We start from the raw sequence: 41,805 nt of genomic DNA on the forward strand, positions 1-41,805 counted from the left end.
TCATGTCCGCACTGATGATCGCTGAAGTTCACGCCGAGTCCTTCACCATCTCCGATATTCGCGTCAACGGCCTGCAGCGGGTATCCGCCGGCAGCGTGTTCGGTGCCTTGCCGCTGAACGTCGGTGACCAGGCTGATGACCGCCGCCTGGTGGACTCGACCCGTTCCCTGTTCAAGACCGGGTTCTTCCAGGACATCCAGTTGAACCGCGATGGCAATGTGCTGATCATCAACGTGGTCGAGCGCCCGTCGGTGTCGAGCATCGAGATCGAAGGCAACAAGGCGATCAGCACCGATGACCTGATGAAAGGCCTGAAGCAATCCGGCCTGGCCGAAGGCGAGATCTTCCAGCGTGCCACCCTTGAAGGCGTGCGTAACGAACTGCAGCGCCAGTACGTGGCCCAGGGCCGCTACTCGGCCGAGGTCGACGCCGAGGTGGTGCCGCAGCCGCGCAACCGCGTGGCACTGAAGATCAAGATCAACGAAGGCACGGTCGCGGCCATCCAGCACATCAACATCGTCGGCAACAACGTGTTCGACGACGATACCCTGGGCCAGTTGTTCGAGCTGAAAACCACCAACTGGCTGTCGTTCTTCAAGAACGACGACAAGTACGCCCGCGAAAAGCTGTCCGGTGACCTTGAGCGCCTGCGTTCCTACTACCTGGACCGCGGCTACATCAACATGGACATCGCCTCGACCCAGGTGTCGATCACGCCAGACAAGAAGCACGTCTACATCACCGTCAACATCAACGAAGGCGAGAAGTACACCGTTCGCGACGTGAAGCTGTCCGGTGACCTCAAGGTGCCGGAAGACCAGGTCAAGTCGCTGCTGCTGGTGCAGCCTGGCCAGGTATTCTCGCGCAAGGTGATGACCACCACGTCCGAGCTGATCACCCGCCGCCTGGGCAACGAGGGCTACACTTTCGCCAACGTCAACGGCGTGCCACAGCCGAACGAACAGGACCACACGGTAGACATCATGTTCGTGGTCGACCCGGGCAAGCGTGCCTACGTCAACCGCATCAACTACCGCGGTAACACCAAGACCGAAGACGAAGTGCTGCGTCGCGAAATGCGCCAGATGGAAGGCGGGTGGGCGTCGACCTACCTGATCGACCAGTCCAAGACCCGCCTCGAGCGCCTGGGCTTCTTCAAGGAAGTGAACGTCGAAACCCCACCGGTGCCGGGCACCGATGACCAGGTCGATGTCAACTACAGCGTAGAGGAGCAAGCCTCCGGTTCGATCACCGCCAGCGTCGGTTTCGCCCAGAGCGCGGGCCTGATCCTGGGTGGTTCGATCAGCCAGAGCAACTTCCTCGGCACCGGTAACAAGGTGTCCATCGGCTTGACCCGTTCGGAATACCAGACCCGCTACAACTTTGGCTTCGTGGATCCCTACTTCACTGCCGACGGCGTGAGCCTGGGCTACAACGCCTTCTACCGCAGCACCAACTACGATGACCTCGATGTCGACGTGGCCAGCTATGCGGTGGACAGCCTCGGTGCAGGTGTGAGCCTGGGCTACCCGATCAGCGAAACTTCGCGCCTGACCTACGGCCTGAGCGTGCAGCAGGACAAGATCAAGACCGGCAAGTACACCGTTGACGAGATCTTCGACTTCCTCGACCAGGAAGGCGACAACTTCCTCAACTTCAAGGCGTCGATCGGCTGGTCCGAGTCGACCTTGAACAAAGGTGTGCTGGCGACCCGCGGTCACTCGCAAAGCCTGACCCTGGAATCGACCATTCCAGGCAGCGACCTGTCGTTCTTCAAGCTCGACTACCGTGGCCAGTTGTTCCAGCCGATCAACAATGACTACACCCTGCGCCTGCACACCGAGCTGGGCTATGGTGATGGTTATGGCAGCACCTCCGGCCTGCCGTTCTACGAGAACTACTTCGCGGGTGGCTTCAACTCCGTCCGCGGCTTCAAAGACAGCAGCCTGGGGCCACGCAGCACGCCTAGCCGCGATCCGGATAAGGGCGGGCGGCCTGGCACCATTGCTGACCCGGACCAAGATCCGTTGCCATTTGGTGGCAACGTGCTGGTACAAGGTGGCGTCGAGCTCCTGTTCCCGCTGCCGTTCGTCAAGGACCAGCGTTCGCTGCGCACCTCCGTGTTCTGGGATGTGGGTAACGTGTTCGACACCAATTGCGGCAACAAGCCTGATTGCGAGAAGGTCGGTTTCTCGGGCATGGCCAGTTCGGTCGGCCTGGGCGTGACCTGGATTACTGCACTGGGCCCGCTGAGCTTCAGCCTGGCAATGCCGGTCAAGAAGCCGGACGATGCCGATACCCAGGTGTTCCAATTCTCTCTGGGCCAGACCTTCTAAGGTCGGCCCTTGCTTAACGACAACGGTTTATCCAGGAGTGCATCGTGCGTAAATTGGCTCAACTGGCCGTAGTGGCCGCGGCGCTGGTCGCCACCCCGGCTTTCGCCGAAATGAAGGTTGCCGTGCTGAACTATCAGATGGCCCTGCTGGAATCGGACGCCGCCAAGAAGTACGCGGTGGATGCCGAGAAGAAATTCGGCCCGCAACTGACCAAGCTGAAAAGCCTGGAAAGCAGCGCCAAGGGTATCCAGGACCGCCTGATCAAGGGCGGCGACAAGATGCAGCAGCAGGAGCGTGAGCGCCTGGAGCTCGAGTTCAAGCAAAAAGCCCGCGACTTCCAGTTCCAGTCCAAGGAGCTGAACGAAGCCAAGGCCGTTGCCGACCGTGACATGCTCAAGCAGCTGAAGCCGAAGCTGGATGGCGCTGTCGAGGAAGTGATCAAGAAAGGCGGTTACGACCTGGTTCTCGAGCGTGGCGCGGTTATCGATGTCAAACCTCAGTACGACATCACCCGCCAGGTCATCGAGCGCATGAACCAAGCCCGTTGATATGAGTGTGACCATGACGCTAGGCCAACTGGCCGAGGCCCTCGGTGCCACCCTGAAGGGGCCCGAGGCGCTGCAGATTACCGGGCTGGCCACCTTGCAAGAGGCTGGCCCCGGGCAGTTGACCTTCCTGGCCAACCCGCAGTACCGCAAGTACCTGGATAACTGCCAGGCCGGCGCGGTGCTGCTCAAGGCCGCGGACGCCGAAAGCTTTGCCGGCAATGCCCTGGTCGTGGCCGACCCGTACCTGGCTTATGCGCGCATTTCCCACCTGTTCGATCCGAAACCCAAGGCTGTGGCGGGAATCCATCCCAGCGCCGTGGTGGCCAAGGATGCCCAGGTAGATGCCAGCGCCAGCATCGGGCCGTTCGCGGTCATCGAAAGTGGCGCCCGTATCGGCGCCAACGTGAGCATTGGTGCACATTGCTTCATTGGTGCCCGTTGCGTGGTGGGTGAAGGCGGCTGGCTGGCACCGAGGGTCACGTTGTATCACGACGTCACCATCGGCAAGCGCGTGGTCATTCAGTCGGGTGCGGTGATCGGCGGCGAGGGCTTTGGCTTCGCCAACGAGAAGGGCATCTGGCGCAAGATCGCCCAGATTGGCGGCGTTACCATCGGCGATGATGTGGAAATCGGCGTCAACACGGCGGTCGACCGTGGCGCGCTGTCGGACACGCGCATCGGCGATGGGGTCAAGCTGGATAACCAGATCCAGATCGCCCACAACGTGCAGATCGGCGACCACACCGCCATGGCTGCGTGTGTCGGTATTTCCGGCAGCACGCGCATTGGCAAGCACTGCATGCTGGCGGGTGGCGTGGGGCTGGTGGGGCACATTGATATTTGCGATAACGTATTCATTTCCGGAATGACCATGGTTACCCGCTCGATTACCGAGCCGGGCTCCTATTCTTCCGGTACGGCCATGCAGCCATTGGCTGACTGGCGCAAGAGCGCCGCGCGTATCCGCCACCTGGACGATATGGCCAAGCGCCTCCAGCAGCTGGAAAAACGCGTCGATACCGTGACCTCAGGTGGCCAGCCGGCATCAGAAGGCTGATACCATTCCCTGAGCAAGAGTGAACAGTCGCTAGCTGGCTCCTCTTTGGATTGTAAAAGGAGCGTGCGGTCAGCACCTGCGCTCCCTATTCTTATTACAGGCTTCCCCCCCGAAATGATGGACATCAACGAGATTCGCGAATACCTGCCTCACCGTTACCCGTTCCTGCTGGTGGACCGCGTGACGGAGCTGGACTACGAGGCCCAGAGCATTCGTGCCTACAAGAATGTCAGCATCAACGAGCCGTTCTTCAATGGCCACTTCCCGGCGCACCCGATCATGCCGGGCGTCCTGATCATCGAAGCCATGGCCCAGGCGGCCGGTATCCTGGGTTTCAAGATGCTCGATGCCAAGCCTGCCGATGGCACCCTGTATTACTTCGTCGGCTCCGACAAGCTGCGTTTCCGCCAGCCGGTGCTGCCGGGTGACCAGTTGGTGCTGGAAGCCAAGTTCCTAAGCCGCAAGAGCATGATCTGGAAGTTCGAATGCCGCGCCCTGGTCGACGGCAAGCCGGTGTGCTCGGCAGAAATCACCTGCGCGGAACGCTCCCTATGAATTCGATTGATCCTCGGGCCATCATCGATCCCTCGGCCAAGCTCGCCGACGGTGTCGAGGTGGGCCCTTGGTCGATCGTGGGCCCCGATGTCGAGGTCGGGGAGGGCACCGTTATCGGCCCGCATGTTGTGTTGAAGGGGCCGACCCGCATCGGCAAGCACAACCGTATCTTTCAGTTTTCGTCGATTGGCGAAGACACCCCGGACCTCAAGTACAAGGGTGAGCCGACGCGCCTGGTGATTGGCGACCACAACGTGATCCGCGAAGGGGTGACCATTCACCGTGGGACCATTCAGGACCGTGCCGAAACCACCCTGGGTGACCACAACCTGATCATGGCCTATGCCCACATCGGCCACGACAGCGTCATCGGTAACCACTGCATTCTGGTCAACAACACGGCCCTTGCCGGGCATGTGCATGTGGGCGACTGGGCGATCCTGTCCGGCTACACCCTGGTGCACCAGTACTGCCATATCGGTGCCCACGCGTTTTCCGGCATGGGTACGGCAATCGGCAAGGACGTGCCGGCCTTCGTGACCGTGTTCGGTAGCCCGGCCGAAGCCCGCAGCATGAACTTCGAGGGCATGCGCCGGCGCGGTTTCAGCGCCGAAGTGATCCACGTGCTGCGCCGCTGCTACAAGATTGTCTATCGTCAGGGCCTTACCGTCGAAGACGCACTCAAGGAGCTGGCCGAGCCTGCTGCGCTGCACCCTGAGGTCGAGCTGTTCCGCCAGTCGATCGTGAACTCCGCTCGCGGCATCACTCGCTGACATGGCCCGGCTTTGCGTAGCGCTGGTGGCCGGTGAGGCCAGCGGCGATATTCTGGGTTCAGGCCTGATGCGTGCCCTCAGGGAGCGCCACCCCGACATACGCTTTATCGGGGTGGGCGGCCCCTTGATGGAAGCCGAAGGCCTGCAATCCTATTTCCCGATGGAACGCCTGGCGGTCATGGGCCTGGTGGAGGTGCTGGGGCGCCTGCGCGAGCTGCTCAAGCGGCGCAAACTGCTGATCCAGACACTGATCGATGAAAAGCCGGATGTGTTCATCGGTATCGATGCGCCTGACTTTACCCTCAACATCGAGCTGAAACTGCGGCAGGCCGGGATCAAGACCGTGCACTACGTCAGCCCGTCGGTCTGGGCCTGGCGGCAGAAGCGGGTGCTGAAGATCCGCGAAGGCTGCGACCTGATGCTGACCCTGCTGCCGTTCGAGGCGCGGTTCTATGAAGAGCAGGGCGTGCCGGTGCGCTTTGTCGGCCACCCGCTGGCCGACACCATCCCGCTGCAAGCCGACCGCACAGCTGCGCGTGCCGCCCTGAGCCTGGGCGAGGGCCCGGTGGTGGCCCTGATGCCGGGCAGCCGTGGCGGCGAGGTTGGCCGCCTGGGGGCGTTGTTCCTCGATGCTGCCGAGCGCCTGTGCCACCACGTACCGGGCGTGCGCTTCGTACTGCCGTGTGCCAACGCGGCGCGGCGCGCGCAGGTCGAGCAGATGCTCGAAGGGCGGCAGTTGCCGCTGATGCTGCTCGATGGCCAGTCGCACCAGGCCCTGGCCGCCTGCGATGCGGTGTTGATCGCTTCGGGTACCGCCACCCTCGAAGCCTTGCTGTACAAGCGGCCGATGGTGGTGGCTTACCGCCTGGCGCCGCTGACCTACTGGATTCTCAAGCGGCTGGTGAAAAGCCCCTACGTGTCGTTGCCCAACCTGTTGGCGCAGCGTGAGCTGGTGCCTGAACTGCTGCAGGACGCTGCCACCAGCGAGGCGTTGGCCAATACCCTGGTACCGTTGTTGCGCGATGGGAGCCGGCAGACCGAACGTTTCGACGAAATTCACCGCACCCTGCGCCGCGACGCCTCCAATCAGGCGGCCGAGGCGGTGCTGGCCCTGCTCAAGGACCGCTGACATGCAATTTGGACTGGACTTCAACCTGGTCGAAGACCTGGTCGCCGGCGTTGACGAAGTGGGCCGTGGCCCGCTGTGTGGCGCGGTGGTAACGGCAGCGGTGATCCTCGACCCAACCCGGCCGATCCTCGGCCTGAACGATTCGAAAAAACTCACGCAAGCCAAGCGCGAGGCCCTTTTCGACGAGATTTGCGAAAAGGCCCTGAGCTTTTGTATCGCCCGTGCCGAGGTCGAGGAAATCGACCGGCTCAATATCCTGCAGGCCACCATGCTGGCCATGCAGCGCGCGGTCGAAGGCCTGCACGTTACACCGAAGCTTGCGCTGATCGACGGCAACCGCTGCCCGAAACTGGCCGTGCCGGCAGCGCCGGTGGTCAAGGGCGATAGCCAGGTCCCGGCGATTGCGGCAGCCTCGATTCTGGCCAAGGTCAGCCGTGACCGTGAAATGAGCGCGTTCGAGCTGATCTACCCGGGTTACGGTATCGGCGGGCACAAGGGCTACCCCACGCCGGTACATCTGGAGGCTTTGGCCCGGCTTGGGCCTACGCCCATTCATCGGCGTTCGTTCGCACCGGTGCGGGCCGCCTGGGACGCGCGTGAGGGCGTCATCGGTTCGCTGGTCTGACCAATGGGGCGTTATCGGGGCCCTTGCAGGCGCTTTAGCCGCGAACACCGGCACAGCCGGTGCCGTGCACCGCGTCGCCTGCTTCGCGGGCAAGCCCGCTCCCACAAGGAATCGCGCAGGCTTTTCAAATTTTGAGAAAGGCAGTTGCTCCTACACGCAGCCCCAAAACCCCCGCGCAATTAAGCTACAATCCCGCCCTTGTCGTTCAGCACTGCTACAGGATCTCCCATGTCGGTTCCCTTCGTTCACCTGCGCGTCCACTCTGAATTCTCGCTGGTTGACGGCCTGGTGCGGATCAAGCCGCTGGCCAAGGCGCTGGCCGGGATGAACATGCCGGCAGTGGCCATTACCGACCAGAGCAACATGTGCTCGCTGGTGAAGTTCTACAAGACGGCCATGGGCGCCGGCATCAAACCGATCTGTGGTGCAGACCTGTGGCTGGCCGGCGCCGACCCGGAAGCGCCGCTGTCGCGCATCTGCCTGCTGGCCATGAACCCCAAGGGCTATCGCAACCTCACCGAGCTGATCTCGCGCGGCTGGACCGACGGCCAGCGCAACGGCCTGGTGATCCTGCAGCGTGAATGGATCGCGCCGGCCAGCGAAGGCCTGATCGCCTTGTCGGCAGGCAAGGAAGGTGACATCGGCATGGCCCTGCTGGCCGGCCGTGACGACGAAGCCCAGGCCCTGCTGCAAGACTGGATGGGCATGTTTCCCGAGCGCTTCTACGTAGAAGTGCAGCGCACCAACCGCGCCCGCGACGAGGAATATGTGCATGCTGCCGTGGCCCTGGCCGACAGGCTCGGCGCGCCGCTGGTGGCCACCAACGACGTGCGTTTCATCAAGCAGTCCGATTTCGACGCCCATGAAACCCGGGTTTGCATCGGTGAAGGCTGGACCCTAGACGACCCTCGCCGGCCGCGTTGCTACAGCGACCAGCAGTACCTCAAGTCGTCCGAGGAAATGGCCGAGCTGTTCAGCGACCTGCCCGATGCCATCGCCAACACCGTCGAAATCGCCAAGCGTTGCAACATCCAGGTGCAGCTGGGCAAGTACTTCCTGCCCGACTTCCCCACGCCCAACGGCATGGGCATCGACGACTACCTGCGGCACGTGTCCCACGAGGGCCTGGAAGAGCGCCTGGCGGTCCTGTGGCCGAAGGAGACCACGCCCAATTACGAAGAGAAGCGCCAGGTTTACCTTGACCGGCTGAAGTTCGAACTGGACATCATCATCCAGATGGGCTTCCCCGGTTACTTCCTGATCGTGATGGACTTCATCAAGTGGGCCAAGAACAACGACGTGCCGGTAGGCCCTGGCCGTGGTTCGGGCGCAGGTTCGCTGGTGGCCTATGTGCTGAAGATCACCGACCTCGACCCGCTGGCCTATGACCTGCTGTTCGAGCGCTTCCTCAACCCTGAACGTATTTCCATGCCCGACTTCGACGTCGACTTCTGCATGGATGGCCGTGACCGGGTGATCGACTATGTGGCCGAGGCTTATGGCCGCAACGCGGTCAGCCAGATCATCACCTTCGGCACCATGGCCGCCAAGGCGGTGGTGCGTGACGTGGCACGGGTTCAGGGCAAGTCCTACGGCCTGGCCGACCGCCTGTCGAAGATGATTCCGTTCGAAGTGGGCATGACCCTGGAGAAGGCCTACGAGCAGGAAGAGATCCTGCGTGACTTCCTCAAGGGTGACGAGGACGCCCGCGAAATCTGGGACATGGCGCTGAAGCTCGAAGGTGTGACCCGGGGTACCGGCAAGCACGCCGGTGGCGTGGTGATCGCCCCGACCAAGCTCACCGACTTCTCACCGATCGCCTGTGACGAAGAAGGCGGCGGCCTGGTAACCCAGTTCGACAAGGATGACGTCGAGGCGGCGGGGCTGGTGAAGTTCGACTTCCTCGGCCTGCGTACCCTGACCATCATCAAGTGGGCCATGGAGATCATCAACCGCGAGCAGGCCAAGAAAAACCTGCCCGACGTGAATATCGACTTCATCCCGCTGGACGACCGCAAAACCTACGAGCTGTTGCAGAAGGCCGAAACCACGGCGGTATTCCAGCTTGAATCGCGTGGCATGAAAGAGCTGATCAAGAAGCTCAAGCCCGACTGCCTGGAAGACCTCATCGCACTGGTGGCACTGTTCCGCCCCGGCCCGCTGCAATCGGGCATGGTGGACGACTTCATCAACCGCAAGCACGGCCGTGCCGAGCTGGCCTACCCGCACTCCGACTACCAGTACGAAGGCCTCAAGCCAGTGCTGGCCCCCACCTACGGCATCATCCTGTACCAGGAGCAGGTGATGCAGATTGCCCAGGTGATGGCCGGCTACACCCTCGGTGGCGCCGACATGCTGCGCCGGGCCATGGGCAAGAAAAAGCCCGAGGAAATGGCCAAGCAGCGCGGTGGTTTCATCGAAGGCTGCGTGGCCAACAATATCGATGCGGACCTGGCAGGCAACATCTTCGACCTGGTAGAGAAGTTCGCCGGTTACGGCTTCAACAAATCCCACTCCGCGGCCTACGGCCTGGTGTCGTACCAGACTGCCTGGCTGAAAACCCACTACCCGGCACCGTTCATGGCGGCGGTGCTGTCGGCGGACATGCACAACACCGACAAGGTCGTGGTGCTGGTGGAGGAGGTGCGCAGCATGAAGCTGCGCCTGGATGCGCCGGACGTGAACTTCTCCGATTTCAAGTTCACCGTGAACGACGACGGCCGTATCGTCTACGGCCTGGGCGCCATCAAGGGCGTCGGCGAAGGCCCGGTAGAGGCCATCGTCGAAGCCCGTGCCCAGGGCGGGCCGTTCAAGGACCTGTTCGACTTCTGTGAGCGCATCGACCTCAAACGGGTCAACAAGCGCACCCTCGATGCGCTGGTGCGCAGTGGCGCGCTGGACCGGTTGGGCCCGCATTTCCATGACGAAATCAAGGCCTACCATGCCCATATCGACATCAACCGGGCGACCTTGCTTTCGGCACTGGGTGAGGCCATCAAGGCCGCCGAGCAGGCCGCGCATACCGCGGACAGTGGCCATGTCGACTTGTTCGGGGGCATGTTCGACGCGGCGGATGTCGATGTTTACGCCAACCACCGCAAGGTGCGCGAGCTGACCCTGAAGGAACGCCTGAAAGGCGAAAAGGACACCTTGGGGCTGTACCTGACCGGCCACCCGATCGACGAGTACGAAACCGAGATTCGCCGCTTCGCCCGCCAGCGCATCATCGACCTCAAACCGTCGCGTGAAACCCAGACCATCGCCGGCATGATCATTGCGCTGCGGGTGATGAAGAACAAGAAGGGTGACAAGATGGGCTTCGTCACCCTGGATGACCGCTCCGGGCGGATCGAGGCCTCGCTGTTCGCCGACGCCTATATCGCGGCGCAGTCGTTGCTGCAGGCCGACGCCATGGTGGTGGTCGAAGGGGAGGTCAGCAATGACGACTTCTCCGGTGGCTTGCGCCTGCGGGTCAAGCAGGTCATGACCATGGAAGACGCGCGCACCAAGCTGGCCGAAAGCCTGCGCCTGAAGGTGGCACACGAAGCCTTGAAGGGCGACCGGCTGAAATGGCTGGGCGAACTGATCACCCGCCACCGCGGTGCCTGCCCGATCACGCTGGAGTACACCGGCAGTGACGCCAAGGCCATGTTGCAGTTTGGCGAGCAGTGGGCGATCGACCCTGCCGATGGGCTGATTCAGGCACTGCGTGACCAGTTCGGACGTGAGAACGTCTTCCTGCAATATCGTTGAACCGACAAAAATTTAATCTCGACCTGAATGCGCCTGATCCCTTAAGGTATGGCGCCAAACGGATCAACCGGCCGGCCGCCTGGCCGTAGACCCAAGACGGATGACTATGAACCCGAATTTTCTCGATTTCGAACAGCCGATTGCCGACCTGCAAGCCAAGATCGAAGGCCTGCGCCTGGTGGGTAACGACAATTCGCTGAACATCAGCGATGAAATTGCCCGTCTGCAAGACAAGAGCAACACCCTGACCGAAAGCATCTTCGGCAACCTGACCAGCTGGCAGATTGCACGCCTGGCGCGTCACCCACGTCGTCCCTACACCCTGGACTACCTGGAACACATCTTCACCGAGTTCGAAGAGCTGCACGGCGATCGCCACTTCTCCGATGATGCTGCCATCGTCGGCGGCACTGCGCGCCTGGATGGCAAGCCGGTCATGGTTATCGGCCACCAGAAAGGCCGCGAAGTACGCGAAAAGGTGCGCCGCAACTTCGGTATGCCGCGCCCTGAAGGTTACCGCAAGGCCTGCCGCCTGATGGAAATGGCCGAGCGCTTCAAGATGCCGATCCTGACCTTCATCGACACCCCGGGTGCCTACCCGGGCATCGACGCCGAAGAGCGCAACCAGAGCGAAGCCATCGCCTGGAACCTGCGGGTGATGGCGCGCCTGAAAACCCCGATCATCGCCACCGTGATCGGTGAAGGTGGGTCGGGCGGTGCACTGGCCATTGGTGTCTGCGACCAGCTGAACATGCTGCAGTACTCCACCTACTCGGTGATCTCGCCAGAAGGTTGCGCTTCGATCCTGTGGAAGACCGCCGACAAGGCTGCCGATGCTGCCGAAGCCATGGGCATTACCGCCGAGCGTCTGAAGAGCCTGAACATCGTCGACAAGGTCATCCAGGAGCCGCTGGGCGGCGCCCATCGTGACCCGGCTGCGATGTCGGAAAGCATCCGCGCTGACCTGGTGCAGCAGCTGGACATGCTCGGCAAGTTCGACAATGACGCGCTGCTGGCCCGTCGTTACGAGCGCCTGATGAGCTACGGTCTCTGATTCCGTGATGTGATCCGGGGGCCGCTTTGCGGCCCATTCGCCGGCAAGTCCGCGCTCTCATGATGTGGGAGCTGGCTTGCCGGCGAATGGGGTGCAAAGCACCCCCCGGCGATCTCAAGCCATGTGAGGCCTTCATGATCAACCTCACCCCCTGGCTCAACGCCCCCACCTGGTACATCGCCTTCTCCGGCGGCCTCGACTCTACCGTCCTCCTGCACCTGCTGGCCGACTACGCCCGCAGCCACGCAGCGCCGCCCTTGCGTGCGGTTCATGTCCACCATGGCCTGCAAGCCGCCGCTGACGCCTGGCCCGCCCATTGCCAGACCGTCTGCGCCAACCTTGGCATCGCACTCGAGGTAATCCACGTTCAGGTCAGCCCCGGCGCCAGCCTGGAACAGGCGGCCCGCGACGCCCGCTATGCGGCTTTCCAGCAAACCCTCGGTCCGGGCGACATTCTGTTCACCGGCCAGCACCGTGACGACCAGGCTGAAACCCTGCTGTTGCGCTTGCTGCGCGGCACCGGCCTGCGTGGCCTGGCGGCCATGCCGGGGCAGCGGCCGCTAGGGCAGGGCAGCCTGGTCAGGCCGTTGCTGGGCTGTGCCCGGCAGCAGTTGCAGGCCTATGCCCAGGCCCGCGGGCTGGCCTGGATCGACGACCCTTCGAACGCTGACACCCGTTTTGCCCGCAACTTTCTGCGCCGGAAGGTGATGCCGCAGTTGCAGCAGCGCTGGCCACAGGTTGGCCAGAATTTCGCCCGTGCCGCCGATCATCTGGGCGAGGCGCTGGGCCTGCTCGACGACCTGGCCCAGGGCGATCTGGTGACCGCGCAGCAGGGGGCGCCTGCCGCCTGGCCGGGGCTGGCCTCCCTCGACCTGGCTAGCCTGGTGGCGCTGTCGCCGGCGCGCCAGCGCAACGCCTTGCAGTACTGGCTGAGCCAACGCACGCGGCTGCCCGATACCCGCCACTGGGCGGGTTGGGCAGACCTGCGCGATGCCGCCGCCGATGCCCAGCCGGTGTGGCGGCTGACCGACGGGCAGTTGCAGCGTAGCCAAGGGCGCATCTGGTGGCTGAGTGGCGACTGGCTGCAGCCAGCCGCCGGTCAGCTGGCCTGGCCGGATCCAGGTGTGCCGTTGCCACTGCCGGGCAACGGTAACGTGCGGCTTGTTGGCGCAGCCGGGGTTGGCGGGCTGCGGGTTGGCTACCGCCAGGGCGGCGAAATACTGGAGGTGCCCGGGCGCGGCCGGCGCGACCTCAAGCGCCTGCTCAACGAGCAGCAGGTGCCGCATTTCCTGCGTGCGCGCCTGCCCTTGCTGTACCAGGGCGAGCGCCTGCTGGCAGTGGCCAATTTGCCCGGGCTGGGGCAGGCGGGTTGGCAGTTGCACTGGCAGTTACCGACGAACGCGCAAGGTTTGAGCTGAAGGGTACATTCGGGTAGACTACCCTCCCTTCTTGATACAGCTTCTGTGGGTTCCGCGAAAACACAGGAGTTGCCGATTACCAAGCAGTTTTTTGCTGGGCTGATTCTGAAATGACGAGCGAGCTCCATGCCGGGGATACCCCTGGTCTGTACAGACGCGGCAGTTGTTCGAGATGCACTGTGATTGACGCAGGTGATCGGGGGCTTCGGCCTTCCTTCGCTTTCTCCGGCGGCGCTGGCCGCCTTAACGCAGACTTCTAGGGTTTTTCATGACGCGCTACATATTCGTCACGGGCGGTGTTGTTTCTTCATTGGGGAAAGGCATTGCCTCGGCTTCCCTGGCGGCCATCCTGGAAGCGCGGGGCCTGAAGGTCACCATGCTCAAGCTGGATCCGTACATCAACGTCGACCCGGGCACGATGAGCCCGTTCCAGCATGGTGAAGTGTTCGTCACCCACGATGGCGCCGAGACCGACCTCGACCTGGGCCACTACGAGCGGTTCATCCGCACCACCATGACCCAGAACAACAACTTCACCACCGGCCGTATCTACGAGCACGTGCTGCGCAAAGAGCGCCGTGGTGATTACCTGGGCGCGACCATCCAGGTCATTCCGCACATCACCGACGAAATCAAGCGCCGCATCATCAAGGGTGCTGGCGACGCCGACGTGGCCCTGGTGGAAATCGGCGGTACCGTGGGCGACATCGAGTCGCAGCCATTCCTCGAGGCCATTCGCCAGTTGCGCGTCGAAGTGGGTTCCAAGCGCGCGATGCTGATGCACCTGACCCTGGTCCCGTACATCGCCACTGCTGGCGAAACCAAGACCAAGCCGACCCAGCACTCGGTCAAGGAACTGCGCTCCATCGGCCTGCAGCCAGACGTGCTGATCTGCCGTTCCGACCACCCGGTCGATGCTTCCTCGCGCCGCAAGATCGCGCTGTTCACCAACGTTGAAGAGCGTGCGGTGATTTCGCTGGAAGACGTCGACACCATCTACAAGATCCCGGGTGTGCTGCACGCACAGGGCCTGGACGACTTCGTCGTCGAGCGCTTCGGCCTGCAATGCAACGGTGCCGACCTGTCCGAGTGGGACAAGGTGGTCGATGCCAAGCTCAACCCTGAGCACGAAGTGACCATCGCCATGGTCGGCAAGTACATGGAACTGCTGGATGCGTACAAGTCGCTGATCGAAGCGATGAGCCACGCCGGTATCACCAACCGTACCAAGGTCAACCTGCGCTACATCGACTCGGAAGACATCGAGAACCAGGGCACCAGCCTGCTCGAGGGTGCCGATGCCATCCTGGTACCCGGCGGTTTCGGCCTGCGCGGCGTGGAAGGCAAGATCACTGCGGTTCAATATGCCCGTGAGAACAAGGTGCCGTACCTGGGCATCTGCCTGGGCATGCAGGTCGCGGTGATCGAATTCGCCCGTAACGTCATGGGCTGGAAAGACGCCAACTCCACCGAGTTCGACCGCAACAGCGGCCACCCGGTCGTCGGCCTGATCACCGAGTGGGCCGACGCCACCGGCGCGGTCGAAACCCGTGACGAGGCCTCCGACCTGGGCGGCACCATGCGTCTGGGTGCACAGGACTGCCAGCTGGCAGCCGGTTCCAAGGTGCACGACTGCTATGGCAAGGACGTGATCACCGAGCGCCACCGCCACCGTTACGAGGTCAACAACAACCTGCTGCCACAGCTGGTTGATGCCGGCCTGGTGGTTTCCGGCCGTTCCGAAGACGGCGCGCTGGTCGAAGTGGTCGAGTCCAAGGACCACCCATGGTTCGTTGCCTGCCAGTTCCACCCGGAGTTCACCTCCACCCCGCGTGACGGTCATCCGCTGTTCAGCGGCTTCGTCAAGGCGGCCCTGGCGCAGAAGAACAAGGCCTGATTTTTTCGGGTCTTTGGTGAGTTTTCCGACGGTTAAGTCCGCGCGAGGCTCATTTCTCGGGTAAAGTACGCCCCGATCTACCCCTGACCACTCGGTCAGGGGTTGCTTTTGCCAGGCCTGCCTGCTGCGTCCCTGCCTGGTGAAAGGCAAGAATTCCCTAAAGCTGCGTTGTTTTCGTCAATTCTGGAGTGCTTACAACAATGGCAAAAATCGTCGACATCAAAGGTCGTGAAGTTCTCGACTCGCGTGGCAACCCCACCGTGGAAGCCGATGTACTGCTCGACAACGGCATCATCGGCAGCGCTTGCGCGCCGTCCGGTGCTTCCACCGGCTCGCGCGAAGCGCTGGAGCTGCGTGATGGCGACAAGAGCCGTTACCTGGGCAAGGGCGTGCTGAAGGCTGTCGCCAACATCAATGGCCCTATCCGCGACCTGCTGCTGGGCAAGGACCCGGCTGACCAGAAGGCCCTGGACCGCGCCATGATCGAGCTGGACGGTACCGAGAACAAGGCCAAGCTGGGCGCCAACGCCATCCTGGCCGTTTCCCTGGCTGCCGCCAAGGCCGCTGCCCAGGACCAGGACCTGCCGCTGTACGCGCACATCGCCAACCTGAACGGCACCCCAGGCCAGTACTCCATGCCGGTTCCGATGATGAACATCATCAACGGCGGCGAGCACGCCGACAACAACGTCGACATCCAGGAGTTCATGGTTCAGCCGGTTGGCGCCAAGACCTTCTCCGACGGCCTGCGCATGGGCACCGAAATCTTCCACCACCTCAAGGCTGTGCTCAAGGCCCGTGGCCTGAATACTGCCGTGGGTGACGAAGGTGGCTTCGCCCCTAACCTGGCCTCCAACGAAGATGCCCTGGGTGCAATCGCCGAAGCCGTCGAAAAAGCCGGCTACAAACTGGGCACCGACGTGACCCTGGCACTGGACTGCGCCGCTTCCGAATTCTACGAAGACGGTAAGTACAACCTGTCCGGCGAAGGCAAGTCGTTCGATGCCGAAGGCTTTGCAGACTACCTCAAAGGCCTGACCGAGCGCTTCCCGATCATCTCCATCGAAGATGGCCTGGACGAGTCGGACTGGGCTGGCTGGAAAATCCTCACTGACAAGATCGGTGAAAAGGTTCAGCTGGTTGGCGACGACCTGTTCGTGACCAACACCAAGATCCTCAAGGAAGGCATCGAGAAGGGCATCGGTAACTCGATCCTGATCAAGTTCAACCAGATCGGCTCGCTGACCGAAACCCTCGAAGCCATCCAGATGGCCAAGGCTGCCGGCTACACCGCGGTGATTTCGCACCGTTCCGGTGAAACCGAAGACTCGACCATTGCCGACCTGGCCGTAGGTACCGCTGCTGGCCAGATCAAGACCGGTTCGCTGTGCCGTTCCGACCGCGTATCCAAGTACAACCAACTGCTGCGTATCGAAGAGCAACTGGGCGCCAAAGCGGTTTACCGTGGTCGTGCCGAGTTTCGCGGCTAAGCAAGAGATGGTAAAAAGGCAGCAGCCGGAGTTGTAGGAACGTTCTTACTGAACTTTCCTTCTTCCCAACGGGTTTCTGTCAACGAAGCCTGGCCTCGGCCAGGCTTCGTGCTATTCGAGCTCCCGTAAAATGCGCGGCAGCCTTTTTGACCTGGATAACGTGATGCGCAGTCCCTATTGGGTGTTCCTTATTCTGCTCCTGCTGTTGGGTGGCCTGCAGTACCGTCTGTGGGTCGGCAATGGCAGCCTGGCGCAAGTGACCGAGCTGAAGCAGCAGATTGCTGAACAGCACGCCGAAAACGAGCGCCTGCTGGAGCGTAATCGCGTGCTCGATGCTGAAGTGCTGGAGCTGAAAAAAGGCATGGAGACCGTTGAAGAGCGGGCTCGCCATGAATTGGGGATGGTCAAGGAGGGTGAAACCCTCTTCCAGTTGCCACAGAAATGATCGATACCTTACCGGCCTTCTGGGCCGTGATTCCAGCGGCGGGCGTAGGCGCCCGCATGGCTGCCGACCGCCCCAAGCAGTATCTGGAGCTGGCAGGGCAGACCCTTCTCGAGCACAGCCTCGACTGTTTTCTTGGCCACCCGACGCTTAACGGCGTGGTGGTCAGCATTGCCGAACACGACCCTTACTGGCCTGCCCTGGGCTGTGCCAGCGACCCGCGTATCCAGCGCGCGGCGGGCGGGCGCGAGCGCGCCGATTCGGTACTCAATGCCTTGCTGCTGCTGCATGCCCAAGGGGCGGCGGACAGCGACTGGGTGCTGGTGCACGATGCTGCGCGGCCCAACCTGGCGCGTAGCGACCTGGACAAGCTGCTGGCGGAGTTGGCGGATGACCCGGTGGGTGGCCTGCTGGGGGTGCCGGCGCGCGACACGCTCAAACGAGCCGATGGCAAAGGCCGGGTCAGCGCCACCGTTGACCGCAGCACCATCTGGCAGGCCTACACGCCGCAGATGTTCCGCCTGGGGGCGTTGCACCGGGCGCTGGCCGAGTGCCTGGTGTCGGATGTCGTCGTGACCGATGAAGCTTCTGCCATCGAGTGGTCCGGGCAGGCGCCGCGGCTGGTCGAAGGGCGCAGCGACAACATCAAGGTGACCCGGCCGGAAGACCTGGAGTGGTTGCGCCAGCGCTGGGCAGGTCGACGCTGAGATCGCCGGGTCCGCTGCGCGGCCCATTCGCAGGCAAGCCAGCTCCCACAGGTACCCCACAGACCTGAGGCATCGCGGCTCCTGTGGGAGATTCTATGGTTCCTGGCAAGGGTAGCCGGAGCATCTTCAGCGCCTGTGAGATCGAGCGCCGCCCGCGCGGCGCAATCGCGAGCTGCGCTCGCTCCTACGTTTGTTTCGGGCCAGTAACGCCTGTGACAGGCGCGCGCGGGCGCCTTGTTTGTACGGCGCGATATTGAGGCATGCACCAAGGCGTTCGCGCGCGAATCCCACAGGAATAATTGGCCCGAAACAAACGTAGGAGCGAGCGCAGCTCGCGATGCGCCGCGCGGGCGGCGCTCGCTCTAACAGGCGCTGCCATACCTTGTGGCAACCACCTGTCAGCCCTGATGCGATCCCTGTGGGAGCTGGCTTGCCGGCGATTGGGCCGCGCAGCGGACCCCTTTGCAATCAGGCCCCGCGATACTCCGGCAACCCCGCCAACCCTTCCTTTAGATAGTCCACCAACCGCCGCACTTTCGGCGACAGGTGCCGCTGTTGCGGGTACAGCGCCCAAACCGCGGTATTGGGCGGTTGATGCCCCTCCAGCAACGACACCAGCGCGCCGCTGTGCAGGTGCTCCAGTACGTAATAGTCCGGCAACTGGCACAGCCCCATGCCTTGCAAGGCTGCATCCAGAACCGCCTGGCCACTGTTGCAACGCCAGTTGCCCTGCACCCGCTGGCTGATCTCGCGGCCGTCCTGTTGCAGTGCCCACGCATCCGAGCTGCCGATCAGGCAATTGTGCCGCGCCAGTTCCGACAGGCTGTGCGGCCGGCCATAGCGCTCCAGATAGGCTGGCGATGCGCACAGGTACATGCGCCGCGGCGCCAGGCGGGTCGCCACCAGTCGCGAATCGGCCAGCCTGCCCAGGCGGATGGCCAGGTCCATGCCTTCATGCAGCAGGTCAAGGGTGTGGTTGTTCAACTCCACATCCACGCGCAACTGGGGGTACAACGCCATGAAGCGTGTGACCAACGGCACGATGAAGCGCTCGCCATAGGCCACCGCGCAGGTCATGCGCAGCAGGCCCTTGGGCTCGCTGGCCAGGTCACCCATGGCGCGCAGGGCTTCTTCACGGCCATCCTGCAGGCGCTGGCAATGCTGCAGAAAGGTCTGCCCGGCTTCACTCAAGGTCACGCGGCGGGTACTGCGGTACAGCAGGCGGGTCTGCAAGCGTTCTTCCAGTCGGGCGATCTGCCGGCTGATGTGTGACGACGAAACCCCCAGGCGCTCGGCGGCGGCCGTGAACTGCCCCGATTCGGCGACAGCCACGAATTCATCGATGCCTTCCCAGCGGTTGCTCATGATTATCCCTGCACAGCAATAATGTTTTGTCTTTGCCTGGATTATTCATCAAAAGTCAGTGAATTACACTGGGCGTCTGAACTGACACCCTGTCTGGAGACACTCGATGATCAAGTCCCGTGCTGCTGTAGCCTTCGAAGCCAAGAAACCCCTGGAAATCGTCGAAGTCGACGTGGCCATGCCCAAGGCCGGTGAAGTGCTGCTGCGCGTGGTCGCCAGCGGTGTCTGCCACACCGACGCCTATACCCTGTCGGGTGCCGACCCGGAGGGCATCTTCCCATCCATTCTTGGCCATGAAGGCGGTGCGATCGTCGAAGCAGTAGGCGAGGGCGTGACCTCGCTGGCCGTGGGCGACCACGTGATCCCGCTGTACACCCCGGAATGCGGCAAGTGCAAGTTCTGCCTGTCGGGCAAGACCAACCTGTGCCAGGCGATCCGTGCTACCCAAGGCAAGGGCCTGATGCCGGACGGCACCACGCGCTTCTCCTACAAAGGCCAGCAACTGTTCCACTACATGGGCACCTCGACCTTCTCCGAGTACACGGTGTTGCCGGAAATCTCGGTGGCCAAGATCCAGAAAGAAGCCCCTCTGGAAAAGGTCTGCCTGCTGGGCTGCGGCGTGACTACCGGTATCGGTGCCGTGCTCAACACCGCCAAGGTCAAGCCGGGTGACACCGTGGCCATCTTCGGCCTCGGCGGCATCGGCCTGTCGGCGGTGATCGGTGCGGTGAAGGCCAAGGCCTCGCGCATCATCGCCATCGACATCAACCCGGCCAAGTTCGAGATCGCCCGTCAACTGGGCGCCACCGACTGCATCAACCCGAAAGACTACGACCGCCCGATCCAGGAAGTGATTGTCGACCTGACCGACGGTGGCGTGGACTTCTCCTTCGAATGTATCGGTAACGTGCAACTGATGCGTGCTGCCCTGGAATGCTGCCACAAAGGGTGGGGCGAGTCGGTCATCATCGGCGTGGCCGGTGCCGGCCAGGAAATCGCCACCCGGCCGTTCCAGCTGGTGACCGGCCGGGTCTGGCGTGGCTCTGCGTTCGGTGGCGTGCGTGGCCGCAGCGAGTTGCCGAGCTACGTGGAAATGTCCGAGAAAGGCGAGATTCCGCTGGATACGTTCATCACCCACACCATGGGCCTGGAAGACATCAACAAGGCCTTCGACCTGATGCATGAAGGCAAGAGCATTCGCAGCGTCATCCACTTCTGAGGTGCGCCATGAGCCTGGATAACATCTCTTGCCAGAAAAGCTTCGGCGGCTGGCACAAGCGCTACCGGCACCATTCCAGCGTGCTGGGTTGCGACATGGTGTTCGCCGTGTACCTGCCGCCACAGGCCGAGCAGGGTGCCAAGCTGCCGGTGCTGTACTGGCTGAGCGGCCTGACCTGTACCGACGAAAACTTCATGCAGAAGGCAGGCGCCCAGCGCCTGGCTGCCGAACTGGGGTTGATCATCGTTGCGCCGGACACCAGCCCGCGTGGCGAGCAGGTGCCTGGCGACCCGGACGGCGCCTGGGACTTTGGCCTGGGGGCCGGCTTCTACCTCAATGCCACCCAGCAGCCTTGGGCCAAGCACTACCGCATGCATGACTATGTGGTAGAGGAGCTGCCGGCGTTGATCGAGGCGCATTTCCCGGCCTCGGCTGAGCGCAGCATCAGCGGCCATTCCATGGGCGGGCACGGTGCGCTGGTGTGCGCTTTGCGCAACCCGGGGCGTTATCGCTCGGTGTCGGCGTTTTCGCCGATCAGCAACCCCATGGATTGCCCGTGGGGCGAGAAAGCCTTCAGCCGCTACCTGGGTGACGACCGCGCGCGCTGGCGTGAGTGGGATGCCAGCGTACTGCTGGCCGAGACGGCCGCTGGCGAGTGCCCACCGTTGCTGGTGGACCAGGGCGACCGTGACGACTTCCTCGAAAAGCAGCTCAAGCCTGAAGCGCTGGAGCAGGCAGCACGCAAGGGTGGCCACGAGCTGACCCTGCGCCTGCAGCCAGGCTATGACCACAGCTACTACTTCATTGCCAGCTTCATCGAAGAACACCTGCGCCACCATGCGGTGGCGTTGGGGCGGGTGTAGGGCTTTGCATTTTCGGTGTCTGTGAGATCGAGCGCCGCCAGCGCGGCGCTCGATCGCATAGGCGCTAAAAATCTTGAGGCGATCACCTCCAGCCCCAATGGCAGCCAAAGCAGGTAGAATCACGCCCTGACTCAATCAGGGCGTTTTCTTATGCGTATTGGCCACGGCTACGATGTGCATCGTTTCTGCGACGGTGATTTCATTACCTTGGGCGGGGTGCGTATCCCGCACACATTCGGCCTGCTGGCCCATTCCGACGGCGACGTGCTGCTGCACGCCCTGAGCGATGCCTTGCTTGGCGCTGCAGCGCTGGGTGACATCGGCAAGCACTTCCCCGACACCGACCCCCAGTTCAAGGGTGCCGACAGCCGCGTGCTGTTGCGGCACGTGGTGGGCATCGTCCACGCCAAGGGCTGGAAGGTCGGCAACGTCGACGCCACCATCGTCGCCCAGGCGCCGAAAATGGCCCCGCACATCGACACCATGCGGCAGTTGATCGCCGAAGATCTGCAAGTCGAACTCGACCAGGTCAACGTTAAGGCCACCACCACCGAAAAACTCGGTTTCTGCGGCCGCGAGGAGGGCATTGCCGTGCATTCGGTTGCCCTGCTGCTGCCAGCATGACGGAACTGCAACTGCTGGGCCCGCGTGCATCGGGCGAGGTATTGGGCACCGCTGTGCTCAAGGCAGTGGCCGAGGATTTCCAGGTCGACGAGGTGTTGGATATCCCGTTGTCCGGCCAGGGCGAGCACCTGTGGTTGTGGGTCGAAAAGCGTGACCTCAATACCGAAGAAGCCGCCCGCCGCCTGGCCCGCGCCGCAGGCGTGCCGGTGCGCAGCATCAGCTATGCCGGGCTGAAAGACCGCCAGGCGCTGACCCGCCAGTGGTTCAGCCTGCACCTGCCAGGCAAGGCCGACCCGGACCTGTCACGCGCCGAAGATGCCACCCTGCGCGTGCTCAAGCAGGTGCGCCACCAGCGCAAGCTGCAGCGTGGTGCGCATTCGGCCAACGGCTTCACCTTGCGCCTGACCGCGCTGAACGCCGATCACCAGGCGCTGGATGCGCGGCTGCAACTGCTCAAGCAACACGGCGTGCCCAACTATTTCGGCAGCCAACGCTTCGGTCATGGCGGTGGCAATGTCCATGACGCCCTGGAGTGGGCGGCGCGCAAGGCCTTGCCCGAGCAACGCAACACGCGCTCACGGCTGCTGTCGGCCGGGCGCAGCTACCTGTTCAACCAGGTGCTGGCGGCGCGTGTCGCCGACGGCACCTGGAACCGGGCCCAGGTCGGCGATCTGCTGGCGTTCACCGACAGCCGCAGCTTTTTCCCTGCAGGTGAAGCGGAATGTACCGACCCGCGCCTGGCCATTCTCGACCTGCACCCGACTGGCCCGATGTGGGGCGCGGGCGGTTCGCCCGCCGCCGCCGCGCCCGCGCAGCTGGAAAATGCCGTAGGCGACCAGCAACCGGCGCTGTGCCAGTGGCTGGCCCTGGCGGGCATGGATCACGAACGGCGTATTCTGCGGCTCCCTATTGGCGGCCTTACGTGGCATTATCCCGAGCCTGATATCCTGCAACTGGAATTCGTCCTGCCGGCCGGATGCTTCGCCACCGTGGTGGTGCGTGAAGTCGTGGATCTGGTGTCGGCAGGGCAGACGGACAGCCCATGCGTATTCTGATTTCGAACGACGACGGTGTTACCGCACCCGGGATCGCCGCGCTGCACGCTGCGCTGGCGGATTACGCCGAGTGCGCGGTAATTGCCCCGGAGCAAGACAAGAGCGGCGCCAGCAGTTCGCTGACGCTGGACCGGCCCCTGCACCCGCAGACCTTGGCCAACGGCTTCATCAGCCTCAACGGTACGCCGACCGACTGCGTGCACCTGGGGCTCAACGGGCTGTTGCCGTACACGCCGGACATGGTCGTGTCGGGGATCAACCTAGGCGCCAACCTGGGGGACGACGTACTGTATTCGGGTACGGTCGCCGCGGCGCTGGAGGGGCGCTTTCTCGGGGGGACGTCGCTGGCGTTCTCGCTGCTCTCGCGCCAGCCCGACAACCTGCCGACCGCGGCGCATATCGCCCGGCGCCTGGTCGAGGCGCAGTCACGCCTGGCACTGCCCCCGCGTACCGTGCTCAACGTCAACATTCCCAACCTGCCGTTGGCGCACATCCGCGGCATCCAGCTGACCCGCCTGGGGCACCGCGCGCGGGCTGCCGCGCCAACGAAGGTGGTCAACCCGCGCGGCAAGGAAGGCTACTGGATCGCCGTTGCCGGCGATGCCGAGGACGGCGGCCCGGGCACCGATTTCCATGCGGTGATGCAGGGTTACGTGTCGATCACCCCGCTGCAACTCGACCGCACCTTCAGTGATGCCTTCGAGCAGCTCGATGGTTGGCTGGAGGGCCTGCTCTGATGCGCGAGGACGATATGCTGCGGCGGGGCATCGGCATGACCTCCCAACGGACCCGGGAACGGCTGATCCAGCGCCTGTGCGAAGAGGGCGTCTCGAACACCCAGGTGCTCGACGTGATCCGCCGCACCCCGCGCCACCTGTTCGTCGACGAAGCGCTGGCGCACCGCGCCTACGAAGACACCGCACTGCCAATCGGCCACAACCAGACCATCTCGCAGCCGTTCATGGTTGCCCACATGAGCGAGTTGCTGCTTGAAGCCGGGCCGCTGGACAAGGTGCTGGAGATCGGCACCGGGTCCGGCTACCAGACGGCGGTGCTGGCGCAGTTGGTCGAGCGGGTATTCTCGGTGGAGCGCATCAAGGTGCTGCAAGACCGTGCCAAGGAACGCCTGCTGGAGCTGAACCTGCGCAACGTGGTGTTCCGCTGGGGCGACGGTTGTGAGGGCTGGCCGGCGCTGGCACCGTACAACGGCATCATCGTCACCGCCGTGGCACCGGAAGTGCCCCAGGCGCTGCTTGACCAACTGGCTCCCGGTGGCCGGCTGGTCATACCGGTAGGGCCTGCGGGCGAAGCGCAGCAATTGATGCTGATCGTCCGCGAAGAGCATGGCTTCTCGCGTCGCGTACTCGGTGCGGTGCGTTTTGTCCCGTTGCTGAACGGGCCGCTGGCCTGAGCAGCACCGGTGCGCGGCCCGGGGTATTTTTGCGTGGGCGGCGAATTCTCGCGGCGCCGCCCTGTCTATCAGGCGGGCGTGGCGTAAACGCATCGCTTGCAGTAACGCTGCGCAACAGCCTGGCGGCGGCCTGCCAATCCCGGCTCGCTTGGTTATAATTGCAACAATATTGCATTTCTTGTCTTCATATCGTTTTTCGGCACCATGAGGGGAGCGCGGGTGGGTCACACAGTCATTCGGCAGCGCAAGGACGGTTCGGGCTTCAAGCTTCTGGTGATTGCATTGGCCATGGGCACGCTACTGGTGGGTTGCTCGAGCACCGGCAGCAACAGCGCGCGCGTGGTCGACCGCAACAGCAGTGCGCCCAAGCGCCCGACGGTGACCTCCGGGCAATACGTCGTCAAGCCTGGCGATACCCTGTTCTCCATCGCCTTCCGTTATGGCTGGGATTACAAGGAGCTGGCCGCCCGTAATGGTATCGCGCCGCCTTACACCATCCGCCCGGGCCAGGCGATTCGTTTCAGCAGCGGCGCCGGCAGCAGCACTACGGTGGTGTCCGGCCCGTCCTCTTCAAGCCGCACCACGGTCACGCGGCGGCCTGTCACAGCGCCCGCCAGTTCCAGCAAACCCGTTACCCCGGCTGGCACCACCAGCGCGCCGGTGGTCGCCACTGTGCCTGCCGCAGAGCGCGCGGTAGGGGGGTGGACCTGGCCCGCCAATGGGGTGCTGATTGGAAAATTTGCTTCAAACGGTAGTTTGAATAAAGGCATTGATATCGCCGGTGATTTGGGACAGCCTGTTTTTGCTGCGTCTGATGGTGCAGTGGTTTACGCCGGGAGTGGATTATGGGGCTACGGCGAGCTGATCATCATCAAGCACAGCGATACCTACGTCAGTGCCTACGGTCACAACCGCAGGCTGTTGGTTCGGGAGGGGCAGCAGGTCAAGGCAGGGCAGTCGATTGCTGAAATGGGGTCCACGGGCACTGATCGGGTGAAGCTGCATTTCGAGATTCGCCGCCAGGGCAAACCCGTCGATCCGCTCCAGTTCCTGCCACGTCGTTGACCGTTGTACCCGGCCTGTTCCTGCGATGTAGAGGGGACAGGCTCAAGCGCTGCCAGGGATAAAGGTGCCGCTCGAGTCTGAGTTCGAACTCAGCAAAGGACTATAACAATGGCTCTCAGTAAAGAAGTGCCGGAGTTTGACATCGACGATGACGTCCTCCTGATGGAGACGGGCATCGTTTTGGAAACGGATGTGGTGTCAGACGAACCTGCTGTATCTTCGGTTCGGACGAGGGCCAAATCGGGCTCTTCGCTCAAGCAACACAAGTATATCGATTACACCCGGGCGCTAGACGCCACCCAGTTGTACCTCAACGAGATCGGTTTCTCGCCACTGCTGTCGCCGGAAGAAGAAGTCCATTTTGCGCGTCTGTCGCAAAAAGGTGATCCTGCCGGCCGCAAGCGCATGATCGAAAGCAACCTTCGCCTGGTTGTGAAAATTGCCCGTCGTTACGTCAACCGTGGCCTGTCGTTGCTCGACCTGATCGAGGAAGGCAACCTGGGCCTGATCCGTGCGGTGGAGAAGTTCGACCCGGAGCGCGGTTTCCGTTTTTCGACCTATGCGACCTGGTGGATTCGCCAGACCATCGAACGGGCGATCATGAACCAGACCCGCACCATCCGCCTGCCGATCCACGTGGTCAAGGAGCTCAACGTCTACCTGCGCGCTGCGCGCGAGTTGACGCAGAAGCTGGACCACGAACCCTCGCCGGAAGAAATCGCCACCTTGCTGGAAAAGCCCGTTGCCGAGGTCAAGCGCATGCTCGGCCTGAACGAGCGGGTGTCGTCGGTAGACGTTTCGCTCGGCCCGGATTCGGACAAGACCCTGCTCGATACCTTGACCGACGACCGTCCCACCGACCCCTGCGAACTGCTGCAGGACGACGACCTGTCGCAGAGTATCGACCAGTGGCTGGGCGAGTTGACCGACAAGCAGCGTGAGGTGGTGGTACGCCGCTTCGGGCTGCGCGGGCACGAAAGCAGCACCCTGGAGGATGTTGGCCTGGAGATTGGCCTGACCCGCGAACGGGTGCGGCAGATTCAGGTAGAAGGCCTGAAGCGCCTGCGCGAGATCCTGGAGAAGAACGGCTTGTCCAGCGAGTCTTTGTTCCAGTAGCCAAACCAGTCGCTCACGAACGCCCCGATAATCTCGGGGCGTTTTTGTTTGTGCGCTGAAGCACAGCGAAAGCTGCCTCAGAACTGCCCGGCAAGAAACCTGTCAAATATGTATTGCGCTACCCCGCTAACACCTGCTGTAAGCCTTTGCTTACTCGTGCTGTAAGCCATTCTAGCGAGCGGCAGTAAATCAATGTCGTTTTCAGATGCTGGTTTTTCATAACCTGTTGAAAAACAAGGTTTATCTTCAGGTGAGTAAATGTTTCCCCAGCAATATCCGGCAAACTCCGGCGCTTGCCCGCGCTGCTGAACCCGCTAGTATTCGAACTGTGCACAGGGACATGCACAGGCTTTCAGGATGAAGGCCAAGGACATCGCAAGACGCGATTTCATCAGGATGATGTTTGGGACAAGCAGGGACTACGGAAAAAAATGTGGGCGGGTCAAACCGCCCCTTTTTTTTGTCCGCAGTTTTTGCCGGCACAAAAAAAGGCCCCGCAGGGCCTTTTGGCATTACAGCGCTATCAGCGCTCCAGGTCGGCAATCTTGCCAGTCTTGCCATCCCACTCTTCGGCGTCTGGCAGGGCATCCTTACGCTCGGTAATGTTCGGCCAGATTTCCGCCAACTCGGCGTTCAGCTCGATGAAGTTCTCCATGCCCGCGGGCACTTCGTCTTCCGAGAAAATCGCTTGCGCTGGGCACTCCGGCTCGCACAGGGCGCAGTCAATGCACTCGTCCGGGTGGATAACCAGGAAGTTCGGGCCTTCGTAGAAGCAGTCCACCGGACAGACTTCCACGCAGTCGGTGTATTTGCATTTGATGCAGTTGTCGGTGACAACGAAGGTCATTTTTAATTCTCTCCTCAGGCGACGGCGGCGGCCCTTCCTCTCGGGGCCGCGCGGTTTACGGGCATGTGGCTGCAGGCCAGGCTAATAACCTGCAGCACCAGCAAACCGCGGCGGATTCTACCAGCTTGTAATGGGCGCCGTTATAACAGGTTCTTTAGTTGATATAGCATTTCGATAGCTTGACGCGGGGTCATGTCGTCCAGCTGCAGTTTGCCCAGCTTTTCGATGGCCGGGTGTGGCAGGCTGGCGAACAGGTCGCTCTGGTGCGGCACCTGCGGCGCGTCCTTGGCCTTTTGGGCCACGGGCTGCTCATGGGGCAGGCTGCTGGTTTCCAGCCGGCCAAGGTGTTCGCGGGCACGTTGGATCACCACGGCCGGCACGCCCGCCAGTTGTGCCACCGCCAGGCCGTAGCTCTGGCTGGCAGGCCCAGGCAGTACGTGGTGCAGGAACACGATGCGTTCGTTGTGCTCGGTGGCGTTCAGGTGCACGTTGGCCACCAGTGGCTCGCTTTCCGGCAGCACGGTGAGTTCGAAATAGTGGGTGGCGAACAGCGTGTAAGCGCGCAGTTCGGCCAGCCGCTCGGCGGCGGCCCAGGCCAGCGAGAGGCCGTCGAAGGTGCTGGTGCCCCGGCCCACTTCGTCCATCAGCACCAGGCTGCGGTCAGTGGCATTGTGCAGGATGTTGGCGGTTTCGCTCATCTCGACCATGAATGTCGAGCGCCCGCCGGCCAGGTCGTCACTGGAGCCGATACGGGTGAAGATGCGGTCGACCAGCGACAGCTCGCAGCTGGCGGCCGGTACGAAACTACCGATGTGGGCCAGCAGCACGATCAGGGCGGTCTGGCGCATGTAGGTGGACTTACCGCCCATGTTCGGGCCGGTGATGATCAGCATGCGCGTGTTGTTGTCCAGGCCCAGGTCGTTGGCCACGAACGGCGTGGTCAGCACCTGCTCGACGACCGGGTGACGGCCTTGCTCGATCCGCAGGCAGGGCTCGTCGACAAAGCGTGGGCAGTTCAGGTCGAGGTTCAGCGCGCGCTCGGCCAGGTTGCTGAGTACGTCCAGTTCGGCCAGGGCGGCAGCGCTGTCCTGCAGCGGCGCCAGGTGGCTGATCAGGGTTTCCAGCAGGGCGTCGTAGAGCATCTTCTCGCGGGCCAGGGCGCGGCTCTTGGCCGACAGTGCCTTGTCCTCGAAGGCCTTCAGCTCCGGCGTGATGAAGCGTTCGGCACCTTTGAGGGTCTGGCGACGAATGTAGTCGCCGGGAGCCTGTTCGGCCTGCTTGGTCGGCAGCTCGATGAAGTAGCCGTGCACCCGGTTGTAGCCGACCTTCAGGTTGGCCAGGCCGGTGCGCGCCTTTTCGCGGGCTTCGAGGTCGATCAGGAACTGCCCGGCGTTTTCGCTGATGGCCAGCAGGTCGTCCAGTTCGTTGTCGTAACCGGCCTTGAGCACGCCGCCATCGCGGATGACCGCCGGCGGGTTGTCGATGATCGCCCGTTCCAGCAGGCTGGCCAGCTCGGGGTAGGTACCGGTGATCGCAGCCAGGCGTGCCAGGTGCGGCGCTTCGAGCTCGGTCATGGCGTTCTGCAGCTCGGGCAGCGCGCCCAGGGCGTCGCGCAGCCGGGCCAGGTCACGCGGGCGGGCGTTACGCAGGCCGATACGCGCCAGGATACGCTCGATGTCGCCAATTTCTTTCAGCTGTGGCTGCAGCTTTTCGAAACGGTAGCCGTCGAGCAGGCAGCGAATCGAGTCCTGGCGTGCCTGGAGCACCTTGAGGTCGCGCAGCGGGCGGTTCAGCCAGCGGCTCAGCAGGCGGCTGGCCATGGCCGTCTGGCAGCGGTCGACCACCGATTGCAGGGTATTGTCGCGCCCGCCGGCCAGGTTGATGTCCAGTTCCAGGTTGCGCCGGCTGGCGCCATCGAGGATGACCGTATCGTCCAGGCGCTCATGGCGCAGGCTGCGCAGATGCGGCAGCGCAGTGCGCTGGGTTTCCTTGGCGTAGGTCAGCAGGCAGCCAGCGGCACCGATGGCCAGGGTCAGCTTGTCGCAGCCGAAGCCTTTCAGGTCCTTGGTTGCGAACTGCTGGCACAAGGCCTTGCGCGCTGAGTCGCGGTCGAAGTCCCACGGTGCACGGCGCCGCGCGCCCGGGCGCTTCTCGGCGGGCAGGTCGCGTGGCCAGTCGTCGGGGATCAGCAGCTCGACCGGGTTCAGGCGCTCGAGTTCGGCCAGCAGGTTTTCCCAGCCCTTGATCTCCTGCACGCTGAAGTTACCGCTGGTGATGTCCAGTACGGCCAGGCCGAACAGGCGCTCGTCACCGAGCAGCGCGGCAATCAGGTTGTCGCGGCGTTCGTCGAGCAGGGCTTCATCGCTGACCGTGCCGGGGGTGATGATGCGCACCACCTGGCGCTCGACCGGGCCCTTGCTGGTCGCTGGGTCGCCGATCTGCTCGCAGATCACCACCGATTCGCCCAGTTTGACCAGCTTGGCCAGGTAACCTTCCAGCGAATGGAACGGAATCCCGCACATGGGGATGGACTGGCCGGCCGACTGGCCGCGCGCGGTCAGCGTGATGTCCAGCAGTTTGGCGGCTTTTTTCGCATCTTCGTAGAAGATCTCGTAGAAGTCGCCCATGCGGTAGAACATCAACTGGTCCGGGTGCTGATTCTTCAGCTTCCAGTACTGTTGCATCATCGGGGTGTGTGCGGAGAGATCAGACATTCAGGGCCTTACAGCGGGTGATCTGGTTGGCGGTAAACCGGCAATGGTACAGGCTTTTTTCGCGAGATGCAGGCACGTACGGAACAGTGGCCGCAGCCGCTGCAGGCCGCTGCGGTGCTGCAGGTTTCCTGAGCCAGGTTGCCGGCAGGGTGGTAGGGTAGAGGGCCGCCCTGGAGGAGCCCGACATGGACCCGATCACCCTGCTTGCCGCCCGTTTGGGTGAACATCTGCGCCGTTTGGATGCCCAAGTGACCACTGCCGAGTCCTGCACGGGCGGCGGCATCGCGCAAGCCATCACACGCATCCCCGGTAGCTCCGCCTGGTTCGAGGCCGGTTACGTGACGTACTCCAATGCCCAGAAAACCCGCCAGCTGGGGGTGCCCGAGGCGCTGTTTGGGCAGGTGGGGGCGGTCAGCCAGGAGGTGGTCGAGGCCATGGTCCGCGGCGCCCAGGCGGCCAGCGGCGCGCGCTTTGCCGTGGCGGTGAGCGGGGTGGCGGGGCCGGATGGCGGCTCGCCGGCCAAACCCGTGGGTACCGTGTGGCTGGCCTGGGGCGACGGCAGTCGGGTGATCAGCCAGCGGCGGCAGTTCGACGGCGACCGTGAGGCGGTGCGCCGACAGACGGTGAGCGCCGCGTTAGACGGCTTGTTACAGCTTGCTGGCGAGGAAATCGAAGACAGGGGTTTGCGCCAGCGCTAGCCTGTGGAATAATACTGGCTACTTATACAGGTATTGCGGCCGTCAGGGCCCGTCGAACACGTGAGGATTTCAATGGACGACAACAAGAAGCGCGCCTTGGCTGCGGCCCTGGGTCAGATCGAACGTCAATTCGGTAAAGGCGCGGTAATGCGCATGGGCGACCACGAGCGCCAGGCTATCCCGGCCATCTCTACCGGCTCTCTGGGCCTGGACATTGCCTTGGGCATTGGTGGTCTGCCAAAGGGCCGTATCGTCGAAATCTACGGTCCGGAGTCGTCGGGTAAGACCACGCTGACCCTGTCGGTCATCGCCGAAGCCCAGAAGAATGGCGCCACCTGCGCCTTCGTCGACGCCGAGCACGCACTCGACCCTGAATATGCCGGCAAGCTGGGCGTCAATGTCGACGACCTGCTGGTCTCGCAGCCGGACACGGGTGAGCAGGCCCTGGAAATCACCGACATGCTGGTGCGTTCCAACGCAGTTGACGTGATCATCGTCGACTCGGTCGCCGCGCTGGTACCCAAGGCCGAGATCGAAGGCGAAATGGGCGACATGCACGTGGGCCTGCAGGCTCGCCTGATGTCCCAGGCGCTGCGCAAGATCACCGGTAACATCAAGAACGCCAACTGCCTGGTCATCTTCATCAACCAGATCCGCATGAAGATCGGCGTCATGTTCGGTAGCCCGGAAACCACCACCGGTGGTAACGCCCTGAAGTTCTACGCCTCTGTGCGTCTGGACATCCGCCGCACCGGCGCTGTCAAGGAAGGCGACGAGGTGGTCGGTAGCGAAACCCGCGTCAAGATCGTCAAGAACAAGGTCTCGCCTCCGTTCCGTCAGGCCGAGTTCCAGATCCTCTACGGCAAGGGTATCTACCGTAACGGTGAGATCATCGACTTGGGCGTTGCCCAAGGCCTGGTCGAGAAGTCCGGTGCCTGGTACGCCTACCAGGGCAACAAGATCGGCCAAGGTAAAGCCAACGCGGCCAAGTACCTGGCGGAAAACCCGGCTATCGGTACCGAGATCGAGAGGCAGATCCGTGAGAAGCTGCTGAACGCTGGCGCTGTAGCCGCAGCCGGTAAAGCTGCCGCTGTCGAAGCGGGTGCCGACGACATGGCCGACGCTGAAGCCGGTTATTGATCGCGTGGTTTATAGCTGAACATGTCCGCCGTACTCGACACCCCCGTCGCCATTCGGCGGACAGCCATGGACCTGCTTGCGCGACGTGAGCATGGTCGCGTCGAGCTGACGCGCAAGTTGCGTCAGCGCGGTGCCTCCGATGAGCTGATCGAGCCAGAGCTCGACCGGCTCACCGAAGAGGGTCTGCTGAGTGAAGCCCGTTACCTCGAGAGCTTCATTCGTTACCGTTCCGGTTCTGGCTATGGCCCAGCACGTATTCGTGAAGAGCTGGGGCAGCGTGGTTTGCTGCGCGCCGACATTGAGCAGGCGCTGCGTGAAAGCGGCGTGGATTGGGCCGAACGTATGCGGGATGTATGGCAGCGCAAGTTCGCCGGGCAACGCCCGCAGGACCCGCGCAGCCGCGCCCAGCAAACCCGTTTTCTCGCCTATCGGGGCTTCACCATGGACATGATCGGCCGCTTGCTCAGCGGGCGAGACCTCGACGATTACTAGCCGCCGCAGACCTCGCAACAATCCCCGTAGCAGCGGCCTCAGCCGCGAACATCGGCAACGCCGGTACTCTCCAGCGCGCTGCCCCAAGTGCCTGATCAGCTGACCTTCAACGCCTCCCTGGCCCGCTGCGTGGTATGCATGGGCTGTGGCTTGGCCCAGTTCTCCGGCAGGTTGATAAAGTCCACCAGTTCGCGCAGGCGCCCTTGGTTTCGGCCATTGAAGGCGAACGACAAACGGGTCAGGTGGCTGTAGTCCCCCAACTCATGTTCGGCGCTGCTGTCTGCTTGCTGGTGATACTTGCCGCTCAGGCGCAGGTCAGCAAAGCCTTCCTCGATGTCAGACAGCGCCGCCTCGCTCAGGGCGTGATGCATGCGGATCACGAACTGGCTGTTCAACCAGCGGCTGGAGTGATAGTTGCGGTAGAACTGGTTGATTTCCTCCACCGCCTCCTCGGCACTGTGCACCAGGCGCACCAGCTTCAGGTCACTCGGCAGAATGTAATGGTTGTCCTCCAGTTGGCGGCTGATGAAGCCCAGGCAATCACGCCAGAAGCTGCCGCCCGGTGAGTCCAGCAATACCACGGGGACCAGCGGGCTTTTGCCGGTCTGGATCAGGGTCAGCACTTCCAGCGCCTCATCGAGGGTACCGAAGCCGCCCGGGCACAGCACCAGGGCATCGGCCTCCTTGACGAAGAACAGTTTGCGGATGAAGAAGAAGTGGAAAGGCAGCAGCTTGTCGGTGCCGTCCACCGTAGGGTTGGCATGCTGTTCGAAAGGCAGGGTGATGTTGAAGCCCAGGCTGTGGGCGCTGCCGGCGCCTTCGTGGGCTGCTGCCATGATGCCGCCGCCTGCGCCGGTGATGACCATCAGGTCCGAGCGCGCCAGGGTTGCGCCCAGTTCACGGGCCAGTGCATACATCGGGTGTTCCAGCGGCGTACGCGCCGAGCCGAACACGGTCACCTTGCGGCGGCCCTTGTAGCGCTGCAGGGTGCGGAACGACTGGTCCAGTTCGCGCAAGGCCTGCAGGGTGATCTTGGCGCTCCAGCGATCACTGTCATCGTGGGCCATGCGCAGGATGGTCAGCATCATGTCACGGTACAGCGGCAGGTTCGGGCTGTCGGGTGCAACCAGTTGCAATTGGGCGTCGATGTGGCTCAGGTCGATATGGTTGTCCTGGAAGTGGCTGAACAGCGATTCGTTCGATTGGTAAGGCATGCAACGTCTCCTTCTGCACCAATACCTCTAAACCTCAATCTAGACCGTGGCGGCCGATCGTGCCGGGGGGATTGCCAGCGCCACCCGTCGGCACGTGGCCAATGGCGGCAGGGGTTTGGTTAACTGGTAAAGCGAAACGTATCGATGCGGGAGGTGGCGGTATGCATCGCTTGGTCATCGAAGTGGACCTGCAGCTCTACCAGCAATTGGAACGTGCCGCTCAGGTACATCACCTGAGCCTGGAGGCCGAGTGCCAGCGCCGGCTCGCAGGCCTGGAATGCCAGTCGCGTTACGTGCAGGCGCTATTGGCCGAGATGCGCGCCGAAGCTGCCGAGGGGCACTGGCGCGCACGGGAGGAAAACCAGGTGTAGCCTGGGCGCGGCGTTTACTTCTTCTTGTTGCCGGCTACGCAGCTGGCATTGTCGAAGGCCTGGTCCATGATCGGCTGGTTGGTTTTGTAGACGGTGAACCGGTAAACCATCACCGCGCCCTTGGACATCAGGTTGCGGAAGCCGTTGTTGCGGCACACGCTGTCGCCCAATTGGCTGCGCACCTGTGCAGGGTTGGCCTGCATGCGCTCGGCGTGGCTCTGGCGCACGCTGAGGTGGTTGACCAGCGCCTTGCCTTCCACGGTGTAACCCTGATCGAGGATGTCTTCATTGATGGCACGTGGGGTGCCGACGCTGCTCTCTTTGGCGACCTTTTCCAGCATCTTGTTCAGGTCGTAGTCCTGTTTGGAAGCCGCCTGGGCTGCCAGGGGCAGGGCGAGCATCAGGCTCAGGGCGGGGGCGATAAGACGCAGCATGGGTATCTCCTGGTTCGATGACTGGCGCTTTGACATGCGCGGGTCGACGGCGTTCCGTCAACCCTGGGCTGGCGGTAGCCCAAGGGTACGGGAAAGCCCGATTATAAGGATTCTGGTAAACTGGCGCCCTTGTTTTCCCAGAGCCATCCTTGTGTCCATTTCCCATCTTTCCACAGGCCTGCCGGCATGAGCCATGCGGTAGCGCGCCTGCGTGCCGAGCGCCTGGCCCGCAGCAACAAGCCTTTCATTGCCCGAGGGTCGCGGGCCGAGCGTTGCCCAGATTGCCGGGTCATTGCCAGCCATTGCCTGTGCGCCTGGAAGCCCCGCGTGCAGGCCGACGCCGGCATGTGCCTGCTGATGCACGACACCGAGCCACTGAAACCCACCAATACCGGCTGGCTGATTGCCGACCTGATCGAAGATACCTCGGCGTTCGGCTGGCTGCGCACCTCGGTTGACGAGCGCCTGCTGGCCCTGCTCGACGACCCGCACTGGCAGCCCTACATCGTTTTCCCAGGTGAGTTCGTCGCCCCGCAGCGGGTGGTCAGCGAGGTGGTGCGTGAGCCGGGCAAGCGCCCGCTGTTCATCCTGCTGGATGCCACCTGGACCGAGGCGCGCAAGATGTTCCGCAAAAGCCCATACCTGGACCGGTTCCCGGTATTGAGCCTGCAGGCCGAACAGATGTCACGCTACCGCCTGCGCCGCTCCAAGCGCGATGATCACTTCTGCACCGCAGAAGTTGCAGCCATGTGCCTGGAGCTGGCTGGCGATAGCCTGGCCTCGCAGGCGCTGGATGCCTACCTGGATGTATTCAGCCTGCATTACCTCAGTGGCAAGCGGCGCCTGCCGCTGGACGAGCAGGACGAGACCCATCAGCGTTTGCATACCTTCCTATAGTCCAAGGGGCACCCACCCGGCTTTGGTTCATAATGACGGGGCTGGCAGCCAGGGTGGGCGAGGCGGCAAGGCGGTTGGCTTGACCACCCTTGACCGTGCTCGGCATGCTTGGCGCCGATTCCCCGTCGGGCACTTGGCAACCCCCAGTGCCCGGGACAGAACAGGATCCTTAGATCGATGGCCACTTACGAAATCCTGATTGCCGATGACCACCCGCTGTTTCGCGGCGCCCTGCGCCAGGCCGTTACCCTCGGCCTTGGCCCGGACGTTCGCCTGGTCGAGGTTGCGAGCATTGCCGAGCTGGAGGTGCGGTTGAGCGAAAAAGCCGACTGGGACCTCGTGCTCCTCGACCTGAACATGCCGGGTGCCTACGGTTTTTCCGGGCTGGTGCTGCTGCGCGGGCAATACCCGCAAATTCCCGTGGTGATGGTTTCGGCGCAGGAGGAGGCCGCCGTGGTGGTCAAGTCCCGCGAGTTTGGCGCCAGTGGCTTCATTCCCAAGTCCAGCCCGCTGGAAGTGATCCAGGATGCGGTGCGCAAAGTGCTCGACGGCGAAGTCTGGTGGCCGCCGCAGGCGTTCGAGAAGGTCGATGTTTCGGCCGAGGCCAAGGCCGCCAGTGAAGGCCTGGCGAGCCTCACGCCGCAGCAGTTCCGGGTACTGACCATGGTCTGCGAAGGCCTGCTGAACAAGCAGATTGCCTATGAGCTGAATGTCTCGGAGGCCACCATCAAGGCCCACGTCACGGCGATTTTCCGTAAACTGGGGGTGCGCACCCGCACCCAGGCTGCGCTGCTGTTGCAACAACTTGAATCAGTTGCCAGCCACTGACGCGTGCGGCTTCACGCTTTTTTGACCTGAGCCGGTCTAGCCTGCCGGCCTTCTGTTGTGAAATGACTCACATGACATCGCCATTCAAGGGCCAGACCGGCCTCAAACGTATCTTCAACGCCGCTGGCTATTCGCTGGACGGCCTGCGCGCGGCCTTCAAGGGCGAAGCGGCATTCCGCCAACTGGTGCTGCTCAACGTGCTGCTGATCCCGGTGGCGTTCTGGCTGCCGGTCAGCCGTGCAGAGCGGGCGATCATGATCGCCGTGTGCCTGCTGGGGTTGATTGTCGAGCTGTTCAACTCTGCGATCGAGGCCGCTATCGATCGCATTTCGCTGGAGCGCCACCCGCTGTCGAAAAACGCCAAGGACATGGGCAGCGCCGCACAGCTGGTGGCGCTGAGCATGGTGGCGCTGGTGTGGGGGGTGATCCTGCTTTAAGCGATCGGCGGCAACACGATTTCGTCGCTGCGGGTGAAGCCCGCGGTGAAGTTGCGGCAGAGCTCCAGAAATTCGCGCATGGCCGAGGTCTGGTACTTCTGCTTGTGCCAAATGAAGTAGAACTGGCGCATCAGGTCCAGCTCCGGGGTTTCCACCGGTACCAGGCTGCCACGGCGAAAGGCGTCCCGCAGGGCCAGGCGTGAAATGCAGCCGATACCCAACCCCGATTCCACTGCACGCTTGATCGCCTCGGTGTGCTCCAGTTCCAGGCGGATGTTGAGGTTGGCGCGGTGATGGCGCATGGCCTGGTCGAAGGTCAGGCGCGTCCCCGAGCCTTGTTCGCGCAGGATCCACGCTTCCTGCGACAGGCTGTCGATATCGGCACGGCCCAGCTTGGCCAGCGGGTGCTGGGGTGCGCAGAACACCACCAGTTCGTCCTCCACCCAAGGCTGGACCTCCAGGTCGGGGTGGTTGCAGTCACCTTCGATCAGACCCAGATCAATTTCGTAATGAGCGACCTGCTGCACGATATGCACGGTGTTCTGGACATGCAGCTTCACCTGGCTCTCAGGGTGGGTCTGCATGTAGCTGCCGATCAACAGGGTGGCCAGGTAGTTGCCAATGGTGAGCGTGGCGCCGACCGCCAGTGAGCCGAAACCGGACTTGCCATTGAGCAGGTCTTCGATTTCCTTGGCCTGGTCGAGCAGCGCGACCGCCTGCGGCAACAACTGGTGGCCGAGGGCGTTGAGGGCCAGGCGTTTGCCGGCGCGGTCGAACAGTTGGCAACTCGATTGCCGCTCCAGTTCGGTGATGGAGGTGCTGGCGGCCGATTGCGACAAGGCCAGCAGGCTAGCGGCGCGAGAGACGCTCTGGTGCTGGGCTACCGCGACGAAGACTTGCAGTTGACGAAGTGTAAATCGCATATCGATATAACCGATAACACATATCTTGATAATCCAGTTAACAGATATTGTCGCTGCCCCTAAACTATCGCGCAACTGTGCGTGCTGCACGCGCTGCGTTTTTCTTCAGGAGCCCCATCGATGAGCAACATGAACCACGAACGTGTCCTCAGTGTGCACCACTGGAACGACACCCTGTTCAGCTTCAAGTGCACCCGCGACCCGGGGCTGCGCTTCGAGAACGGTCAGTTCGTGATGATCGGCCTGCAGCAGGAAAGCGGCCGTCCGCTCATGCGTGCCTACTCCATCGCCTCGCCGAACTGGGAAGAGCACCTGGAGTTCTTCAGCATCAAGGTGCCGGACGGCCCGCTGACGTCGCAGTTGCAGCACCTGAAGGAAGGCGACGAGATCATCATCAGCAAGAAGCCTACCGGCACGCTGGTACTGGACGACCTGAACCCAGGCAAGCACCTGTACCTGCTGAGCACCGGCACTGGCCTGGCGCCGTTCATGAGCGTCATCCAGGACCCGGAAACCTACGAGCGCTTCGAAAAAGTGATCCTGGTGCACGGCGTGCGTTACGTGAACGAAGTGGCCTACCGCGAATTCATCACCGAGCACCTGCCACAGAACGAGTTCTTCGGTGAGGCGGTGCGCGAAAAACTGATCTACTACCCGACCGTGACTCGCGAGCCGTTCGAGAACCAGGGCCGCCTGACCGACCTGATGCGCAGCGGCAAGCTGTTCAGCGACATCGGCCTGCCGCCGATCAACCCGCAGGACGACCGTGCGATGATCTGCGGTAGCCCGAGCATGCTCGACGAGACCAGCGAAGTGCTGGACAGCTTCGGCCTGAAGATCTCCCCGCGCATGCGCGAGCCGGGCGACTACCTGATCGAGCGTGCCTTCGTCGAGAAATAAGGCGCAGGTAGGTACGAAGAAGGCGACCCTCGGGTTAATGCCTGTCAGTTAAGCGTTACTGGGGCTGCTTTGCAGCCCTTCGCGGGCACGCCCGCTCCCACAAGGGATCGCGCATTTCTTGATTTCAGCGCCAAACGTGTGGGAGTGGGCGTGCCCGCGAAGGGTCGCAAAGCGGCCCCAAATTACTTAACTGACAGGCATTTATTCATTGGCTGTTCCGGCCTATTCAACCCGGGTCTCGCCGCTGTACACCAGAATACCCCGGCAACGCTTGCACAGGTAACGGCGGCCCTGGCGCACCAGCTTGTGCCGCTGGGCGGTAAACGGGAAGTCACTCTGCGGGCAAGGGCAGCGGTAGATGTAACGGGTCACCACGCGCCGTTGCACCTCGTAGTTGTGGCAGCGGTTTGGCGGCAGTTCGTATACGCCGCGCATGATCAGTTGCCATTCCTCGCCATGGGCCTGGATGCGGTCACCGAACAATTGGTGGGCCACCAGGTGCGCCACTTCGTGCGCGACCGTCTGGCGCAGAAAGTCCTCCTGATTGTCACGGTACAACTGCAGGTTGAAACGCAGCAGGTTCTCGTGCAGGTGGGCGACGCCGGCTTTTTGCCCGCGCAGCTTGAAGCTGATTTCCGGGCGCGGGAACTGGCGTTTGAAGAAGGTTTCGGCTTGCTGGTAACAGGTTTCGACGCGTTGCTTGAGCAGCTCGGGCATGGCGGGGTGGTTCTCCTGACCCGATCATTATGCCGCAACCTCGGGCCATGTGCCGAGCCACCGGTCAGCGCTCAGCCAAGGGCCGCCTTGCGGCGACCCCTGGTTGATGCCCCGGTGTTGGTCGAGTCTGTTCTAGTTGGTGTAGACCGGCCCCACGCCCAGTCCCCAGATGATCACCGTGGCGGCCATGATCGCCACCAGCACTACCAGGCCCACCGCCAGCACCGAGCTGGAGAACAGGAAGCCTTCGTCAGCGGGTATGTTCATGAAGGTCGGCAAGCCGACGTACAGCAGGTACACCGTGTAACAGACCGCCGCAGTGCCGATCAGCATGCCCAGCCACAAGTGCGGGTACAGCGCCGCCAGGCCGCCGATGAACAATGGGGTGGCCGTATAGGTGGCGAACGCTATGCACTGGGCCATGGATGGGTTGGCATCGTAGGTGCGGGCCATCCAGTGGATGAACGCGCCCATTACCGCTACCCCGGCCAGCATCGCCAGGTAGGACATGATGCTCATCCACAGGGCACTTTCCATGGTCAGCATCACGGCCGGCCGGTCGCCGATCACCCAGCCGACCTGGGTGGTGCCGATGAACGCGGACACTGCGGGAATCGCCGCAAGGATCAGGGTGTGCGTCAGGTACATGTGGCTGATGGATTCTTCTTCGCCACGGATTTCCCGCCATTCCTGGTCGGGATGGGTAAACAGCCCCACAACGTGATGAATCATGCCGTCACTCCTCTCAATGTTGCCAAACGCCCCCACATGGAGCGCAAGCGGCCCGAGGCCGAACACCGAAGCAAGCGGTAATGTGGCCTTATGTCGCAGTATAGGAAGCGGTTACCCGCACAAACCGCGCTTTTTAGAGCAAATTGCGCTGTCGCCCGCCCTGTTGATTACATTGAAGTCTTTGTCGGAATGCCTACAGCGCGGGCGCGTTTGTGCGTAAAATAGCCGCCTTTTGTCACACCTCGCGGATTCAAGCGCTATGGGCACCCTCTCGGTCAACCAGAACAAACTGCAAAAACGCCTGCGTCGTCTCGCCGGCGAAGCCATCACCGACTACAACATGATCGAGGATGGCGACAAGGTCATGGTCTGCCTGTCCGGCGGCAAGGACAGCTACACCATGCTCGATGTTCTGTTGCACCTGCAGAAGGTGGCGCCGATCACCTTCGAGATCGTTGCGGTGAACATGGACCAGAAGCAACCAGGGTTCCCCGAGCACGTGCTGCCGGCGTACCTGAAGGCGCTGGGGGTCGAGTACCACATCGTCGAGAAGGACACCTACTCGGTGGTCAAGGAGCTGGTGCCCGAGGGCAAGACCACCTGCTCGCTGTGCTCGCGCCTGCGCCGTGGCACGCTGTACACCTTCGCCGACGAAATCGGTGCGACCAAGATGGCGCTGGGGCACCACCGCGACGACATCGTCGAAACCTTCTTCCTCAACATGTTCTTCAACGGCGCGCTCAAGGGCATGCCGCCGAAGCTGCGTGCCGACGATGGTCGCAACGTGGTGATCCGCCCGTTGGCCTACTGCAGCGAGAAGGATATCCAGGCCTACTCGGACATGAAGGCCTTCCCGATCATCCCGTGCAACCTGTGCGGCTCGCAGGAAAACCTGCAGCGCCAGGTGGTCAAGGACATGCTGGTGGAGTGGGAGCGCAAGCACCCGGGCCGTACGGAGAGCATTTTCCGTGCATTGCAGAACGTGGCGCCGTCGCAGCTGGCCGACCGCAACCTGTTCGACTTCACCAGCCTGAAGATCGACGAAAACGCGGCGCCGCGCTTCCTGGACGTGGTGAACATCTAGGCCTATGCGCGATTATCAGTGGCTGCATGAGTACTGCCTGAACCGCTTCGGCTCTGCCCAGGCGCTGGAAGCCTTCCTGCCGCAGCCGCGCACGCCGGCGCAACTGCGCCAGATCAGCGACGACCGCTACCTTTCGACCTTGGCCCTGCGTGTATTTCGCGCTGGCCTCAAGCACAGCCTGGTGGATGCCAAGTGGCCGGCCTTCGAGCAGGTGTTTTTCGGCTTCGACCCGGAAAAAGTGGTGTTGATGGGCGCCGAACACCTGGAGCGGCTGATGCAGGATCAGCGCATCATCCGCCACCTGGGCAAACTCAAGAGCGTGCCACGCAATGCACAGATGGTGCTGGACATCGCCAAGGTGCATGGCAGTTTTGGCGCGTTCGTTGCCGACTGGCCGGTGACCGACATTGTCGGGCTGTGGAAGTACCTGGCCAAGCATGGCAACCAGCTCGGCGGTTTGTCGGCGCCACGGTTCTTGCGCATGGTTGGCAAGGACACCTTTGTCCCGACCGAGGACATGGCGGCGGCGCTGATTGCCCAAAAAGTGATCGACAAGCAGCCGACCAGCCAGCGCGACCTGGCGCTGGTGCAGCAGGTGTTCAACCAGTGGCACGCCGAAAGCGGGCGGCCGCTGTGCCAGTTGTCGGTGATGCTGGCGCATACCGTCAACCATTGAGCATGCCGGGGCCGCTGTGCGGCCCAATCGCCGGCAAGCCAGCTCCCACGGGGATCGCATCAGGGCTGACATGTGTTTGCCACAAGGTATGCAGCGCCTGTTAGAGCGAGCGCCGCCCGCGCGGCGCATCGCGAGCTGCGCTCGCTCCTACGTTTGTTTCGGGCCAATTATTCCTGTGGGATTCGCGCGCGAACGCCTT

At 62.7% G+C, this 41,805-nt stretch carries 40 protein-coding genes (1 of these 40 only partly in view); 32 read left to right on the forward strand and 8 right to left on the reverse strand.

What is annotated here, in order from left to right; genetic code table 11:
- From bamA to ispD, 14 genes are all read left to right on the forward strand, one after another.
- Window positions 1-2,336: the 3' portion of an outer membrane protein assembly factor BamA gene (gene bamA / locus DMX12_RS14510; RefSeq protein ID WP_110678261.1), read on the forward strand. Its footprint begins 25 nt before the window's first position; the window shows 2,336 of its 2,361 coding nt (coding positions 26-2,361); the start codon falls outside the window, past its left edge; it ends in the stop codon at window positions 2,334-2,336.
- A gap of 44 nt (window positions 2,337-2,380) precedes the next feature.
- On the forward strand, window positions 2,381-2,884 hold the full coding sequence (locus DMX12_RS14515; RefSeq protein ID WP_003252311.1) for an OmpH family outer membrane protein: 504 nt from the start codon (window positions 2,381-2,383) through the stop codon (window positions 2,882-2,884).
- A 1-nt stretch (window position 2,885) separates the two neighbouring features.
- Window positions 2,886-3,941 carry a UDP-3-O-(3-hydroxymyristoyl)glucosamine N-acyltransferase gene (gene lpxD / locus DMX12_RS14520; RefSeq protein WP_110678263.1) on the forward strand — a complete coding sequence of 352 codons (1,056 nt, stop codon included), beginning with the start codon at window positions 2,886-2,888 and terminating at the stop codon, window positions 3,939-3,941.
- A gap of 114 nt (window positions 3,942-4,055) precedes the next feature.
- A complete protein-coding gene (gene fabZ, locus DMX12_RS14525) occupies window positions 4,056-4,496 on the forward strand; it encodes a 3-hydroxyacyl-ACP dehydratase FabZ (RefSeq protein WP_004375427.1) in 441 nt (146 codons plus the stop codon).
- Window positions 4,493-5,269 carry an acyl-ACP--UDP-N-acetylglucosamine O-acyltransferase gene (gene lpxA, locus DMX12_RS14530; protein ID WP_009686941.1) on the forward strand — a complete coding sequence of 259 codons (777 nt, stop codon included), beginning with the start codon at window positions 4,493-4,495 and terminating at the stop codon, window positions 5,267-5,269. Before fabZ ends, lpxA begins: the two co-directional genes overlap by 4 nt.
- A 1-nt stretch (window position 5,270) precedes the next feature.
- A complete protein-coding gene (lpxB, locus tag DMX12_RS14535) occupies window positions 5,271-6,398 on the forward strand; it encodes a lipid-A-disaccharide synthase (protein WP_110678265.1) in 1,128 nt (375 codons plus the stop codon).
- A 1-nt stretch (window position 6,399) separates the two neighbouring features.
- The gene (rnhB, locus tag DMX12_RS14540; protein WP_029886977.1) at window positions 6,400-7,023 is read left to right on the forward strand and encodes a ribonuclease HII; all 624 of its coding nucleotides are present in this window, start codon (window positions 6,400-6,402) and stop codon (window positions 7,021-7,023) included.
- Between the two features lie 228 nt (window positions 7,024-7,251).
- Window positions 7,252-10,776: a DNA polymerase III subunit alpha gene (gene dnaE, locus DMX12_RS14550; protein WP_009686938.1), complete on the forward strand. Its 3,525-nt coding sequence runs from the start codon at window positions 7,252-7,254 to the stop codon at window positions 10,774-10,776.
- Between the two features lie 106 nt (window positions 10,777-10,882).
- Window positions 10,883-11,830 carry an acetyl-CoA carboxylase carboxyltransferase subunit alpha gene (locus DMX12_RS14555; protein ID WP_009686937.1) on the forward strand — a complete coding sequence of 316 codons (948 nt, stop codon included), beginning with the start codon at window positions 10,883-10,885 and terminating at the stop codon, window positions 11,828-11,830.
- A gap of 134 nt (window positions 11,831-11,964) precedes the next feature.
- Window positions 11,965-13,248, forward strand: coding sequence for a tRNA lysidine(34) synthetase TilS (gene tilS / locus DMX12_RS14560; protein ID WP_110678267.1), 1,284 nt, complete (start codon window positions 11,965-11,967; stop codon window positions 13,246-13,248).
- Window positions 13,249-13,516: 268 nt separating this feature from the next.
- Entirely contained in the window at window positions 13,517-15,145 is a 1,629-nt protein-coding gene (locus DMX12_RS14565) for a CTP synthase (RefSeq protein ID WP_012270851.1), read from the forward strand.
- A gap of 200 nt (window positions 15,146-15,345) precedes the next feature.
- A complete protein-coding gene (gene eno / locus DMX12_RS14570) occupies window positions 15,346-16,635 on the forward strand; it encodes a phosphopyruvate hydratase (protein ID WP_054890065.1) in 1,290 nt (429 codons plus the stop codon).
- Window positions 16,636-16,798: 163 nt separating this feature from the next.
- The gene (gene ftsB, locus DMX12_RS14575) at window positions 16,799-17,080 is read left to right on the forward strand and encodes a cell division protein FtsB (RefSeq protein ID WP_009686932.1); all 282 of its coding nucleotides are present in this window, start codon (window positions 16,799-16,801) and stop codon (window positions 17,078-17,080) included.
- Window positions 17,077-17,784: a 2-C-methyl-D-erythritol 4-phosphate cytidylyltransferase gene (gene ispD, locus DMX12_RS14580; RefSeq protein ID WP_110678269.1), complete on the forward strand. Its 708-nt coding sequence runs from the start codon at window positions 17,077-17,079 to the stop codon at window positions 17,782-17,784. Before ftsB ends, ispD begins: the two co-directional genes overlap by 4 nt.
- Before the next feature lie 468 nt (window positions 17,785-18,252).
- On the opposite strand, the gene DMX12_RS14585 is transcribed toward ispD, so the two are convergent.
- Complete coding sequence (locus DMX12_RS14585) at window positions 18,253-19,149, reverse strand: LysR substrate-binding domain-containing protein (RefSeq protein ID WP_047150206.1); 897 nt, start codon at window positions 19,147-19,149, stop codon at window positions 18,253-18,255.
- Window positions 19,150-19,255: 106 nt separating this feature from the next.
- Here DMX12_RS14585 and DMX12_RS14590 point away from each other — a divergent pair, with 106 nt between their 5' ends.
- From DMX12_RS14590 to rpoS, 8 genes are all read left to right on the forward strand, one after another.
- Window positions 19,256-20,368, forward strand: a complete 1,113-nt coding sequence (locus tag DMX12_RS14590; protein WP_009686067.1) for an S-(hydroxymethyl)glutathione dehydrogenase/class III alcohol dehydrogenase — start codon at window positions 19,256-19,258, stop codon at window positions 20,366-20,368.
- A gap of 8 nt (window positions 20,369-20,376) precedes the next feature.
- Window positions 20,377-21,231, forward strand: coding sequence for an S-formylglutathione hydrolase (gene fghA, locus DMX12_RS14595; RefSeq protein ID WP_029887672.1), 855 nt, complete (start codon window positions 20,377-20,379; stop codon window positions 21,229-21,231).
- A 150-nt stretch (window positions 21,232-21,381) separates the two neighbouring features.
- Complete coding sequence (gene ispF / locus DMX12_RS14600) at window positions 21,382-21,855, forward strand: 2-C-methyl-D-erythritol 2,4-cyclodiphosphate synthase (protein ID WP_110678271.1); 474 nt, start codon at window positions 21,382-21,384, stop codon at window positions 21,853-21,855.
- Window positions 21,852-22,910, forward strand: coding sequence for a tRNA pseudouridine(13) synthase TruD (truD, locus tag DMX12_RS14605; RefSeq protein ID WP_110678273.1), 1,059 nt, complete (start codon window positions 21,852-21,854; stop codon window positions 22,908-22,910). Before ispF ends, truD begins: the two co-directional genes overlap by 4 nt.
- On the forward strand, window positions 22,898-23,647 hold the full coding sequence (gene surE / locus DMX12_RS14610; RefSeq protein WP_009686063.1) for a 5'/3'-nucleotidase SurE: 750 nt from the start codon (window positions 22,898-22,900) through the stop codon (window positions 23,645-23,647). The genes truD and surE overlap by 13 nt, the downstream gene beginning before the upstream one ends.
- Before the next feature lie 35 nt (window positions 23,648-23,682).
- Window positions 23,683-24,321, forward strand: a complete 639-nt coding sequence (locus DMX12_RS14615; RefSeq protein ID WP_009686062.1) for a protein-L-isoaspartate(D-aspartate) O-methyltransferase — start codon at window positions 23,683-23,685, stop codon at window positions 24,319-24,321.
- 219 nt (window positions 24,322-24,540) lie between these two features.
- On the forward strand, window positions 24,541-25,386 hold the full coding sequence (locus DMX12_RS14620; protein ID WP_110678274.1) for a peptidoglycan DD-metalloendopeptidase family protein: 846 nt from the start codon (window positions 24,541-24,543) through the stop codon (window positions 25,384-25,386).
- A 108-nt stretch (window positions 25,387-25,494) separates the two neighbouring features.
- The gene (gene rpoS, locus DMX12_RS14625; protein WP_009686059.1) at window positions 25,495-26,502 is read left to right on the forward strand and encodes an RNA polymerase sigma factor RpoS; all 1,008 of its coding nucleotides are present in this window, start codon (window positions 25,495-25,497) and stop codon (window positions 26,500-26,502) included.
- 523 nt (window positions 26,503-27,025) lie between these two features.
- Here the strand turns inward: rpoS and fdxA are convergent.
- Window positions 27,026-27,349, reverse strand: a complete 324-nt coding sequence (gene fdxA / locus DMX12_RS14630) for a ferredoxin FdxA (RefSeq protein WP_004375459.1) — start codon at window positions 27,347-27,349, stop codon at window positions 27,026-27,028.
- Between the two features lie 140 nt (window positions 27,350-27,489).
- A complete protein-coding gene (gene mutS / locus DMX12_RS14635; protein ID WP_110678276.1) occupies window positions 27,490-30,063 on the reverse strand; it encodes a DNA mismatch repair protein MutS in 2,574 nt (857 codons plus the stop codon).
- 185 nt (window positions 30,064-30,248) lie between these two features.
- Here mutS and DMX12_RS14640 point away from each other — a divergent pair, with 185 nt between their 5' ends.
- The 3 genes from DMX12_RS14640 to recX all read left to right on the forward strand — a co-directional run bounded on the left by DMX12_RS14640 (window position 30,249) and on the right by recX (window position 32,393).
- A complete protein-coding gene (locus tag DMX12_RS14640) occupies window positions 30,249-30,761 on the forward strand; it encodes a CinA family protein (protein ID WP_110678278.1) in 513 nt (170 codons plus the stop codon).
- A gap of 72 nt (window positions 30,762-30,833) precedes the next feature.
- The gene (gene recA, locus DMX12_RS14645) at window positions 30,834-31,901 is read left to right on the forward strand and encodes a recombinase RecA (RefSeq protein WP_009686047.1); all 1,068 of its coding nucleotides are present in this window, start codon (window positions 30,834-30,836) and stop codon (window positions 31,899-31,901) included.
- Between the two features lie 21 nt (window positions 31,902-31,922).
- The gene (gene recX, locus DMX12_RS14650) at window positions 31,923-32,393 is read left to right on the forward strand and encodes a recombination regulator RecX (RefSeq protein WP_009686046.1); all 471 of its coding nucleotides are present in this window, start codon (window positions 31,923-31,925) and stop codon (window positions 32,391-32,393) included.
- Between the two features lie 95 nt (window positions 32,394-32,488).
- Here recX and DMX12_RS14655 read toward each other — a convergent pair whose 3' ends face one another.
- A complete protein-coding gene (locus DMX12_RS14655) occupies window positions 32,489-33,607 on the reverse strand; it encodes an LOG family protein (protein WP_110678281.1) in 1,119 nt (372 codons plus the stop codon).
- A gap of 161 nt (window positions 33,608-33,768) precedes the next feature.
- Here DMX12_RS14655 and DMX12_RS14660 point away from each other — a divergent pair, with 161 nt between their 5' ends.
- The gene (locus DMX12_RS14660; RefSeq protein ID WP_009686044.1) at window positions 33,769-33,978 is read left to right on the forward strand and encodes a hypothetical protein; all 210 of its coding nucleotides are present in this window, start codon (window positions 33,769-33,771) and stop codon (window positions 33,976-33,978) included.
- Window positions 33,979-33,992: 14 nt separating this feature from the next.
- On the opposite strand, the gene DMX12_RS14665 is transcribed toward DMX12_RS14660, so the two are convergent.
- Window positions 33,993-34,412 carry a quorum-sensing-regulated virulence factor family protein gene (locus tag DMX12_RS14665; protein ID WP_009686043.1) on the reverse strand — a complete coding sequence of 140 codons (420 nt, stop codon included), beginning with the start codon at window positions 34,410-34,412 and terminating at the stop codon, window positions 33,993-33,995.
- A gap of 186 nt (window positions 34,413-34,598) precedes the next feature.
- Here DMX12_RS14665 and DMX12_RS14675 point away from each other — a divergent pair, with 186 nt between their 5' ends.
- The 3 genes from DMX12_RS14675 to DMX12_RS14685 all read left to right on the forward strand — a co-directional run bounded on the left by DMX12_RS14675 (window position 34,599) and on the right by DMX12_RS14685 (window position 36,574).
- Window positions 34,599-35,309: a tRNA-uridine aminocarboxypropyltransferase gene (locus DMX12_RS14675; protein ID WP_009686042.1), complete on the forward strand. Its 711-nt coding sequence runs from the start codon at window positions 34,599-34,601 to the stop codon at window positions 35,307-35,309.
- Between the two features lie 177 nt (window positions 35,310-35,486).
- Window positions 35,487-36,137 carry a response regulator transcription factor ErdR gene (gene erdR, locus DMX12_RS14680; protein WP_009686041.1) on the forward strand — a complete coding sequence of 217 codons (651 nt, stop codon included), beginning with the start codon at window positions 35,487-35,489 and terminating at the stop codon, window positions 36,135-36,137.
- A gap of 71 nt (window positions 36,138-36,208) precedes the next feature.
- Complete coding sequence (locus tag DMX12_RS14685; protein ID WP_009686040.1) at window positions 36,209-36,574, forward strand: diacylglycerol kinase; 366 nt, start codon at window positions 36,209-36,211, stop codon at window positions 36,572-36,574.
- Here the strand turns inward: DMX12_RS14685 and finR are convergent.
- Window positions 36,571-37,497 carry a LysR family transcriptional regulator FinR gene (gene finR, locus DMX12_RS14690; RefSeq protein WP_054890399.1) on the reverse strand — a complete coding sequence of 309 codons (927 nt, stop codon included), beginning with the start codon at window positions 37,495-37,497 and terminating at the stop codon, window positions 36,571-36,573. The two genes, DMX12_RS14685 and finR, sit on opposite strands and share 4 nt — an antisense overlap.
- 120 nt (window positions 37,498-37,617) lie before the next feature.
- Here finR and fpr point away from each other — a divergent pair, with 120 nt between their 5' ends.
- Window positions 37,618-38,397 carry a ferredoxin-NADP reductase gene (gene fpr, locus DMX12_RS14695; protein WP_054890398.1) on the forward strand — a complete coding sequence of 260 codons (780 nt, stop codon included), beginning with the start codon at window positions 37,618-37,620 and terminating at the stop codon, window positions 38,395-38,397.
- 222 nt (window positions 38,398-38,619) lie between these two features.
- Here fpr and DMX12_RS14700 read toward each other — a convergent pair whose 3' ends face one another.
- Window positions 38,620-39,114, reverse strand: coding sequence for a SprT family zinc-dependent metalloprotease (locus DMX12_RS14700; RefSeq protein ID WP_110678285.1), 495 nt, complete (start codon window positions 39,112-39,114; stop codon window positions 38,620-38,622).
- Window positions 39,115-39,246: 132 nt separating this feature from the next.
- Window positions 39,247-39,846 (reverse strand): Yip1 family protein, encoded by a 600-nt coding sequence (locus DMX12_RS14705; RefSeq protein WP_009686035.1) that lies wholly within the window; start codon window positions 39,844-39,846, stop codon window positions 39,247-39,249.
- Window positions 39,847-40,105: 259 nt separating this feature from the next.
- Between DMX12_RS14705 and ttcA the strand changes: the two genes are divergently transcribed.
- Together ttcA and DMX12_RS14715 are read left to right on the forward strand one after the other, a co-directional pair.
- Complete coding sequence (gene ttcA / locus DMX12_RS14710; RefSeq protein ID WP_009686034.1) at window positions 40,106-40,930, forward strand: tRNA 2-thiocytidine(32) synthetase TtcA; 825 nt, start codon at window positions 40,106-40,108, stop codon at window positions 40,928-40,930.
- Window positions 40,931-40,934: 4 nt separating this feature from the next.
- Entirely contained in the window at window positions 40,935-41,606 is a 672-nt protein-coding gene (locus tag DMX12_RS14715; RefSeq protein ID WP_009686033.1) for a DNA-3-methyladenine glycosylase I, read from the forward strand.
- Window positions 41,607-41,805: the final 199 nt, after the last annotated feature.

The sequence above is a fragment of the Pseudomonas sp. MB-090624 genome, from assembly GCF_003205245.1.
In the GTDB taxonomy this organism is placed as follows: Bacteria; Pseudomonadota; Gammaproteobacteria; order Pseudomonadales; family Pseudomonadaceae; genus Aquipseudomonas; species Aquipseudomonas juntendi.

Bases quoted from the DNA above. Each gene is read 5' to 3' on its own strand.
- lpxD (WP_110678263.1), top strand. From the start codon at position 2,886: ATGAGTGTGACCATGACGCTAGGCCAACTGGCCGAGGCCCTCGGTGCC.
- fabZ (WP_004375427.1), top strand. From the start codon at position 4,056: ATGATGGACATCAACGAGATTCGCGAATACCTGCCTCACCGTTACCCG.
- lpxA (WP_009686941.1), top strand. From the start codon at position 4,493: ATGAATTCGATTGATCCTCGGGCCATCATCGATCCCTCGGCCAAGCTC.
- lpxB (WP_110678265.1), top strand. From the start codon at position 5,271: ATGGCCCGGCTTTGCGTAGCGCTGGTGGCCGGTGAGGCCAGCGGCGAT.
- rnhB (WP_029886977.1), top strand. From the start codon at position 6,400: ATGCAATTTGGACTGGACTTCAACCTGGTCGAAGACCTGGTCGCCGGC.
- dnaE (WP_009686938.1), top strand. From the start codon at position 7,252: ATGTCGGTTCCCTTCGTTCACCTGCGCGTCCACTCTGAATTCTCGCTG.
- DMX12_RS14555 (WP_009686937.1), top strand. From the start codon at position 10,883: ATGAACCCGAATTTTCTCGATTTCGAACAGCCGATTGCCGACCTGCAA.
- tilS (WP_110678267.1), top strand. From the start codon at position 11,965: ATGATCAACCTCACCCCCTGGCTCAACGCCCCCACCTGGTACATCGCC.
- DMX12_RS14565 (WP_012270851.1), top strand. From the start codon at position 13,517: ATGACGCGCTACATATTCGTCACGGGCGGTGTTGTTTCTTCATTGGGG.
- eno (WP_054890065.1), top strand. From the start codon at position 15,346: ATGGCAAAAATCGTCGACATCAAAGGTCGTGAAGTTCTCGACTCGCGT.
- ftsB (WP_009686932.1), top strand. From the start codon at position 16,799: ATGCGCAGTCCCTATTGGGTGTTCCTTATTCTGCTCCTGCTGTTGGGT.
- ispD (WP_110678269.1), top strand. From the start codon at position 17,077: ATGATCGATACCTTACCGGCCTTCTGGGCCGTGATTCCAGCGGCGGGC.
- DMX12_RS14585 (WP_047150206.1), bottom strand. From the start codon at position 19,149: ATGAGCAACCGCTGGGAAGGCATCGATGAATTCGTGGCTGTCGCCGAA.
- DMX12_RS14590 (WP_009686067.1), top strand. From the start codon at position 19,256: ATGATCAAGTCCCGTGCTGCTGTAGCCTTCGAAGCCAAGAAACCCCTG.
- fghA (WP_029887672.1), top strand. From the start codon at position 20,377: ATGAGCCTGGATAACATCTCTTGCCAGAAAAGCTTCGGCGGCTGGCAC.
- ispF (WP_110678271.1), top strand. From the start codon at position 21,382: ATGCGTATTGGCCACGGCTACGATGTGCATCGTTTCTGCGACGGTGAT.
- truD (WP_110678273.1), top strand. From the start codon at position 21,852: ATGACGGAACTGCAACTGCTGGGCCCGCGTGCATCGGGCGAGGTATTG.
- surE (WP_009686063.1), top strand. From the start codon at position 22,898: ATGCGTATTCTGATTTCGAACGACGACGGTGTTACCGCACCCGGGATC.
- DMX12_RS14615 (WP_009686062.1), top strand. From the start codon at position 23,683: ATGACCTCCCAACGGACCCGGGAACGGCTGATCCAGCGCCTGTGCGAA.
- rpoS (WP_009686059.1), top strand. From the start codon at position 25,495: ATGGCTCTCAGTAAAGAAGTGCCGGAGTTTGACATCGACGATGACGTC.
- fdxA (WP_004375459.1), bottom strand. From the start codon at position 27,349: ATGACCTTCGTTGTCACCGACAACTGCATCAAATGCAAATACACCGAC.
- mutS (WP_110678276.1), bottom strand. From the start codon at position 30,063: ATGTCTGATCTCTCCGCACACACCCCGATGATGCAACAGTACTGGAAG.
- DMX12_RS14640 (WP_110678278.1), top strand. From the start codon at position 30,249: ATGGACCCGATCACCCTGCTTGCCGCCCGTTTGGGTGAACATCTGCGC.
- recA (WP_009686047.1), top strand. From the start codon at position 30,834: ATGGACGACAACAAGAAGCGCGCCTTGGCTGCGGCCCTGGGTCAGATC.
- recX (WP_009686046.1), top strand. From the start codon at position 31,923: ATGTCCGCCGTACTCGACACCCCCGTCGCCATTCGGCGGACAGCCATG.
- DMX12_RS14655 (WP_110678281.1), bottom strand. From the start codon at position 33,607: ATGCCTTACCAATCGAACGAATCGCTGTTCAGCCACTTCCAGGACAAC.
- DMX12_RS14660 (WP_009686044.1), top strand. From the start codon at position 33,769: ATGCATCGCTTGGTCATCGAAGTGGACCTGCAGCTCTACCAGCAATTG.
- DMX12_RS14665 (WP_009686043.1), bottom strand. From the start codon at position 34,412: ATGCTGCGTCTTATCGCCCCCGCCCTGAGCCTGATGCTCGCCCTGCCC.
- DMX12_RS14675 (WP_009686042.1), top strand. From the start codon at position 34,599: ATGAGCCATGCGGTAGCGCGCCTGCGTGCCGAGCGCCTGGCCCGCAGC.
- erdR (WP_009686041.1), top strand. From the start codon at position 35,487: ATGGCCACTTACGAAATCCTGATTGCCGATGACCACCCGCTGTTTCGC.
- DMX12_RS14685 (WP_009686040.1), top strand. From the start codon at position 36,209: ATGACATCGCCATTCAAGGGCCAGACCGGCCTCAAACGTATCTTCAAC.
- finR (WP_054890399.1), bottom strand. From the start codon at position 37,497: ATGCGATTTACACTTCGTCAACTGCAAGTCTTCGTCGCGGTAGCCCAG.
- fpr (WP_054890398.1), top strand. From the start codon at position 37,618: ATGAGCAACATGAACCACGAACGTGTCCTCAGTGTGCACCACTGGAAC.
- DMX12_RS14700 (WP_110678285.1), bottom strand. From the start codon at position 39,114: ATGCCCGAGCTGCTCAAGCAACGCGTCGAAACCTGTTACCAGCAAGCC.
- DMX12_RS14705 (WP_009686035.1), bottom strand. From the start codon at position 39,846: ATGATTCATCACGTTGTGGGGCTGTTTACCCATCCCGACCAGGAATGG.
- ttcA (WP_009686034.1), top strand. From the start codon at position 40,106: ATGGGCACCCTCTCGGTCAACCAGAACAAACTGCAAAAACGCCTGCGT.
- DMX12_RS14715 (WP_009686033.1), top strand. From the start codon at position 40,935: ATGCGCGATTATCAGTGGCTGCATGAGTACTGCCTGAACCGCTTCGGC.